58 protein-coding genes and 1 pseudogene (1 of these 59 only partly in view) are annotated in these 55,661 nt (G+C 70.2%); 38 read left to right on the forward strand and 21 right to left on the reverse strand.

Annotation, left to right across the window (positions count from 1 at the left end; genetic code table 11):
* Genes ACFO0B_RS05640 through ACFO0B_RS05650 form a run of 3 tightly spaced genes read right to left on the reverse strand, consistent with a single transcriptional unit; the run spans position 1 to position 3,192 of the window.
* A complete protein-coding gene (locus ACFO0B_RS05640) occupies positions 1-1,794 on the reverse strand; it encodes an AMP-dependent synthetase/ligase (RefSeq protein ID WP_378611377.1) in 1,794 nt (597 codons plus the stop codon).
* An 11-nt stretch (positions 1,795-1,805) separates the two neighbouring features.
* Entirely contained in the window at positions 1,806-2,591 is a 786-nt protein-coding gene (locus ACFO0B_RS05645; RefSeq protein ID WP_378611223.1) for an acyl-[acyl-carrier-protein] thioesterase, read from the reverse strand.
* Positions 2,566-3,192 carry a PadR family transcriptional regulator gene (locus ACFO0B_RS05650; RefSeq protein WP_378611224.1) on the reverse strand — a complete coding sequence of 209 codons (627 nt, stop codon included), beginning with the start codon at positions 3,190-3,192 and terminating at the stop codon, positions 2,566-2,568. The genes ACFO0B_RS05645 and ACFO0B_RS05650 overlap by 26 nt, the downstream gene beginning before the upstream one ends.
* 197 nt (positions 3,193-3,389) lie before the next feature.
* Here ACFO0B_RS05650 and ACFO0B_RS05655 point away from each other — a divergent pair, with 197 nt between their 5' ends.
* The 6 genes from ACFO0B_RS05655 to ACFO0B_RS05680 are packed head-to-tail and all read left to right on the forward strand — an operon-like array spanning position 3,390 to position 10,814.
* Complete coding sequence (locus ACFO0B_RS05655) at positions 3,390-4,427, forward strand: beta-ketoacyl-ACP synthase III (protein WP_378611225.1); 1,038 nt, start codon at positions 3,390-3,392, stop codon at positions 4,425-4,427.
* 3 nt (positions 4,428-4,430) lie between these two features.
* Entirely contained in the window at positions 4,431-5,903 is a 1,473-nt protein-coding gene (locus ACFO0B_RS05660) for an MFS transporter (RefSeq protein WP_378611226.1), read from the forward strand.
* 10 nt (positions 5,904-5,913) lie between these two features.
* Positions 5,914-6,771: an SDR family oxidoreductase gene (locus tag ACFO0B_RS05665; protein ID WP_378611227.1), complete on the forward strand. Its 858-nt coding sequence runs from the start codon at positions 5,914-5,916 to the stop codon at positions 6,769-6,771.
* A 37-nt stretch (positions 6,772-6,808) separates the two neighbouring features.
* Positions 6,809-8,353: a succinic semialdehyde dehydrogenase gene (locus ACFO0B_RS05670; protein ID WP_378611228.1), complete on the forward strand. Its 1,545-nt coding sequence runs from the start codon at positions 6,809-6,811 to the stop codon at positions 8,351-8,353.
* A 25-nt stretch (positions 8,354-8,378) separates the two neighbouring features.
* On the forward strand, positions 8,379-9,200 hold the full coding sequence (locus tag ACFO0B_RS05675) for an acyl-CoA thioesterase (RefSeq protein WP_378611229.1): 822 nt from the start codon (positions 8,379-8,381) through the stop codon (positions 9,198-9,200).
* 30 nt (positions 9,201-9,230) lie between these two features.
* The gene (locus ACFO0B_RS05680; protein WP_378611230.1) at positions 9,231-10,814 is read left to right on the forward strand and encodes a flavin-containing monooxygenase; all 1,584 of its coding nucleotides are present in this window, start codon (positions 9,231-9,233) and stop codon (positions 10,812-10,814) included.
* Here the strand turns inward: ACFO0B_RS05680 and ACFO0B_RS05685 are convergent.
* Positions 10,761-11,354 (reverse strand): TetR/AcrR family transcriptional regulator, encoded by a 594-nt coding sequence (locus tag ACFO0B_RS05685; protein WP_378611231.1) that lies wholly within the window; start codon positions 11,352-11,354, stop codon positions 10,761-10,763. The genes ACFO0B_RS05680 and ACFO0B_RS05685 overlap by 54 nt on opposite strands.
* A gap of 68 nt (positions 11,355-11,422) precedes the next feature.
* On the opposite strand from ACFO0B_RS05685, the gene ACFO0B_RS05690 reads away from it, so the two are divergent.
* Positions 11,423-12,310, forward strand: a complete 888-nt coding sequence (locus tag ACFO0B_RS05690) for an oxidoreductase (protein WP_378611378.1) — start codon at positions 11,423-11,425, stop codon at positions 12,308-12,310.
* Between the two features lie 45 nt (positions 12,311-12,355).
* On the forward strand, positions 12,356-12,814 hold the full coding sequence (locus ACFO0B_RS05695) for a hypothetical protein (RefSeq protein ID WP_378611232.1): 459 nt from the start codon (positions 12,356-12,358) through the stop codon (positions 12,812-12,814).
* 22 nt (positions 12,815-12,836) lie between these two features.
* Here the strand turns inward: ACFO0B_RS05695 and ACFO0B_RS05700 are convergent, their stop codons facing one another.
* Both ACFO0B_RS05700 and ACFO0B_RS05705 read right to left on the reverse strand, forming a co-directional pair.
* The gene (locus tag ACFO0B_RS05700; protein WP_378611233.1) at positions 12,837-13,607 is read right to left on the reverse strand and encodes an AfsR/SARP family transcriptional regulator; all 771 of its coding nucleotides are present in this window, start codon (positions 13,605-13,607) and stop codon (positions 12,837-12,839) included.
* A 92-nt stretch (positions 13,608-13,699) separates the two neighbouring features.
* A complete protein-coding gene (locus tag ACFO0B_RS05705) occupies positions 13,700-15,313 on the reverse strand; it encodes a long-chain-fatty-acid--CoA ligase (RefSeq protein ID WP_378611234.1) in 1,614 nt (537 codons plus the stop codon).
* Positions 15,314-15,412: 99 nt separating this feature from the next.
* Here ACFO0B_RS05705 and ACFO0B_RS05710 point away from each other — a divergent pair, with 99 nt between their 5' ends.
* Positions 15,413-15,574 (forward strand): hypothetical protein, encoded by a 162-nt coding sequence (locus tag ACFO0B_RS05710; protein WP_378611235.1) that lies wholly within the window; start codon positions 15,413-15,415, stop codon positions 15,572-15,574.
* Positions 15,575-15,604: 30 nt separating this feature from the next.
* Here the strand turns inward: ACFO0B_RS05710 and ACFO0B_RS05715 are convergent, their stop codons facing one another.
* The 3 genes from ACFO0B_RS05715 to ACFO0B_RS05725 form a co-directional block, all read right to left on the reverse strand.
* A complete protein-coding gene (locus ACFO0B_RS05715; protein ID WP_378611236.1) occupies positions 15,605-15,811 on the reverse strand; it encodes a hypothetical protein in 207 nt (68 codons plus the stop codon).
* Between the two features lie 26 nt (positions 15,812-15,837).
* Entirely contained in the window at positions 15,838-16,716 is an 879-nt protein-coding gene (locus tag ACFO0B_RS05720) for a phytanoyl-CoA dioxygenase family protein (RefSeq protein ID WP_378611237.1), read from the reverse strand.
* 69 nt (positions 16,717-16,785) lie between these two features.
* Complete coding sequence (locus ACFO0B_RS05725) at positions 16,786-17,814, reverse strand: zinc-dependent alcohol dehydrogenase (RefSeq protein WP_378611238.1); 1,029 nt, start codon at positions 17,812-17,814, stop codon at positions 16,786-16,788.
* A gap of 74 nt (positions 17,815-17,888) precedes the next feature.
* Between ACFO0B_RS05725 and ACFO0B_RS05730 the strand changes: the two genes are divergently transcribed.
* Positions 17,889-18,542: a TetR/AcrR family transcriptional regulator gene (locus ACFO0B_RS05730; RefSeq protein ID WP_378611239.1), complete on the forward strand. Its 654-nt coding sequence runs from the start codon at positions 17,889-17,891 to the stop codon at positions 18,540-18,542.
* On the opposite strand, the gene ACFO0B_RS05735 is transcribed toward ACFO0B_RS05730, so the two are convergent.
* On the reverse strand, positions 18,516-19,130 hold the full coding sequence (locus ACFO0B_RS05735) for a TetR/AcrR family transcriptional regulator (RefSeq protein WP_378611240.1): 615 nt from the start codon (positions 19,128-19,130) through the stop codon (positions 18,516-18,518). The two genes, ACFO0B_RS05730 and ACFO0B_RS05735, sit on opposite strands and share 27 nt — an antisense overlap.
* A 103-nt stretch (positions 19,131-19,233) precedes the next feature.
* On the opposite strand from ACFO0B_RS05735, the gene ACFO0B_RS05740 reads away from it, so the two are divergent.
* From ACFO0B_RS05740 to ACFO0B_RS05755, 4 genes are all read left to right on the forward strand, one after another.
* A complete protein-coding gene (locus ACFO0B_RS05740; RefSeq protein WP_378611241.1) occupies positions 19,234-20,841 on the forward strand; it encodes an AMP-binding protein in 1,608 nt (535 codons plus the stop codon).
* Positions 20,838-21,635, forward strand: coding sequence for an enoyl-CoA hydratase/isomerase family protein (locus ACFO0B_RS05745; protein WP_378611242.1), 798 nt, complete (start codon positions 20,838-20,840; stop codon positions 21,633-21,635). Before ACFO0B_RS05740 ends, ACFO0B_RS05745 begins: the two co-directional genes overlap by 4 nt.
* On the forward strand, positions 21,632-22,390 hold the full coding sequence (locus ACFO0B_RS05750) for an SDR family NAD(P)-dependent oxidoreductase (RefSeq protein ID WP_378611243.1): 759 nt from the start codon (positions 21,632-21,634) through the stop codon (positions 22,388-22,390). The genes ACFO0B_RS05745 and ACFO0B_RS05750 overlap by 4 nt, the downstream gene beginning before the upstream one ends.
* A gap of 74 nt (positions 22,391-22,464) precedes the next feature.
* Entirely contained in the window at positions 22,465-24,126 is a 1,662-nt protein-coding gene (locus ACFO0B_RS05755) for a CocE/NonD family hydrolase (protein WP_378611244.1), read from the forward strand.
* Here the strand turns inward: ACFO0B_RS05755 and ACFO0B_RS05760 are convergent.
* Positions 24,095-24,715 carry a LysR substrate-binding domain-containing protein gene (locus ACFO0B_RS05760; protein WP_378611379.1) on the reverse strand — a complete coding sequence of 207 codons (621 nt, stop codon included), beginning with the start codon at positions 24,713-24,715 and terminating at the stop codon, positions 24,095-24,097. The two genes, ACFO0B_RS05755 and ACFO0B_RS05760, sit on opposite strands and share 32 nt — an antisense overlap.
* On the opposite strand from ACFO0B_RS05760, the gene ACFO0B_RS05765 reads away from it, so the two are divergent.
* A complete protein-coding gene (locus ACFO0B_RS05765; RefSeq protein WP_378611245.1) occupies positions 24,637-25,071 on the forward strand; it encodes a hypothetical protein in 435 nt (144 codons plus the stop codon). The two genes, ACFO0B_RS05760 and ACFO0B_RS05765, sit on opposite strands and share 79 nt — an antisense overlap.
* Before the next feature lie 75 nt (positions 25,072-25,146).
* Here the strand turns inward: ACFO0B_RS05765 and ACFO0B_RS31520 are convergent, their stop codons facing one another.
* The 4 genes and pseudogenes from ACFO0B_RS31520 to ACFO0B_RS05785 all read right to left on the reverse strand — a co-directional run bounded on the left by ACFO0B_RS31520 (position 25,147) and on the right by ACFO0B_RS05785 (position 27,893).
* Positions 25,147-25,413 (reverse strand): cytochrome P450, encoded by a 267-nt coding sequence (locus ACFO0B_RS31520; RefSeq protein WP_449289785.1) that lies wholly within the window; start codon positions 25,411-25,413, stop codon positions 25,147-25,149.
* Between the two features lie 369 nt (positions 25,414-25,782).
* Positions 25,783-26,004: a 2Fe-2S iron-sulfur cluster-binding protein gene (locus tag ACFO0B_RS05775; RefSeq protein WP_378611246.1), complete on the reverse strand. Its 222-nt coding sequence runs from the start codon at positions 26,002-26,004 to the stop codon at positions 25,783-25,785.
* 454 nt (positions 26,005-26,458) lie between these two features.
* Positions 26,459-27,094: pseudogene (locus ACFO0B_RS05780) on the reverse strand (IclR family transcriptional regulator); the annotation flags it as partial.
* Between the two features lie 40 nt (positions 27,095-27,134).
* A complete protein-coding gene (locus ACFO0B_RS05785; RefSeq protein WP_378611247.1) occupies positions 27,135-27,893 on the reverse strand; it encodes an IclR family transcriptional regulator in 759 nt (252 codons plus the stop codon).
* A 73-nt stretch (positions 27,894-27,966) separates the two neighbouring features.
* On the opposite strand from ACFO0B_RS05785, the gene pcaH reads away from it, so the two are divergent.
* Genes pcaH through ACFO0B_RS05810 form a run of 5 tightly spaced genes read left to right on the forward strand, consistent with a single transcriptional unit; the run spans position 27,967 to position 32,074 of the window.
* On the forward strand, positions 27,967-28,734 hold the full coding sequence (gene pcaH, locus ACFO0B_RS05790; protein ID WP_378611248.1) for a protocatechuate 3,4-dioxygenase subunit beta: 768 nt from the start codon (positions 27,967-27,969) through the stop codon (positions 28,732-28,734).
* A complete protein-coding gene (gene pcaG, locus ACFO0B_RS05795) occupies positions 28,727-29,296 on the forward strand; it encodes a protocatechuate 3,4-dioxygenase subunit alpha (protein WP_378611249.1) in 570 nt (189 codons plus the stop codon). Before pcaH ends, pcaG begins: the two co-directional genes overlap by 8 nt.
* Entirely contained in the window at positions 29,293-30,495 is a 1,203-nt protein-coding gene (locus tag ACFO0B_RS05800; RefSeq protein WP_378611250.1) for a lyase family protein, read from the forward strand. Before pcaG ends, ACFO0B_RS05800 begins: the two co-directional genes overlap by 4 nt.
* Positions 30,492-30,881 (forward strand): 4-carboxymuconolactone decarboxylase, encoded by a 390-nt coding sequence (gene pcaC / locus ACFO0B_RS05805; protein WP_378611251.1) that lies wholly within the window; start codon positions 30,492-30,494, stop codon positions 30,879-30,881. Before ACFO0B_RS05800 ends, pcaC begins: the two co-directional genes overlap by 4 nt.
* Positions 30,881-32,074, forward strand: coding sequence for a 4-hydroxybenzoate 3-monooxygenase (locus ACFO0B_RS05810; RefSeq protein WP_378611380.1), 1,194 nt, complete (start codon positions 30,881-30,883; stop codon positions 32,072-32,074). Before pcaC ends, ACFO0B_RS05810 begins: the two co-directional genes overlap by 1 nt.
* 10 nt (positions 32,075-32,084) lie before the next feature.
* On the opposite strand, the gene ACFO0B_RS05815 is transcribed toward ACFO0B_RS05810, so the two are convergent.
* The 3 genes from ACFO0B_RS05815 to pcaD are packed head-to-tail and all read right to left on the reverse strand — an operon-like array spanning position 32,085 to position 34,862.
* On the reverse strand, positions 32,085-33,293 hold the full coding sequence (locus tag ACFO0B_RS05815) for an acetyl-CoA C-acetyltransferase (protein ID WP_378611252.1): 1,209 nt from the start codon (positions 33,291-33,293) through the stop codon (positions 32,085-32,087).
* On the reverse strand, positions 33,286-34,083 hold the full coding sequence (locus ACFO0B_RS05820) for an IclR family transcriptional regulator domain-containing protein (RefSeq protein WP_378611253.1): 798 nt from the start codon (positions 34,081-34,083) through the stop codon (positions 33,286-33,288). The genes ACFO0B_RS05815 and ACFO0B_RS05820 overlap by 8 nt, the downstream gene beginning before the upstream one ends.
* The gene (gene pcaD / locus ACFO0B_RS05825) at positions 34,080-34,862 is read right to left on the reverse strand and encodes a 3-oxoadipate enol-lactonase (RefSeq protein WP_378611254.1); all 783 of its coding nucleotides are present in this window, start codon (positions 34,860-34,862) and stop codon (positions 34,080-34,082) included. The genes ACFO0B_RS05820 and pcaD overlap by 4 nt, the downstream gene beginning before the upstream one ends.
* 69 nt (positions 34,863-34,931) lie before the next feature.
* Between pcaD and ACFO0B_RS05830 the strand changes: the two genes are divergently transcribed.
* The 15 genes from ACFO0B_RS05830 (at position 34,932) to ACFO0B_RS05900 (ending at position 50,446) form a co-directional block, all read left to right on the forward strand.
* Positions 34,932-35,678, forward strand: a complete 747-nt coding sequence (locus tag ACFO0B_RS05830; RefSeq protein WP_378611381.1) for a CoA transferase subunit A — start codon at positions 34,932-34,934, stop codon at positions 35,676-35,678.
* A complete protein-coding gene (locus ACFO0B_RS05835; protein ID WP_378611256.1) occupies positions 35,675-36,322 on the forward strand; it encodes a CoA transferase subunit B in 648 nt (215 codons plus the stop codon). Before ACFO0B_RS05830 ends, ACFO0B_RS05835 begins: the two co-directional genes overlap by 4 nt.
* 342 nt (positions 36,323-36,664) lie before the next feature.
* The gene (locus tag ACFO0B_RS05840) at positions 36,665-38,791 is read left to right on the forward strand and encodes a hydantoinase/oxoprolinase family protein (protein ID WP_378611257.1); all 2,127 of its coding nucleotides are present in this window, start codon (positions 36,665-36,667) and stop codon (positions 38,789-38,791) included.
* Positions 38,791-40,995: a hydantoinase B/oxoprolinase family protein gene (locus ACFO0B_RS05845; protein ID WP_378611258.1), complete on the forward strand. Its 2,205-nt coding sequence runs from the start codon at positions 38,791-38,793 to the stop codon at positions 40,993-40,995. Before ACFO0B_RS05840 ends, ACFO0B_RS05845 begins: the two co-directional genes overlap by 1 nt.
* Positions 40,995-41,810, forward strand: a complete 816-nt coding sequence (locus ACFO0B_RS05850) for a DODA-type extradiol aromatic ring-opening family dioxygenase (RefSeq protein ID WP_378611259.1) — start codon at positions 40,995-40,997, stop codon at positions 41,808-41,810. The genes ACFO0B_RS05845 and ACFO0B_RS05850 overlap by 1 nt, the downstream gene beginning before the upstream one ends.
* Entirely contained in the window at positions 41,807-42,082 is a 276-nt protein-coding gene (locus ACFO0B_RS05855; protein WP_378611260.1) for a hypothetical protein, read from the forward strand. Before ACFO0B_RS05850 ends, ACFO0B_RS05855 begins: the two co-directional genes overlap by 4 nt.
* A gap of 28 nt (positions 42,083-42,110) precedes the next feature.
* Positions 42,111-43,634, forward strand: coding sequence for a sugar ABC transporter ATP-binding protein (locus ACFO0B_RS05860; protein ID WP_378611261.1), 1,524 nt, complete (start codon positions 42,111-42,113; stop codon positions 43,632-43,634).
* Entirely contained in the window at positions 43,631-44,605 is a 975-nt protein-coding gene (locus ACFO0B_RS05865) for an ABC transporter permease (protein ID WP_378611262.1), read from the forward strand. The genes ACFO0B_RS05860 and ACFO0B_RS05865 overlap by 4 nt, the downstream gene beginning before the upstream one ends.
* Positions 44,606-44,636: 31 nt before the next feature.
* Positions 44,637-45,584, forward strand: coding sequence for a sugar ABC transporter substrate-binding protein (locus ACFO0B_RS05870; RefSeq protein WP_378611263.1), 948 nt, complete (start codon positions 44,637-44,639; stop codon positions 45,582-45,584).
* A 9-nt stretch (positions 45,585-45,593) separates the two neighbouring features.
* On the forward strand, positions 45,594-46,400 hold the full coding sequence (locus ACFO0B_RS05875) for an IclR family transcriptional regulator (RefSeq protein WP_378611264.1): 807 nt from the start codon (positions 45,594-45,596) through the stop codon (positions 46,398-46,400).
* Entirely contained in the window at positions 46,397-47,167 is a 771-nt protein-coding gene (locus tag ACFO0B_RS05880; RefSeq protein ID WP_378611265.1) for a dienelactone hydrolase family protein, read from the forward strand. The genes ACFO0B_RS05875 and ACFO0B_RS05880 overlap by 4 nt, the downstream gene beginning before the upstream one ends.
* Positions 47,164-48,012, forward strand: coding sequence for an alpha/beta fold hydrolase (locus tag ACFO0B_RS05885; RefSeq protein WP_378611266.1), 849 nt, complete (start codon positions 47,164-47,166; stop codon positions 48,010-48,012). Before ACFO0B_RS05880 ends, ACFO0B_RS05885 begins: the two co-directional genes overlap by 4 nt.
* Positions 48,013-48,018: 6 nt before the next feature.
* Positions 48,019-48,897 carry an alpha/beta fold hydrolase gene (locus tag ACFO0B_RS05890; protein ID WP_378611267.1) on the forward strand — a complete coding sequence of 293 codons (879 nt, stop codon included), beginning with the start codon at positions 48,019-48,021 and terminating at the stop codon, positions 48,895-48,897.
* A complete protein-coding gene (locus ACFO0B_RS05895; protein WP_378611268.1) occupies positions 48,890-49,615 on the forward strand; it encodes a class II aldolase/adducin family protein in 726 nt (241 codons plus the stop codon). The genes ACFO0B_RS05890 and ACFO0B_RS05895 overlap by 8 nt, the downstream gene beginning before the upstream one ends.
* A gap of 129 nt (positions 49,616-49,744) precedes the next feature.
* Positions 49,745-50,446 (forward strand): hypothetical protein, encoded by a 702-nt coding sequence (locus ACFO0B_RS05900; RefSeq protein WP_378611269.1) that lies wholly within the window; start codon positions 49,745-49,747, stop codon positions 50,444-50,446.
* A 154-nt stretch (positions 50,447-50,600) separates the two neighbouring features.
* On the opposite strand, the gene ACFO0B_RS05905 is transcribed toward ACFO0B_RS05900, so the two are convergent.
* The 3 genes from ACFO0B_RS05905 to ACFO0B_RS05915 all read right to left on the reverse strand — a co-directional run bounded on the left by ACFO0B_RS05905 (position 50,601) and on the right by ACFO0B_RS05915 (position 53,412).
* Positions 50,601-51,632 carry a hypothetical protein gene (locus tag ACFO0B_RS05905; RefSeq protein WP_378611270.1) on the reverse strand — a complete coding sequence of 344 codons (1,032 nt, stop codon included), beginning with the start codon at positions 51,630-51,632 and terminating at the stop codon, positions 50,601-50,603.
* Positions 51,633-51,795: 163 nt separating this feature from the next.
* Positions 51,796-52,209, reverse strand: coding sequence for a GlcG/HbpS family heme-binding protein (locus ACFO0B_RS05910; protein ID WP_378611271.1), 414 nt, complete (start codon positions 52,207-52,209; stop codon positions 51,796-51,798).
* Positions 52,210-52,272: 63 nt separating this feature from the next.
* On the reverse strand, positions 52,273-53,412 hold the full coding sequence (locus tag ACFO0B_RS05915; RefSeq protein WP_378611272.1) for a glutathione-independent formaldehyde dehydrogenase: 1,140 nt from the start codon (positions 53,410-53,412) through the stop codon (positions 52,273-52,275).
* 352 nt (positions 53,413-53,764) lie between these two features.
* On the opposite strand from ACFO0B_RS05915, the gene ACFO0B_RS05920 reads away from it, so the two are divergent.
* The 3 genes from ACFO0B_RS05920 to dnaK form a co-directional block, all read left to right on the forward strand.
* Complete coding sequence (locus tag ACFO0B_RS05920; protein WP_378611273.1) at positions 53,765-54,061, forward strand: putative quinol monooxygenase; 297 nt, start codon at positions 53,765-53,767, stop codon at positions 54,059-54,061.
* Positions 54,062-54,157: 96 nt separating this feature from the next.
* A complete protein-coding gene (locus tag ACFO0B_RS05925; RefSeq protein ID WP_378611274.1) occupies positions 54,158-55,243 on the forward strand; it encodes a hypothetical protein in 1,086 nt (361 codons plus the stop codon).
* Between the two features lie 245 nt (positions 55,244-55,488).
* Positions 55,489-55,661, forward strand: partial view of a molecular chaperone DnaK gene (gene dnaK, locus ACFO0B_RS05930; protein ID WP_378611275.1) — the start only. Its footprint extends 1,771 nt past the window's final position; 173 of the gene's 1,944 nt are visible here — the first part of the coding sequence; its start codon is at positions 55,489-55,491; its stop codon lies beyond the right edge, outside the window.

Genomic DNA, 55,661 nt, shown 5'->3' on the forward strand with positions numbered 1-55,661 from the left:
TCAGTCCGCGCTGTAGATCGCGTCGACGTCGGCGGCGTACTTCTTCCGCACGATGTCGCGCTTGATCGACATCTTGGGGGTCAGCTCACCGCCCTCGACGGACCAGGTCGCCGCCAGCACCCGAATCTTCCTGATGCCTTCGGCTTTCGAGAACCGGCCGTTGGTCTCCGCCACGGCCGCCTCGAGTTCGGCCAGCAGCACCGGATGCCCGATCAGCTGCTCGACAGTGCTGTCGCGGGGTACCGCGCTGCGCTCGATCCAGCCGGGCAGCGCCTCCGGGTCGAGGGTGATCAGGGCCCCGATGAAGGGCATACCGTCGCCGACCACCATGCACCGGTCGACCAGCGGATGGGCGCAGAGCGAGTCCTCCAGCAGCGCGGGTGAGACGTTCTTCCCGCCTGCGGTGACGATGATCTCCTTCTTGCGGCCGGTGATCCGGACGTAGCCGTCCGCGTCGATGGCGCCGAGATCGCCGGTGGCGAACCACCCGTCGATCAGCGCGGCGTCGGTGGCGGCGGGGTTGTTCCAGTAGCCGTCGAAGACGACCGGCCCGCGCAGGAACAACTCGCCGTCGGCGGCCACCCGCACCGCATGGCCGGGCAGCGGGCGGCCCACCGAACCGATGCGCTGGTGACGCGGCGTGTTCATGACGATCCCGGCGGTGGTCTCGGTCAGGCCGTACGCCTCGTAGATCGGCACCCCGATCCCGCGGAAGAAGTGTCCCAGCCGCGGGCTCAGCGGTGCGCCCGCGGAGAGCGCGCTGGTGCACTCGCCGCCGAGGGCACCCCGGAGCTTGCCGTAGACCAGACGGTCGAACACCGCGTGCCGCAGCCGCAGCCCCGGACCGGGGCCCTTGTTCTCCAGCGCCTCGCTGTAGGCGACGGCTGTCGCGACGGCGGAATCGAAGATCCTGCCCCTGCCCTTGTCCCTGGCCTTCAGCCGGGCGCCGTGGTAGATCTTCTCGAACACCCGGGGGACGGCGAAGACGACCGTCGGCTTGAACGCGGCGAACTCCGCACCCAGCGCCGACCAGTCGGCGGTGAGTCGCACGACGACCTTCGAATCGAAGGCGCCGAGCATGACGACCTGCGCGAAGATATGGGCCAGCGGCAGAAACAGCAGGGTCCGTCCGTTCTCGACGTAGATCTCGGCCATCGCCGCCCTGGCGCCCGCCGACTCCGCGTACAGATTCCCGTGCGACAGACAGACCCCCTTGGGTCGCCCGGTGGTGCCGGAGGTGTAGATCAGCGTCGCCGGGCTCGGCGCGCCGAGCCCAGCCCGCCGCAGGTGCACCACCTCGTCGCCCAATCCCGCTCCGCGCCTGCGGAGTTCGCCGATGCCGTCGGCGTCGAGCTCGAGGATCTCGGACGGCTGGGGCAGCGTCGCCGCGACCTCGCCGACGATCGCCCGATGTTTCGCGGTCTCGACCACCAGCAGCGTGGTTCCGGAGTCCGCCAGAATCCACCCGGCCTGATCGGCCGATGACGTCTCGTAGATCGCGACCACGCAGCCGCCCGCGGCCCACACCGCGAAGTTCAGCAGCACCCATTCGTAGCGGGTTCCGGACAGGATCGCCACCCGGTCGCCCGCGCCGACTCCGGAGGCGATCAGCCCCTTCGCGACCGCGAGGACGCTCTCGGCGAACTCGGCGGCCGTCACGTCGTGCCACGAGGTGCCGATCGGACGCTGGAACACGACCTGTCCGGGAGTGCGCGCGGCATGGTCGAACACCACGCTCGTGACCTCGGCGCCGGGTGGGATCTGGAAGGACGGGGGAGCGGAGAACTCCTGCAACACAGCCATGGTCAGCCTCGAACCGCTCGTCCGCCGGTCACCCGGTGCACGCTGGCGAGGGTCTTGGCCGCGCCGTCCACTTCGAGTTGCAGGAACAGGCCGGTGTCCGTGCTCTCCCGGCGCATCGTCACGGAATCACCCGCCAGAATCGGGCCGACGTGTTCGACGATCGCCCGGTAGGGCTGGTCGTGTATCTCCGGCCGCTGCGCCAGCGCCTCCTCCACGGCCTGCCAGTGGATGGCGTAGTTGACATGCCGATTGAGATCGAGGTCGGCGAACCGCAGCGGGAACGGCGTGGCCGGGCTGTCGAGAGCCGCGCGCTCCCGAAGCGCGGGCCGCCAGCGCAGGCGGTGTTCGGTGGTCATCGAGAGCATCGGAGCCAGGAACCGATCCGTCATCCGGGTGGGGCGCCCGTCCGCCGGATCGACATTGATCACGAAGGTGTCGGTGCTGATCGATCCGCCGCTCTCGCTGTCGATCTCGACACGCATGCTGCACCACCGGTTCGACGTGGCCGATGGCCAGCGCCGCAGCCGGATCCGCTCACCGAACCGGATGGGGCGGAGCATATCGATCACGGTGCGCTTGACGATCCACGCCCGGTGCAGATGCCCGTCCTCCACCGTCTCGAGATGTTCGTAGGCCAGTTCCATCAGATACCGCGCGACCGCGTCCAGACGCAGTCGGCCGTGGTCGTCGGTGTCCCCCAGCCATACCGACCGGGTTGCCCGGAAGACCCCGGCGTCGTCGGGGCATGGTGCGAGAGCTACATCAAGCTCGCTGACTTCGGTCGTCATCTCGCTGCACGCTTTCTCTGTGGCCGTGTTCATGTCGCTCGGCCTCACCCGCGATCCTGCGTTTCAGAATGTCGACGACCCGGTCGCACCATTCGAGGGTGCTCTGCTCGAATGTCTTGCCGCGCAACCCGACCAGATAGTCACCGACCCTGGGTGAGGTGGCCAGGAACGTCTCCTCGTCGAGATCCCCTCTGGCTCGTTTGTGTCGTTTGTCGTACTGCGCGACCCGGGCGCGCGCCTCGGCCGCTCGATCCTCGAGTTGTTCGATGAGCTGGGTGAGGTCGCCCAGCTCGGCGGCTTGCATCTTGACCAGGAGATCGTCGCGGACGAAGGGCGGCTTGCTCGGTCCGCCGATGAACTCGGCCATCGCCTTTCTGCCCGCATCGGTCAGGCTGTAGACGCGCTTGTTCGGGCGATCCACTTGAATCACCTGGCGTCCGGCTACCACGCCCTCGGTCTCGAGCCTGGCCAGCTCGGTGTAGAGCTGCTGCGGAAGCGCGTGCCAGTAATTCGAGATATTGACGTCGAAGAGTTTCGCCAGTTGGTATCCGGACAGTTCGCCGTCCAGCAGCGCCGCCAGGACTGCGTGTCGTAACGCCACGGTGCATCTCCCGCCCTCGCAAGTGGAGCCGGTGGACCACCGGCTCCCGGATACCCGACTGTAGCGGGGCATCTTCGCGGTCCGGTCGCCACCGAGGCCAGTCTATACCCTATTATTGACATAGGTCAATCGTTGACTATGATGAGGGTGGTTCATCGGGTAGGTCTCTTCGCCACCGAGCTCCCTCAGGGGGAAAAATGTCAGTAGAAATCGCTGTCCAAGCTCCGCCCGCGGTGCCGCATTCCGCCATTCTCGGGCTCGGCGTCTATCGGCCGAGCCGCGTGGTGACCAATGACGAACTCGCCGAATCCCTCGATTCCAGTGACGAATGGATTCGGACCCGGTCGGGAATTCGCAGCAGGCGTTTGTGCACCGAGAGCGAGACTCTGGTCGAGATGAGCCTGGGTTCGGCACGGCAGGCCATCGAATCCTCGGGCATCGACCCGCAGCAGATCGATTGCGTCCTGCTGGCGACCATGAGCAGCCCGCTGGTCACCCCCGCCACGGCGCCGCTGCTGGCGACCGAATTGGGGCTGCCGGGCGTGGCCGCGCTCGACGTGGTCAATGCCTGCGCCGGATTCTGCTCGACGGTCGGCATGGCCTCGGACATGATCCGGGCCGGTACCGCCGAGTACGTGCTGGTCATCGGCGCCGAGCGATTGAGCGACATGGTCGACTGGACCGATCGCACGAACGCCTTCCTGTTCGGTGACGGCGCAGGCGCCGCGGTGATCGGCCCCTCGGAGACCGTGGGGATCGGTCCGGTGGTGTGGGGTTCGGATGGCAGCCACTGGGACATGCTCGGGCAGAACAAGAGCATGGGCGCCTTCATGGACGAGGTGAAAGAGCTCGGATCGGCGGCGCAGCGGCCGATCTTCAAGATGGACGGACCCGCGCTGTTCCGCTGGACCCTCGGCGCGCTGGAACAGGTGTGTCAGGAGGCGCTGAAGCGGGCCGGAGTCACGGTCGACGATCTCGACGCGTTCATCCCGCACCAGGCGAACGGGCGGATCACCGAAATGCTGGCCCGGCAGCTGAAGCTGCCGGCCGGCTGCACGGTCGCCTACGACATCGTGGAACAGGGCAATACCTCGGCGGCCTCCGTACCGCTGGCGATGGAGGGGCTGCTCCGTACCGGTGCCGCCAAGCCCGGTGACATCGCCTTGCTGATCGGATTCGGGGCCGGGCTGGTCTACGCCGCGCAAGTGGTCCGACTACCCGGCGTCCCCCGTTGAGAAGTGCCTGCCCACTCCGCAATTCGGCGCTCTGGAGGACTGGTAACGATGTCGAACAACGCTGCGCTCCCCACCGTCAAACCCGCCGCCGTCGCCGCCGTCACGGCGATGGCGGGTTTCATCGCCTTTCTCGACGCGACGATCGTGAACATCGCGATCCCGAGCATCCACGCCGATTTCTCGTCGTTCTCGCTCGAGTCGCTCTCGTGGGTGATCAACATCTACAACATCGTGTTCGCGGCCTTCCTGCTGCCCGCGGGCCGGTATGCGGACCGGTTCGGCCGGAAATTGGTGTTCATGCTCGGCTTGGCGCTGTTCGTGGCCATGTCCCTGCTGTGTGCCGTGGCGACCGGTCTCTGGTTCCTGGTCGCCGCCCGCGCGTTCCAGGCGCTGGGCGCGGCGCTGATCGTGCCGACGTCGCTGGCCCTGCTGTTGCCCGCGTTCCCCGCGGAGCGGCGCGGGGTCGCCGTGTCGATCTTCGCGGCGACCGCGGCGCTGGCCTCCGGCATCGGTCCCGCACTCGGCGGGCTGCTGATCGAGATCGCCGACTGGCGCATGGTGTTCGCGGTGAACATCCCGATCGGACTGCTGACATTGCTGGCGACGTGGCGCTGGGTGCCGGAAGCCAAGGAGGGTAGGGCGGCCGGGAATCCGGATCGCCTCGCGATCGTCGCCGTCGCCGTCGGATCCGGTGCGATCGCCCTGATGATCGTCAAGGGCAACGATTGGGGCTGGACGGACCTCAGAACCCTGGTGTGCCTGGCCATCGGCCTCGCGCTCATCGCCATCGTGGCCCGCCGGTGCGCCACGCACGCGACACCGTTGATCGACGGCCGGATCTTCCGGGACCGGGCGGTGGCGGTTTCCAGCATCGGCACCTTCGTCCTCGCGGTGCCGTTCTACGCGTTCCTGCTGGCGAACGTCCTGTTCCTCACCTCGGTGTGGAACTACTCCACGCTGCTGGCCGGGCTGGCGATGACCCCGCCGCCACTCGCGGCGGTCGTGGTCGCGCGACCGGCCGGCCGGCTGTACGACCGGTACGGCGCGCGCTACCCCACCCTGGCCGGGGGAGTGCTGGTCGGCCTCGGGCTGCTGTGCTACGCGGTATCCGCCGGGCCCGAGCCCGACTTCCTCGCCGACTGGCTGCCCGGCGCGGTCATCAGCGGTATCGGCGTGGGATTGATCTGGCCGAGCCTGGCCAGCGCGTCGGTGCAGAACGTCGACCACGAGCGATTCGGCACGGCGACGGCGTTCAACAGCGCACTGCGCCAACTCGGCGGGGTGATCGGGGTGGCGGCATGCGTGTCGTACCTGTCGAGTCAGGGCCAGCAGAATCCGCTCGACGCGTTCCATCACGTGTGGCTGGCGGCTGCGGCGGTCGCCGTCCTCGCCGGGGTGATCGGTCTGGGGCTCGTCCGCGATCGTGTACCCGACGAGCCGGTCGGCGGGCTGCGGCCGGATGCCGTCGGTGCCTGAGGTGGACCCCGTGAAGGGCCACCGCGCGAAGGTGGTGGCGCTGCTGTTCGGGCCGACACCCAATATTCTGCGCGGCACCGGTTCGTCGTCGCGGCGCCGGGCGGTTCCGATCGCGGGCAGGACGATCCTGATCACCGGTGCTTCCTCCGGAATCGGCCGCGTGGCGAGCCGGAAGCTGGCGGCCGAGGGCGCGCGGGTGATCCTGGTGGCCCGCCGCGAATCGGAGCTCGAACTGGTGCGCGACGAGATCGTCGAGGCGGGCGGACAGGCCGACTACCGCAGGTGCGACCTCACCGACGGCGACCAGGTCGACGCGCTGGTGCACTGGGTGCACGAGCAGTACGGCGGCATCGACGTCCTGATCAACAATGCGGGCCGGTCCATCCGGCGGAACCTGGTGGATTCCTTCGATCGTCTCCACGACTTCGAGAGAACCATGGCGTCGAACTATTTCGGGCCGTTGCGGCTCACCCTCGGGCTGCTGCCGCGCATGGTCGCGCGCGGATCCGGCCACGTCATCAACGTCGGTACCTGGACGGTCGCGGTCGAGACCGCGCCCAAATTCGCCGCCTATCACGCCTCCAAAGCCGCGCTGGCCGCGTTCGGCCGCTGTCTGGAAGCCGAATTGGCTCCGGCCGGCGTCACCGTGACCGCGGTCCATTTCCCCCTGGTCCGGACCCCGATGATGGCGCCGACCGCCGACTTCGCCGATCAGCCGTGCCTGACCCAGGAACAGGCGGCGCAGTGGCTGGTCCGCGCGGTCCGCACCAGACCCGTCCGCCTGGTCCCGCGTTATGCCGATGTCCTGCGCGTCGTCGGCAACTTCTCCCCGCGTTCGGTCGATCGGTTCCTGCGGTCGCGGACCTGAGGGCCTACCGCGCAATCCCCAGAGAAGGGTGGAAGCAATGCCAGTGCCATCATCGGATGTTCTCCGACGATTGAGCCACCTCGCCGCGGTCGCCGACCCCGGAGCGAGCACTGCCATCTCCGAGGTGTTCACCGGGCGCGTACTCGGCACGGTTCCGGTCGGCGACGCCGCCGACGTCGCGGCGGCCTTCGGGAAAGCCCGTGCCGCGCAGCCGGAGTGGGCCCAGCGCCCGATCCGGGAGCGCACCGCGATCTTCGAGCGGGCCAGGAGCCTGCTGCTGGCGGAGTGGGAACAACTGCTCGACATCATCCAGGCCGAGACCGGCAAGGCGCGCTGGGCGGCCTACGAAGAGGCGATGGCACTGCTGTTGGTGTTGCAGTACTACACCGACAAGTCGCCCGCGCTGCTGGCTCCCCAGCGGGTGCCCGGCGTGCTGCCGATGATCATGAGGGCCGGCGTGCACCGCAAGCCGAAGGGCGTCGTCGGGGTGATCGCGCCGTGGAACTACCCGATCGCGCTGTCGATCGGTGACGGCATCCCGGCGCTGATCGCAGGCAATGCGGTCGTCGTCAAGCCGGACAGCCTCACGCCGTACTCGCCGCTGTTCGTCACCGAACTGCTCTACCGCGCGGGCCTGCCCCGGGATCTGCTGGCCGTCGTCCCCGGCGCCGGGCGGGTCGTGGGCCGGGCCATCCTCGACCACTGCGACTTCCTGATGTTCACCGGATCCTCGGCCACCGGGCGGACCCTCGCCGAGGAGTGCGGACGGCGGCTGGTCGGGCTCTCCGCCGAACTGGGCGGCAAGAACGCCATGATCGTCGCGAAGTCGGCGAACATCGACCGCGCGGCGACATCCGCTGTGCGGGCGTGCTTCTCGAACTCGGGCCAGCTCTGCGTCGCGATCGAACGCATCTACGTCGAAGAGCCGGTCGCCGCGGAGTTCTCCGCGAAGTTCGTCGCCGCGACCGCGGCGATGACGCTGCGTGCGGGGTACGACTTCGACATCGACATGGGCAGCCTGATCTCCAGCGGGCAGGTGGAGACCATGCTGAAACACGTCACCGACGCGACCTCCAAGGGGGCGACGGTGCTCACCGGGGGCGCCGCGCGTCCGGACCTCGGTCCGCTGTTCTTCGAGCCCACCGTCCTGACCGATGTCACCGACGAGATGGACTGCCATCGCGCCGAGACCTTCGGCCCGCTGGTGTCGATCTATCCGGTCGCGGACGTGGACGCGGCGGTGCGCGAGGCCAACGACACCGAGTACGGCCTCAATGCCAGCGTGTGGGCAGGCAGTCGCGCCGAGGGCGAGAAGATCGCGATCCGGCTGCGCACCGGCTCGGTGAACGTGAACGAAGGCTACGCACCCGCGTTCGCGACCACGGCGGCCCCGATGGGCGGGGTGGGCACATCCGGGATCGGCCGCAGGCACGGCCCGGACGGCCTGCTGAAGTACACCGACGCGCAGACGGTGGCGAGCGCGGGACTCAGCATGGATCCGCCGCCCTTCCTCACCAACGAGAAGTGGCAGAACATGCTTCGCTCCATGGTGCGGGCGGTGCGGCACCTGCCAGGTCGTTGAAACATTCCGCCGAAGAGGAGTTGGTATGACCACTGTTGTCGCTCGACCGCATCCCTTCGATGTCGCCACCACCCTGACGCGGAGCAGTTCGGGCTCGCTGTTCGGGAACACCACCGCGGACTACGCCAATATGGTGGGGCCGTTCGGCGGGATCACCGCCGCGACGTTGCTGCGCGCCGCCCTGCGGCATCCCGATCGCATCGGCGACCCGGTCTCGTTGACGGTGAATTTCGCGGGCACCGTCGCCGACGGCCCCTTCGAGGTGATCGCCGACCCGGTGCGCACCAACCGCAACACCCAGCACTGGGTGCTGACCTCGCTGCAGAACGGCGTCGTCACCACAACGGCGACCGCCGTCTTCGGTACGCGGCGGTCGAGCTGGGCCGATACCGAGCTGGTCGCGCCCCGGGTGGACGATCCGGATTCCATCGCGCCGCAGCAGTTTCCGCGCGGACTCGCCTGGGTGCACAACTACGAGATGCGGTTCGTCGACGGCGGCATCGACGGTCTGGCCACGGGCGAGCCCGCGGGCTCGGCGACCACCGTCTGGTTGCGCGACGTGCCCCCGCGGCCGGTCGACTTCGCGGCGCTCACCGCGCTCGCCGACACCTTCTTCCCGCGCGTACTGCTGCGCCTCGGGCGGATCGTGCCGGTGGGCACGGTCTCGATGACCGTGTACTTCCATGCCGACGCCGACACCCTGGCCGGGCACGGCGACCAACCGGTCCTCGGCACCGCCCGTGCCAAACGCTTCGCCCATGGATTCTTCGATCAATCCGCCGAACTGTGGACCCCCGCGGGGGCGCTGCTCGCGACGAGTCACCAGATGGTCTATTTCAAAGCTTGATCGTGCACTGGAGAAAGTGGTGGCCACACCATGGCACAGACACCCGAGTACGAGATCCTCGTCATCGGCGCGGGGCCGGCCGGCATCGGAACAGCAGCGATGCTCATCCGGGCCGGTCTGACCGATTTCGGCATCGTCGAGCGAACAGGCGACCTCGGCGGAAGCTGGCGCGACAACACCTACCCCGGAGTCGGGGTCGATATTCCCTCGGTCGCCTACCAGTACTCGTTCGCGCGGAAGGCCGACTGGACCCATCTGTTCGCCCGCGGCGCCGAGGTCAAGGCCTATCACGACGACGTTGCCGCGCGCTACAACCTGCGCGAGCGCATCCTGTTCCACACCGACATCGTGCGTGAGGTCTGGAACGACGAGGGCCATCACTGGGAGCTGTACGCCGCCGACGGCCGGGTTCTGACCGCCCGCTTCGTACTGAGCGCGGTCGGCGCGTTCCTGCGTCCCAAGATCGGTGCCGACCTCGAAGGCGTCGACGATTTCGCGGGGAAGATCCAGATACCGGCGAGCTGGGATCACGGCTACGAACTGGCAGGCAAGCGGGTCGCCGTCATCGGCACCGGGGCCAGTTCGGTGCAGATCGTGCCCGCTGTCGCCCCGGAGGTGGCCCAGCTGGACGTGTACCAGCGCACTCCCGCCTGGTGCCTGCCCAAGGCCGATCATGAGCTCCCGCCGTGGTTCCGGACCGCGCTGCGGGTTCCCGGAGTCTCGGCCGCCCTGCACGGAGCCGGGTTGGCGGCGATCGACCTGCTGATGGCGTTCCTGACCACGACCTCGACCGGGAGGGCGAAGTCGGTGCTCGCGCGCGCGGACGCCGATGCCATCGCGCGCTACCGGCGATATGTGCATCGCGTCGTGGACGATCCGCGGATCGCCGAGCAGCTGATCCCCGCCTACGGCCCGATCGGAAAGCGCCCGACGGCATCGAACACGTTTCTCCAGGCCTTCAATCGGCGCAATGTCGCGCTGCACACCGACCGGATCGACCGGGTGACCGCGACAGGTATTCGTACCGCCGCCGGCGCGGAGCGCGACTACGACATGATCGTGCTCGCCACCGGATACGAAATGTTCTCCGACCCGGAGAGCTATCACGACGGCGCCGTCGTCGGACGGGACGGCTTCGACCTGGCGCGGTTTTTCGGGAAAGAGGGACTACAGGCGTACGAGAGCGTGGCCATCCCGCGGCTGCCGAATCGATGGCTCATCGCGGGGCCCTACTCGTGGACCGGTTCCGGTTGGCACACGCTGGTCGAGGTGAGTGCCACCCACGCGATCCGAGCCATCTCCGCGGGGCGCGAGCGCGGCGCCACCGTCGTCGAAGTGCGTAAGTCGGCGCACGACGCGTACCACGAGCAGGTGCGCAGGCGCGGCACACTGATCAATCACTACTTCACCGTCCAGAACAGAGGATTGCGTACGTATTATGTGAATTCCCAGGGGGATATGGCCTATCTGCGGCCGTCGACGCTGGTCGAAGCGCGGTGGCGGAGCCGGCATTTCCCGATCGACCACTACCGGTTCGAGACCGCGTCCGGATCCGGGCCGTCAGGACTGAAGCCGAAATCCGAGTATGAAGTTGGTGATGGTCTCCCGCAGTAACTCCTCGGCCACATCCTCGGTGAGGAATCCCGAGACGACGAAGTCGGCCAGACCGTGGACGGCGGCCGCGAGCAACATGCTGAGCCGCACCGGATCACCGGGAACCACCTCGCCACTGCTCTGCCCCTCGGCCATCAGCGTGATGGCCGAGGCGAACGTCTGCTGCATCGCCGCGGCCAGCTCGGTGCCGACGTCGGCACTGTTCTTGCGGCTGAACATCAGGGTGAGCAGCGCCGGGTTGTCGACAGCGAACCGGAAATGAATGCGCGCGGTCGCGAACACGCGTTCGGGGAACGTCCCGTCGATGGCCGCATCCGCGTACAGCGCGGCCAGCCGTTCGAAACCGACCAGCGCCAGGGCGTCGAGCAGCGCCTGCTTGTCCCGGAAATGCCGATTCGGGGCCGCATGGCTGACGCCTGTCTCCCTGGCGAGCTGTCGCAAGGTGAGACTGTCCACCCCGCTCGTGCGCAGCGTCGCCTCGGCCCGCTCGAGCAGCTCGGCACGCAGGTCGCCGTGGTGATAGGCCCGTGGACGGTTCATTCCCAAAGCCTAACTCGACCGCCGAAGTAGCCATTGACTACTTTGCTGTCACTGTCTACATTGGGGACATGACGACCAGCGGATGGACGCAGGCAGATCTTCCGGGATTCGAGGGGCGAACGGTGGTGATCACCGGCGCCAACAGTGGACTCGGCCAGGTGACCGCCCGCGAACTGGCTCGGGTCGGCGCCCGCGTGGTGCTCGCGGTGCGGGACGTCACGCGCGGCCGGAAAGTGGCAGATCGCATAGCGGGCGAGACCGAGGTCCGGCCACTCGACCTCGCCGACCTCGCGTCGATCCGGCAGTTCGCCGAGGACTGGACCGGGCCCATCGATGTCCTCGTGAACAACGCGGGAATCATGATGGTGCCGCAGGGCCGCACCAGGGACGGCTTCGAACTACAGTTCGGCACGAACCATCTCGGACATTTCGCGCTGACGAATCTGCTGCTTCCGCACATCACCGATCGGGTGGTCACCGTGGCATCGCAGGCGCATCGCCGCGGGACGATCGCTCTCGACGACCTCAATTGGAACACCCGCAAGTACAGTCCGTCCGGGGCGTACGCGCAGTCCAAACTCGCCAATCTGCTGTTCACGCTGGAACTGCAACGCAGGCTCACCGAAACCGGGTCGCGGCGGGCGGTCAGCGCGCATCCCGGCTGGGCGGCGACCAACCTGCAGAGTCACTCCGGCAATCCGGTCGCGCACCTCGTGATGCAGATCGGGAACCGGATCATCGCCCAGGACGCGAACACCGGGGCACTGCCGACGCTGTTCGCGGCCAGCCAGGATATTCCGCCCGCCGGCTATGTCGGGCCGGGTGGTTACAAGGAATACCGCGGTCACCCCATTCTGGTGGGGCGCTCCGACGAGGCGAACGACGCCGAACTCGCCGCCGAGCTCTGGGACATCTCGGAGCAGTTGACCAAGGTCGAGTTCCGCGCCTCCGCATGACCCGTACTTTCGCCGGCGAATAGTCTCACGAGGGGCAGAAGAACCATGTCGAATCAGAACAGTCTGCTCCACGCTCGACATCAGGACAGTCCGCTCCCCGCTCGACAGCGAAGCGAGGCAGGGCCGAGCGCACTGCGGCTGCTGTTCGGCGTCGACGGCGTCGTCCGAATCCTCGGTGCCGTTCTGGTTTCGGGGATTGCCATCACGTCGGAGAGCGCCCCATTCAGCGACTTCTCGGTCGTCGTACTCGTGGCAGCCGGCGTGGTGCTGGTCATCAGCGGGTTGATCGCGGCAGGGCTGGCGGTGGGAGTGCTTCGGATCGACAGGGGGCTGGTGTCGCTCATCGGTGCCGATGTCGCAGTGGCGCTGGCCGGTATCGCTGTTCTCATCGCCGGTTTCTGCGGTCTTCCCGTGGCGGGGATCCTCGCGGTGACCGGGCTCATCGCCTTCACCGTGGTGATGGCGATGAGCCAGTCGATCCTCGCCGCGCGGCCCACCGAGTGAGCCCGGTCGAATCCCCGGAGTGTCAGGCCGGGGTGCGTCGGGTCAGCGAGGAATCCTGAGTGAGGATCAGATGGTGCAGCCGCTGCAGGTCGTGGCCGGGTTCCACGCCGAGATCCGCGACCAGCGCGGCGCGTGAGGACTGGTAGAAGTTCAGCGCCTCGGCCTGCCTGCCGGACCGGTAGAGGGCGAGCATGTATTGGCGACAGAAGCTTTCGCGCTGCGGTGCGGTGGTCGTCAACAGCTCGAGTTCGGGGGTGAGCTCACGATGAAGTCCACAGCTGAGCTCGGCGTCGAAGCAGTCCTCGTAGGCGCCGAGGCGCTCGTCCTCGATGGCCGACAATTCGTTCCAACCGAGCCCCGCTTCCAGCAGGTCGGCCATCGCGGACCCGGACCACATCCCCAGCGCCTGGCGTAGGTAGGCGCGAGCCAGCGCCGGATGGCCGTCCTCGAGTTCACGCCGGCCCAACCGCACGAGCTTGCGGAATCGGTACAGATCCACCGCCTCCGGATCGATCCGCAACACATAGCCGGGCGTCTGCGTCAGCAGCTCCACGCGGTCGAATTCATGCTCGAGGAAAGTCTTTCGCAACGTCGATATCGAATTCTGCACGATCTTCCTGGCAGTCGACGGTGGGTCTCCGGCCCACAGCGCCTGGCGCAGGCGGTTCGCGGAGACGACCTGATTGTGGTGCAGGAGAAGGTAACCCAGTACAGCCCGACGCGTCACTCCACCGAGGTCGATCCGCCTGCCGTTCGCATGGACCTCCAATACGCCGAGAACCCGAAAATCCACCGTCGTCTCCCTTCGATCGCACTGACGTCAGGTCTATCAATGCGATCGGCCCGCCAGTACCCCTATGCGGCGCAACCCTTATCGGGACGCGTTCAGTTCACCGCGCGCTCGCGTCCCTCCCAGAACGCTCGGCGCAGCTCACGACGCAGAATCTTGCCGCTGGCATTGCGGGGCAGGCTGGGGACGACGTCGAAGCGCTGCGGCCGCTTGAACGAGGCGACCTTGTCGCGCAGGTACAGCGACAGTTCGCGCCCGGTCACCGTCCGGTCGGGCGCCAGCACGATGAACGCGTGCACAGCCTCGCCCCATCGCTCGTCCGGAATGCCGACCACGGCCGCTTCCCGTACGGCGGGATGGCTGGTGATGGTGTTCTCCACCTCGGCCGGGTAGACGTTCTCCCCGCCCACGATGATCATGTCGTTGATCCGGTCGCTGACGAACAGATAGCCCTGCTCGTCGAGCCAGCCGGCGTCTCCGGTGTGGACGCGGCCGTTGACCAGCGTCGCGGCGGTGGCCTCCGGCCGATTCCAGTAGCCGAGCATCGGCGCGGGCGGGCGGACCAGGATCTCGCCCACCTGCCGCGGCGGCAATCGGTTGCCGCTGTCGTCGACCACCACGATCTCGCAGCCGGGATAGGGACGTCCGGCCGAGCGCAGCCTGCTGCCGCCGGGGATGTGCTCCGACGGTGGCATGAATGCCACGGGCGTCACGGTCTCGGTCATACCGTAGAACTGGATGAATTCGCACCGGAATTTCTCCATGCAATCCATGAGCATGCTCTCCGGAATCGGTGAGCCCCCGTAGGAGATCTGGCGGAGCCGGTCGAAATCCTCCGCCACCACGCCGGGTTCGGTGAGAATGAGGGCCAGCATCACCGGGACAGCGGTCATCGTCGTGATCCGATGATTCCGGATGGTGGCCAGCGCCGCGCCCGGGGTGAATTCCGGGATGATCGCGATGGTGAGGCCCGCGATCAAGCCCTGCATCACCCAGGCGTGGCCCGCGATGTGGAATCCCGGAATCGCGACGAAGGCGCGGTCGTCCGTCCGCGGCACCAGCCAGTCCCACCCGGACGAATACGTGATCTCCCATACCGCGAACAGACTCTCCTGCGCGATCATCACACCCTTCGACGCGCCGGTGGTGCCACTGGTGTACATCTGCAGGACAGCGTCACCGCGGGCGGCCCGCACCGGGGGCGTCGTATACGGATGCTCCGCGAGCCAATCGGCGAAATTCCCGCCCGCGTCCGCGGTGGCGTCCAGCCGGACGACGGCGACCTGCGGGATGTCGGTGACGGCGTCGTGCATCCGCGCCGCCCGGGCCAGCGCCGCGGCGCTGATCTCCTCCGCGGCCGAATCGACGAACAGCATCGTGCAATTCGAGTCGGTGAGAATGTGCGCTATCTCGGCGGCGGTGAGCCGCCAGTTGACGGGGACCACGATGGCGCCCACGATGGATGAGCCGATCACCAGCTCGTACAACTGCTCGCCGTCGCGCCCCAGGTAGGCGATATGGTCGCCGTGTCCCACCCCGGCCGCCGTCAGGGCGTGCGCGACGCGATTGACGGCCCGATGCAGCGTTCGGTAATCGATTTCCCGATTCCCGCTGATCAATGCGACAGCCTCCGGCCGCTCGGCCGCGTGCGCACCGATTACAGACGAAAGCGTCTCGGACTCGGCGGGATACTTCAGCTCCGTCTGCACAGCCATGGGCCCAACGGTATCCACCGACGGTAATTGCCCAGTAATTGTTGCGTCCAGCCGAACAAGGGGTCGCCTTCGATCAGATACGGAGCCGTAGCCGTGACCGAGCCCCTGATCGAAGCAGTATCCGATACCGCGCGATGGATCGCGGCGGTCCGGGCCGGCGAAACCAAGCGATCGGATGCACTCTTCACCGATCCGCCGGCCGAGGAGCTGGCCGGCCGACGAGGAGCGTTGCGGTCTGTTCATCGTCCGCGGTAGCGCGAAGCCAGGGCTTCAGTTCGATGGTGATCAGACCTGAGGGAAGTCGTACCGATCGCGGGCGCCGAAGCGTTGCACCTTCTCGATCACCCCGTGCTCGACCACCTTGCCCAGCCGGGCGACGAGAACGTTCCCGGCGATCCCCGAGCTTCTGCGCCAACTCCGCGAACCGACGGGGACGCCGCCTCGACTCCGCGCGATCGAGCAATTCCGACCGGCGAAATCGCTGTTGAGCACAGGCCAGAGCACAACAGCTGGCGGCCCTATTCGGGGATGTCGAGGACCCGCTTCGGGTGCATGCCGTCGACCATGCCGAGGAAGGGCGGGTGGATGCTGTAGCCGATCATGCGTCGGATGTTCTCCGACACCGTTCGCGCCGTGGCCGGGGGTGTCGAGAGGGTGAACGCCTCCTGGGGCCGCAGCCAGGGTTGGCAGTATTGGGCGGTGACGGCGAGGCGTCTCCGGTCGGCGGTGTGGTTGGCGCCGCCGCCGTGCCACAGGGTGCCGAGGAAGAAGACGACCGAACCGGCGGGCATCGCGATACTGACGTGCTCGTCGCTGTCGGCGGGCATGCGGGCGTCGTCCCAGCGGTGGCTGCCTGGGATGACCACGGTGGCGCCGTTGTCCGCGGTGAAGTCGGTGATCGCCCAGATGGTCGCGGCGCTCAGCGCGGCCCTCGGGCGGGGGACCGGGTACATGCCGTCGTCGAAATGCAGGAGTTGCCGGGGCGCACCGGGGCCAATCCGAATGGCCTGCAGCTGGGAGAGCAGATAGTTGGGCATCAGCAGGCGATCGAGCAGCGCGAGCACGCGGGGGTGCTCCACGAGGTGATCGCAGACCCGGGTCTTGGCGAGCAGACTGTAGGCGCGCTGCGTGTGCCTGCCCTCGAAATCGTTTCGGCCGACCGGACCGAGCAGGGCGGGCAGCGCGGCGGCGATGTCGGCACAACGCCGGGGCGGCAGGAGCCGCTCGACGACGAGGTAGCCGTCGCGCTCGAGTGCGGCCGAATCGGAGTCGACCAGCGTCGATGGAACGACATCGGTGGCGGCCGCTGTCGAGCGGTATCGGCCGGCGAGGTCGCCGAAGAGATCCTCGGCCTTCTCGACGCGGCCCGTCGAATGGGCCGAGTTGTCGTGGGACATGCGTTTCCCTCACTGGCGGCGTCGGCCGTCCGGGACTCGGTCGGAATCGGACGATCACCGGACTCTCGTTCAGAGCCGGGTGAACACGGTCTTTCCCGTCATCGCCGCCCACTCCCGGGGCGCGTCGTCCCAGGCCACTACTCGATCGGTCACCACCGCGGGATCGACGCCGCCGGCGAGCAGGTCCAGGATTTCGGGGATGACCGCGCGGGCGTTCACCCGCCCGGTGACGAAGCGGACGCCCCGGGTGTACATCGGCAACAGTGGCATCTCGATCGAGCCCTGGAAGTAGATGCCGGTGTCGGTGCACACTCCGTCGGGCCAGGTGGCCCGCAGGGTATCGGACAGCAGCTTCGGGCTCATCGAGGTGTTCACGGTGACCGGGTACGGCGACCAGGCGCGGTCGGGCCCGGTGCGGTCGTGCACGGTGGCACCGAGCCGCTCGGCGATGGCCAGCCTGCCCGGGTCGGTGTCCACGTAGTCGACGTGTGCACCGAGAGCCGTGGCCAGCGCGCTGCTGTAGAGCCCGATCGAGAGCCCGCCCACGACCAGCACGCGGCGGTCGACCGCATCGAGGGCGGCCAGTTCGCTCCGGTAGGGCCCGACCCCGCGCCAACCGTCGGGGATGTTGTCCGACAGCGACGCCACCGCCACCGGATCCACGGACTCCGGCAGCGAGACCAACATGGCGTCGGCGAACGGGACGAGCACCAGATCGGCGAGGAAGCCGCCGCCGTCCATGCCCGAGACCGGCGCCATCCCGTAGGTCGCCATCAACGGCAGTGCGGCGCACGAGCCGGTGACCCCGCGACGGCACGGTGCGCACTCCCCGCAGTTGATCTGGAACGGCACCACCACCCGGTCCCCGACCCGCACAGCGGTGACCCGATCGCCGACGGCGACCACCTCGGCCACGCCCTCGTGGCCGACGGCGTGGCCGGGCGGGACCGGCAGCACGCCCTGGACCACCCCCACGTCCAGGTCGCAGCAGGCCACCACCAGCGGCCGCACCAGGGCCTGGCGCGGGTCGCTGATGACGGGGTCGGCGGTGTGCTGCCAGCGGTACCGGCCGACGTCTTCGAAAACCAAGTGCTGCACGGGTGAGCCTTTCTTGAGTGGTCGTTCAAGTATTGTTGAACGATCTTTCCACTATTGCAAGTAGAATCTGAGCCGTGCCCCGACCCGACCGCAGCCGCGCCGCCCTGCTCGAGGTCGCGGCACAGCTGTTTCGCAGGCAGGGGTATGCGGCCACCGGTGTGAACCAGATCCTGGAGGTCGCGGGAGTCCGGGCCGGCTCGCTGTATCACCACTTCCCCGACGGGAAGGCCGAATTGGCGGCGGCCGTCGTGGACACGGCCGGTGCGGGGATCGGCGCACTGCTGCGCAAGCTGCTGGCCGGCGCCGCCCCGGCCGCCGACATCATGGACCGCTGGGTGGACCTGATGGCCGCCGGTCTCGCCGCCGACGAGCGGGACGGGTGCCCGATCGAACCGATCGCCACCGAATCGGTGACCGCGAGCCCCGTCGTACGGGCAGCGTCGGCACGGGCCTTCGCTGACTGGATCGGTGCGCTCGCCGACCGGTTGCGCGCCGACGGCTGGCCCGACGAGCAAGCCGAACAGGTTGCCGGCGCGGTTGTCTCGTTGATCGAGGGGGCCCTGCTGTTGTCCCGGGTCGCCGGAGAACCCGGCGCGCTGCACAGCGCCAAAGCCGCGGCCCGCGCACTCCTGGACCGTGGCCGGGATCAGGGAGGCGGGAGAGCGATGCCCTGTCCACGCTGCGGTGAATTCGTCGAGGCCCTACCGGCTGAGCCCGTGCAGCAGTAGGTCGCCGAGCTCGGTGAACGCGTCCCCGGCCGACAGTCCGGTGGCGTCGAGCAGGGCTCCGGACTGGAGGGCATCGATGGTGACCGCGACGACGTGGGCGGCGAAGGTCCCGTTGAGGTCGCGGAAGGCTTTCGCGCGGACCCCTTCGTCGATGAGTTCCCCGACGCGGCGGGCGGCGGCGTCGGAGTTGCGGCGGTAGAGCCGGGCGGTCGGGGGGTAGGCGACCATGTCGTCGTAGAAGGCGGGGGAGTGGCGGCGCATGGCGGTGCCGACCCCGGAGAGGTAGGTGCGGATCCGCTGGCGCGGATCGGTCTCGGTGGCGACCTCGGCTTCGATCTGCGCGGCCGCTTCGCTGAAGAATTGTCGCGTAATGGCCTGGACCAGTTGTTCTTTGGACCCGGCGACGCTGTAGAGGGTGGCCTTCGAGCAGCCGAGGCGCTGTGCGAGCTCGTCCATGGTCACCGAGGTGAACCCTTCGGACAGCACGATGTCGCCGGCCTGGCGCAGCAGCTCGGCGACCCGATCGTCGGCGACAGATCGCTTGCGTGGACTGCGCCGTGGCGCGCGCGCTGCGGGGATGGCCGACATGCCTTCCAGTTTTGCATGCCGGGAATCCCTTGCCGTCGAGGTACCACTGAGGGTACTTTCATGTCCAACAAAGTACCCATTCAAGTACCCAACGGAGGGTTCGATGGCTCGGGATCCGAATGTGCCGACGGCGGAGGTCCAGGAGGTCGTGGCGGTCTTCGCCGCGGCGGATGCCGATCCCGCGTGGTTGTTGTGCGACCGGCATCCGGCGGACACGGTGGCCTGCACGGTCGTCGAGCCGGACGGCTCCACGGTCGATCTCACCTTCGGTGAGCTGCGCGAGCGCTCGGAGCAGGTCGCCGGGCTGCTCACCGAACTCGGCGTCGGTCGCGGTGACCGGGTGGCGACGATGATGGGCAAGAGCGCCGACCTGGTGGCGGTGCTGCTCGGGATCTGGCGGCTGGGCGCGGTCTACCTGCCGCTGTTCACCGCGTTCGCCGCGGACGCGGTCGCCTCCCGGCTGTCCGCGGCCGCGGCCGCGGTCGTGGTGGCCGATCGGGATCAGGCCGCGAAGGTGCCCGACGGCACGTGGACCCTGCTGGTGGCAGGCGCCGATGGGCCGCGAGGGCTGGCCGGTCGGCTCGAGGCGGCGAAGCCGTTCGGGGGAAGCACCGTTGTCGGTGGTGACGGCCCGTTCGTGCACATGTTCACCTCGGGTACCACCGGCGCGCCGAAGGGGGTCGTGCACCCGTTGCGGTACGTCGCCGGCTGGCAGCTGTACCTGCGGTTCGGCCTCGGCGTGCGGGATGACTCGGTGTACTGGTGCGGCGCGGACCCGGGCTGGGCCTATGGGCTGTACTCCGCCATCGTCGCGCCGATGGTGCTCGGGCTGCGCTCGATCCTGCAGCGCGGCGGGTTCGACGCGGCGGCGACCTGGCGCACCTTCGCGGAGCTGGGGGTCACCGACTACACCGCGGCCCCTACGGTCTACCGATCGCTGCGCACGAGCGAGGCTCCGGTGCCCGCGGAGCTGCGCCTGCGACGGCTCTCCAGCGCGGGCGAACCGCTGACCGCCGAGGTCAACGAGTGGGCGGAACCGGCGCTGGGGCTGACAGTGCACGACCACTACGGACAGACCGAGCTCGGCATGCCGATCGGGTTCCCGCACCATCGCGATCTGGCGATTCCGGTGGTCCCGCACACGATGGGGGTGGCGCTGCCCGGCTGGTCGGCCACGGTGCTGCGGGAGGGGACGAGCGAGCGCGCCGAGGCAGGCGAGCCCGGGCTGCTGGCCATCGACATCGCCGCCAGTCCGCTGATGACCTTCACCGGGTACACGGGGCGCGGGGCAGCGGACCGGTTCACCGCCGACGGCCGCTTCTACCTCACCGGCGACCTGGCCATCCGGGCGGCAGACGGCACGCTGCGGTTCTCCGCCCGCGACGACGACGTGATCATCATGGCCGGCTACCGGATCGGCCCGTTCGACGTCGAGTCCGTGCTCGTCCGGCATCCCGCGGTCGCCGAGTGCGCGGTCGTGGCCGCGCCCGACCCGGTCCGCGGTGAGGTGATCGAGGCCTTCGTGGTGCTGCGCCCCGGCATCGAGCCGTCCGACGAATTGGTGCGGGAGCTGCAGGATCACGTCCGGCAGAAGTACGCGGCGCACGCCTATCCGCGCCGGGTGCACCTGGTGGCGGAGCTGCCCAAGACCTCCAGCGGCAAGATCCAGCGCGCCGAGTTGCGCCGCTCCCTGCGCACGGCGGCCCGATGAGCGTCGTCGCCGACACCGCGGTACTCGTCGAGCAGCGCGGGGCGGTGCGCGCGCTCGTGCTCAACCGGCCGCGGCAGCGCAATGCCCTGAGCCCCGCACTCGTCAACGCCCTGACGGACGCACTCGCCGCCGCCGAACACGACCCGGCCACCGGGGCGGTGCTGATCACCGGAGCGGGGCCGAGCTTCTGCGCGGGCGCGGATCTGCGGCATCTGCTCGCGCTCGCCGAGGCGGGGGAGTCGCCGGTGCCCTTCCTGCGCACGGTCTCCGATCTCACCCGCCGGATCGAGCTCAGCCCGTTGCCGGTGGTGGCCGTGCTGCACGGCCACGCCGTCGCCGGTGGCCTGGAAATCGCGCTGGCCTGCGATGCCGTCCTCGCGGAGTCCGGCACGCTGATCGGGGACGGGCACATCCGCAACCACCTCGTCCCCGGCGCCGGCTCGGCCGTGCGCATTCGCCGCAAGCTCGGCGAATCCCTCGGCCGCTGGCTCGGCCTCTCCGGCGAGTTCCTGCCCGCCGAACGCCTCGTGCCCACCGGGTGGCTGCACGCGGTCGTCGAACCGGGCCGCGGTGCCGCCGAAGGGCTGCGGGCCGCGAATGTCCTTGCCGAGGCGGCCAATCCGGCCCAGGCGGCGCTGAAGCGGTTGTTCGCCGAGCTGGACGAGCACGCCCCGGTCGAGGAGGGGCTTGCCCGCGAGCTGGCGGCTTTCGACCGGCACTGGTCCAGCCACGACGTCCCGCGCGAACTGCGCCGGTTCCTCACCCGCCGCTCCACCCCGGGAGGAAATCCATGAACCGCTACGCCGGACAGACCGTGCTCGTCACCGGGGCCGGCCAGGGGCTCGGGCGTGCGATGGCCCACCGATTCGCCGCCGAGGGCGCCGTGGTCATGATCGGGGAGGTCAACGCGGCCACGGGAGCCGAGCTCGCCGCCGAACTCTCCGAGACGTACGGGGTCACCGCCGTCTCCCACGTCCTGGACGTCACCCGCTCCGCCGAGGTCAACGCCTGGATCGAGCAGGTGCGCACCGACCACCACCGGATCGACGTCCTGGTCAACAACGCCGGAATCATCCGCGACAACCTCGCCACCGATATCGACGACACCGACTGGCACGCCGTGCTCGACACCAGCCTCTCGGCCGCCTTCTACTGCATCCGGGCGGTGCTGCCGGCCATGCACGAGCGCGGTTACGGCCGCATCCTGTCCTTCTCCTCGATGAGCTGGCGCGGCAACTACGGGCAGGCCAACTACGTCGCGGCCAAAGCCGGCGTCGTCGGGCTCACCCGCACCATCGCGCTCGAGGGCGCCCGCCACGGCATCACCGCCAACGCCATCGCCCCCGGCCTGATCGAGACCCCCATGCTCGCCTCGATGAACGGCCCGGCGCGCGACAGGCTCGTGGCCAAGGTGCCGCTGCGCCGCACCGGCGACCCGGCCGATATCGCCGAGGCCGCCGCCTACCTCTGCTCGCCCGCGGCCGGCTACGTCACCGGCGTCGTCCTCGACGTCGACGGCGGCCTCGGCATCGGGTCCTCCATTCGCTGAGAACCGCAGTCTCCGAGCCTGTCCCGAGTTCGGGCGGTTCGTGTCAGAAAGAGAGCACACCTGTCATGTCCGGTATGGAAATCGAGTTCGATGTCGAGGCCACGATGCGCGACGGCACCATCCTGCGCGCGGATGTCTACCGCCCGACCGGAGACGGTCCCTGGCCCGTTCTCATCCAGCGCACGCCCTACGACCGCCGCGCCCTGCTGCAGATGTTCCTCGACCCGTTCGAGGCGATCTCGCGTGGCTACATCCTGATCCACCAGGACACCCGCGGCCGATTCCGCTCCGACGGTCACTGGTTGCCGTTCACCTACGAGGTCGAAGACGGCTACGACACCGTGCGCTGGGCAGCGAGCCTGCCCCGCAGCAGCGGCGCCGTCGGCATGCTCGGCGGCAGTTACACCGGCAACACCCAGTGGGCGGCGGCGGTGGCGAAGCCCCCGGGGCTGCGGGCGATCAGCCCGATGATCACCTGGTGCGATCCGGGCGACGGGCTGCTCTTCCGCGGCGGCGCGATCGAACTGGGGCTCTACGGGTTCTGGACGCTGATGACCGGCTCCGGGGCGATCGCGGCCCGAGCACAGGACGCCGCCACCACCGTCGCCACGCTCGGCGCGCTCATCGCCGACTTCGACGGGCTGGCTCCCCGCGGCTACTGGGAGCTGCCCGCCGGCGAGCTGCCCGCCCTCGCCCGCCACGGTGTGCCGGATATCGGGGTGCAGCGCGCGCTCGCCGACCCCGCCCATGCCGATGGGGCGACGATCGCAGGCAAACACAGCGTCGTGGAGGCGGCCGCGCTCAACACCGGGGGCTGGTTCGACATCTTCCTGCAGGGCACCCTCGACAACCACACCGCCATGGCCGCGCTGGGCAAACCCACCCGGTTGATCGTCGGCCCGTGGACCCACATGAGCCGAGCCGGGGTATCGGGCAGCGTCGCCGGTGAGGTGAACTTCGGTCTGGCCTCGACCCACCAGGGCATCGCCTTCGACCGGCTGCAACTGGACTTCTACGACCACTGGCTCAAGGGCATCGACAACGGCGCCGACGCCGGCCCGCCGGTGAAGATCTTCGTCATGGGCATCGACCAGTGGCGGGACGAGGCCGAGTGGCCGCCCGCCCGCGCGGTCGACACCCCCTGGTACCTCGGCGCCGACGCCACCCTCACCCCGACCCCACCCACCGCCGAACAGGCCCCGGACCACTACACCTACGACCCCGCCGACCCGGTCCGCACCCGCGGCGGCCACCTCGTCATGGCCAACGAGTACCCGGCCGGGCAGTTCGACCAGGCTGCCGTGGAGCAACGACCCGACGTACTGCTCTACACCAGCGAACCGCTCACCGAGGACCTCGAGGTGACCGGCCGGGTCCGGGTGCGGCTGCACGCCGCCACCGACGCACCCTCCACCGACTGGGTCGTGCGGCTCTGCGACGTCGACCCCGACGACGTCTCCCGCAACCTCTGCGACGGCATCCAGCGCATCCGGGCGGTTCCGGGCGAACCCGGCGAGTACGAGATCGACCTCTGGTCGACCAGCAACGTCTTCCTCGCCGGGCACCGCATCCGGGTCCAGGTCACCTCCAGCAACTTCCCCCGCTGGGACCGCAACCTCAACACCGGCGAACCCGCCCGGACCGCCGTCACCATGCGCACCGCCCAGCAGACCATCTTCCACGACCGGGCACGACCGTCGCACATCATCCTGCCGGTCGTCGCGCCCACGTCCTGACTCCGACGCCGCCCGCCCGACCGGCCGCCGACGGGTGCCCCTGTTCCCGCGTGCGGGCGGGCGGGGGACCGCTGCCGTCGAGTTCGCGCGCGGCGTGGGCGATCAGAGTGCGCAGGAAGCGGTGTTCGGGTTCATCGGTGAGCATGGGATGCCACCACATCGCCCGCGTCAGTTGTCCGAGTTCGACGGGGCAGGGGTGGGCGTGGAGTCCTTCGCGCATACCGGGCAGGGCGAGCAGGCGCCGGGGAAGCAGGGCGATCCGGGCGCTCCCGGTCACCAGTCCGGGCACGGTCAGGAAGCTCTCGGTGACGACCTGGACGCGGGGTTCTATTCCGAGCATCCGTAGCCGCCGCGCCGCGGGAGTCGAGGCGGTCTGGCTGTTGTAGACCAGCACCCAGGGCAGGCGGCGCAGGTCGTCGGCGGTGGGGGGATCCGGGGTGCGGTCGGGGTCGCAGACCGCCACCCAGTCGTCGTGGAAGACGGTTCGTTGGGCAGGTCGGTGATGAAGCCGTGCGGTACGAGCATGACGTCGTGCGCGGCGAGGGTGTGCTCGGCACGCGCGACCAGATCCGGCACCGACGGCAGCCAGCGCACCCGGGCGTGCGGGGCGCGTTCGTCGAGCAGGGGTGGGGCGACTACGCCGGTGGCGCCGCGCCCGGTCTGTCCTTCACGATCGCGGACTGGCTGCACCGCACCGAGATCGCGGCCATCGCCACCGCCACCTGGGGAGTCGAGTTCCGCCCCAACGAGTTCGACGTCGCCTTCCAGCCGCTGCACCAGGTCGCCATCCCCAACATCGGCCTGTTTCTCGGCGAGATGTGGGACCCCGACCTCCTCGCCGCCGACTGCGCCGAGGACGGCATCTACGAGTTCTTCCTCACCGCCGCACCCATACCGGTGACCGGAGCGGTCGGCGCGCCGGTCAATCCGATCGCCGTCAAGTAATCGCCACGCGCGCTGCTTTCGAGAGCGGACATCCGCGCCGCCGAATCGGTCTCCGCGGGGTGCCCGAGCGCCGCATCAGGCGCGCCGGATCCGCACGGGCAGCGACTGCCACGAGCGCAGCGTGTTGTCGAGGTGCCGGTGCGGCATGCCGTCGAGCTCGATCGCTGCGACCCGGGCGAGCAGGGCGGTGAGCAGCGCTTCGGCCTCGAGCCGGGCGATGTGCTGCCCGACGCACTGGTGGATCCCGGCGCCGAACCCGACGTGCCCGGAGGGGTCGCGGCGCAGCTCGAAGGCATCGGGTTCGGTCCAGCGGCGCGGGTCCCGGTTGGGTCGCGCATCCATGCGGCGCGCAGCCGGTGCAGGGTGCGGGGGCCGAGCACCCGGGTGAGCACGGCGCGCGGCGCGTCGTGCCGGGGCGGATCGGCCTCCAGCAGCAGGCTCGGCGGGCGCCAGGGCTTCTCGTGGCGGAAGTTGCTCAGCCCGACCCTGGCCGCGGAGCCGAAGCGCTGCCAGTCGGTGAGCGCGGCGTGCACGTGCTCGTAGCGGCCGAAGGCGTAGACGTCGTAGCGCGACAGGTACACCACCGGCCCGCTCTCGCGCAGCAGCTCCTGGAAGGGAAGGGGATCGCGCAGGATCGCGGGGCCGAACGGGTCGGCGTCGAGCACGGGCAGATCGAGGGTGGCGGGCTGGACGGACATGGTGATCCTTCGGTCAGAGGTCGAGGACGAGCCGGTCGGCAGCGGCGCGCGAGACGCACGGGAACATGCACCGGTTCTCGCTGCGCTCCAGGTCGTCGAGGATGGCGTCGCGGTGCTCGGGAATGCCGTCGAGCACCGCGGTCTCACAGGTGCCGCAGGTGCCGGTGCGGCAGGAGGAGAGCACCGGCACACCGGTGGCCGCCACGGCGTCGAGCACGCTGACGCCGGGCCGCACCCGCAGCCGGGTGCCGGAGCGGGCGAGTTCGACCTCGAAGGGCGACTGCCGGGCCGGGTCGTCCTGGACGCGTGCGACGAATCGCTCCAGGCGCGGCCGGCCGGCCGGTGCCGGCAGCGCTGCTCGACCGCCTCGAGTAGCCCGGCGGGCCCGCAGGCGTAGACGGTGGCCTCGGTGGCCTCGGTGGCCTCGGCGGCGGCGAGCGCGGCATCGAGATCGGGACGCCCGGTGTGGTCGGACGGGGCGAGGACGACGCGCTCGCCGAAACCGGCCAGCTCGTCACGAAAAGCCATGGTGCGCAACGAACGTCCGCCGTAGAGCAGCGACCAGCCGGCGCCGAGCAGGTCCGCCTGGGCGAGCGCTCGGCCGGTGCCAGCGCGAAATGGTTGCGCGGGCCGCCGATCTCGACCAGTGCACCCGCGGCCAGGTGGTCGTGAACGAACGCCGAGCCGCCGCGCCCGGCGCCGTCCCGGACCGGCACCGCGATGCCGGTGGCGCCCGGGTACAGGTGCCCGGCGCAGAACGCGTAGCCGCGGCCGCGGGTTTCGGCGAGCGCCACCCGGAGTGCCCGTGCGCTGCCGATGGTGGCCTCGGTGAAGGTCGGCAGCGGCCCGGCGGTGACCTGTTCGCGCAACGCGCTGTCGGCGTGGGCGAGCAGCACCAGCCCCGACGACGATGCGTGCAGCGGCAGCCGCCCGGCGACCCGGCTGTAGTTGAGCACCGCCTCCGGGGCCGACAGGCGTTCGACGAACAACACGTCCTGGCCCTCGAGCACCGCCAGCTGGGTGTGGTGCCCGACCACCGCGTGCAGGTCCGCCATGAACGGCAGCGCCGCCTCGCGCAGCCCGACCGTCGGCGAGGCGCGCGAAGCCACCTCCCACAACCGAAATCCGATTCGCACTCGGCGCTCCCGGCGTTCCAGCCAGCCGGCCCGCACCAGCTCCTCGACCAGTCGCGACGTCGTCGGCAGCGGCAGCGCCGCGCGGCGGGCGAGCTCACCGATCGGCAACGCCTCCTCGCCGGGGCCGAACGCCTCGATCAGCCGCACGACCCTGGCCGGCACCGACTCCCCGGTCCTCACCCGTGGCACGGCGCACCTCCGAGCTGGGTGCCTGCCGGTGCGAATCCGGTCATCGCCCGCTCCCGTCCAGGGTGCGCGAGATCCCCTGTGCGGCGACCAGCAGCGCGGTGGCCAGCCTGCGCCGATCGCGGGCCAGACTGGGCACCACGATGCCCAGTGCCGCCACCACGTCGGGTCCCCGGCGGATCGGCACCGCGACCGAGCACGCGCCCAGTGTCATCTCCTCGACGGTGGTGGCGTAGCCGTCGCGGCGGACCCGCGCGAGCTGTTCGAGCAGCATCGCCGGCCGGGTGATGGTGAACGGGGTGATCCGCGGTAGCGAGGCCAGCACGCGGGAGCGCACCTCGTCGGGGGCGTGGGCGAGCAGGACCTTGCCGACACCGGTGCAGTGCAGCGGCAGGGTGCTGCCGACCCGGCTGACGACCGGGACCGAGGCGTGTCCGGCGAGGCGGTCCAGGTACAGCACCTGATCCCCGTCGCGGACGGCGAGGTGCACCGTGGCCAGCGTCGCACCGTAGATGTCGTGCAGGAACGGCTCCGCGGCCTGGCGCAGCCCGGTCTGGGCGGGGGCGAGCAACCCGAGTTCCCAGATCAGCCGGCCGACGGCGTAGCGGCCGTCGGCGCGGCGCGCGAGGGCGCCGCCGCGGACCAGCGCTGCCGCGAGCCGGTGCGCGGTCGAGAGCGGCAGCTCGGCGCGGGATGCCAGTTCGGCCAGGGGGAGCGCTCGGTGCCGGTCGTCGAAGGCGCTCAGGATCGCCAGCACGCGGCCGGTCGCGGATTCGCCGGGGCGGGAGATGTTGCCTGGCACGATGACCTCCGCGTTCTCACTCAGTGGAAGTAGAGCGTAGACGTGATCGGGGCCACTTCTTAGCGTCGGGGTCATGAATGCAGCATCGCCTCGGGGCGCGGCGGCTCTGTCGTCGCAGGCCGAGATCACCGCCGCGATCTCCCGCGCGCACACCGAGGGCGCCGGGTCCGGTCCCCGGTTGAACTTTCCGCCGTATCGCAGCTCGCTGCTGCGCCATCCCACCGAGGATCCGTATCGCCTCGATCCGGAGGGGGCCGAGCTGGTGGCGCCGGTGTTCGGGCACGCGGATGTGGATCCGCTCGAATCCGACCTGACGATCCAAGCCGGGGGAGAGCCGATCGGGGAGCGGATCCGGGTCACCGGCCGGGTGCTGGACGGGGACGGGCAGCCGGTGCGTCACCAGCTGGTCGAGGTCTGGCAGGCCAATGCCGCCGGACGGTACGCGCACCTGCGCGATCAACATCCGGCGCCGTTGGATCCGCACTTCACCGGGGTCGGGCGCTGCCTGACCGACGCGCACGGCCGGTACTCGTTCACCACGATCAAGCCCGGCGCGTACCCGTGGCGCAACCACCACAATGCCTGGCGGCCCGCCCACATCCACTTCTCTTTGTTCGGCACCGAATTCACCCAGCGGCTGATCACCCAGATGTACTTCCCGCACGATCCGCTGTTCGAACTCGACCCGATCCTGCAGTCGATCACCGACCCGGCCGCGCGGCGGCTGCTGGTCGCCGGTTACGACCACGACCTGTCCGAGCACGAACGGCTGCTCGGCTACCGCTGGGACATCGTGCTCACCGGCACCCACGCCACCCCGATGGAGACCACCCATGGCTGAATCGCACCCCACCCCCGGCCAGACCATCGGCCCGTTCTACGGCTACGCCCTGCCCTACGCCCGCGGCCACGAACTGGTCCCGCCGGCCTATCCGGGCGCCATCCGGTTGTCGGGCAGCGTCTTCGACGGCGCCGGGGTGCCGGTGCCCGACGCGCTGCTGGAGATCCGTCAGCCCGGCGGTGACGGCACGGTCGCGGCGGTGCCCGGGTCGTTGCGCCGCGACGGCCGCTTCACCGGCTGGGGCCGCGCCGCCACCGACGCCGCCGGGCAGTACGCCTTCACGACGGTCGAACCCGGCCCGGTCGCCGCGGGCGCGGCCCCGTTCTTCTCGGTCGTCGTCTTCGCCCGCGGCCTGCTCGACCGCCTCTTCACCCGCGTCTACCTGCCCGAGCATCGCGAATCGGTGCGCGCCGACAGGCTTTTCGCCGATCTGGAGCCCGAGCGGCTCGCGACGCTGTTCGCGGAACGAACCGGCCCCGCCGAGCTGCGGTTCGACATCCGGTTGCAGGGGGAGCGGGAGACGGTGTTCCTGCGTTTCCCGGCACACGGGGTGACGGGATGAGCCTGCTCTCCCCAGGCAGCCACCGGGTCGCGGCCCTGTTCTCCGACGAGGCGCTGGTCGCGGCGATGCTCCGGGTGGAGGTGGCCTGGTCGGCGGCGCTGGCCGACACCGGGATCGCGAGCACCGCTCAGGCCGCGGCCGTCGCGCGCGCCGCGGCGACCGGCGCCATCACCCCGGACAGCCTGGCCGCCGCGACGGAATCGGCCGGGAACCCGGTCACCCCACTGGTCTCCGCGCTGCGCGCCGCGGTCGGCGACAGCGCGGCCGCCGCCCTGGTGCATCGCGGCCTGACCAGTCAGGACGTCCTCGACACCGCCCTGATCCTGCTGGCCCGAACCGCGCTGGACCGGCTCTCGGCCGAGCTGCGGTCGAGTGGGCGGGCCCTCGCCCGGCTCGCCCGCGCGCACCGCGACACCGTCATGGCCGGGCGCACCCTCGGCCGCTACGCGGTTCCGATCACGGCCGGGCTCAAGGCCGCGCAGTGGCTGGCCGGTATCCGGGACGCGCTCGGGCCGATCGAGGCGGCCCGCGCCGGGCTACCGGTGCAGTGCGGCGGCGCCGCGGGCACGCTGGCCCTGCTCGGCGAGCTCACCCCCGACCCGCCCGCCACCGTCGCCGCCTTCGCCCGCCGCCTCGATCTCGCCGACCCCGGCCTGCCCTGGCACACCAGGCGCACCCCGATCACCACGATCGGCCACACCGTCGTCACCGCCTGCGACGCGCTCGGCGTGCTCGCCGCCGACGTGCTCGCGCTGTCGCGGCCGGAGGTGAACGAGATCCGGGAGGGGAGCGCCCCGGGCCGTGGCGGCTCCTCGACCATGCCGCACAAGCGCAACCCGGTGCTGTCGGTGCTGGTGCGCAGCGCCGCGCTGCGCGCTCCGCAGCTGGGCGCCCAGCTGCACCTGGCCGCCGCGGAGGCGGTGGACGAGCGCCCCGACGGTGCCTGGCACGCCGAATGGGAGGCCCTGCGCGGGCTGCTCGCCCTGGCCACCACGGCCGCCGCGCAGGCCGCCGAGCTCACCGCCGGGCTCGAGGTCGACACCGAGTCCATCGCCAGCCACGTCGCCGACGCCGCCCCCGATCTGCTGGCCGAGCGAGGCGCCCCCGGCGACCCCGCCACCTACACCGGATCGGCGGGCGCCTTCGTCGATCACGTGCTGACCCGCTGGGCCGCAACCGAATCGGAGGAGACCCCATGACCGACGACACCCACGACCGCGGTATGCGGGTGCGCCGCGAGGTGCTCGGTGCCGCGCACGTCGATCGCGCGGAAGCGGCGAAGACCCCCTTCACCGCCGACTTCCAATCCCTGATCACCCGCTACGCCTGGGGCGAGATCTGGACCCGGCCCGGCCTGGACCGGCGCGCCCGCAGCATCGTCACCCTGACCGCGCTGCTGGCGAACCGGCACTGGAACGAATTCGAGATGCACGTGCGCGCCGCCGTGCGCAACGGACTGACCGACGACGAGATCGCCGAGGTGATCCTGCAGAGCGCGATCTACTGCGGCGTCCCGGTCGCCAATCACGCATTCGCCCTGGCCGCCCGCGTGCTGGCCGATATCGAGCCGAGGGACCACCCGTGATCCGGATCGAGCACACCACCGTCGGCATCGTCGGCGCGGGCCCCGCCGGGCTCATGCTCTCGCACCTGCTCGCCCTGGCCGGTATCGCCTCGGTCGCCGTCGACGCCCGCACCCGCTCCGAAATCGAGAACACCCACCGCGCGGGCATTCTGGAGCACGACAGCGTGCGCCTGCTCGTGGACTCCGGGGTCTCGGACCGGGTGCTGCGCGAGGGCCACGAGCACCGCGGCATCCGGCTGCGCTTCGACGGCGCCGATCACCGCATCGACTTCCAGCGGCTGGCCGGGGCCTCGACCTGGCTCTACCCGCAGACCGCCGTCTTCGCCGACCTCGCCGATGCCCGCGCCCGCGACGGCGGCGATGTCCGGTTCGATGGCCGCGACACCGCCGTCGATCGGCTCACCGGCGACGAACCGGTGCTGCGGTTCACCGATGCCGACGGTATCGAGGCCGAGCTGCGCTGTGACTACCTCGTCGGCGCCGACGGCTCCCGCGGCCTGTGCCGGGCGCAGGTTCCGGCCGAGCACCGAACCCAGTACTTCCGCGAGTACCCCTTCGCCTGGTTCGGGTTCCTCGCCGCGGCGCCGGTCAGTGCCCCGGAGCTGATCTATGCCCGCTCCGAGCACGGATTCGCCCTGGTCAGCCAGCGCACCGAGACGGTCCAGCGCATGTACTTCCAGTGCGATCCCGGCGCGCGCGTCGAGGACTGGTCCGACGAGCGCATCTGGGAGGAGATGCGGCGCCGCCTCGCGGGCGGCGACGGATTCGAGCTCCGCGCGGGCCCGATCCTGGAGAAGACGGTGCTGCCGTTCCGCAGCTTCGTCCAGGAACCCCTGCGCTACGGCCGGATGCTGCTGGCAGGCGATGCCGCCCACACCGTGCCACCCACCGGCGCCAAGGGGCTCAACCTCGCGCTCGCCGACGTGCGGGTACTCGCCGAAATCCTCGAACGCGCTGTCCGGCAGCGTGATCCGGGCCCGCTCGACGACTACACTCCGCGTGCGCTCGCCCGGGTGTGGAAGGCCCAGCACTTCTCCTATTGGATGACCACGATGCTGCACCGCGACGAGCGGGGCGACGGGTTCGACGAGCGCCGCCGTCTCGGCGAGCTGGCGGGCATCGTCGCCTCCGAGGCCGGGGCCCGCTACCTGGCCGAGGGCTACACCGGCTGGCCGGCGGCCGTGCCGGTGTGAGGGCGGCGGCTCAGACCCGCTCGAAGAGCGCCGCGAGCCCCTGGCCGCCGCCGACGCACATGGTCTCCAGCCCGTAGCGGGCCTCGCGGCGGACCATCTCGCGGGCGAGGGTGGTGAGGATGCGGGCGCCGGTGGCGCCGACCGGGTGGCCGAGCGAGATCCCGGAGCCGTGCGGGTTCAGCCGCGGATCGGCCGGGTCGAGCTTCCACTCGGCCAGCACGGCGAGCACCTGGGCGGCGAAGGCTTCGTTGAGTTCGATGAGGTCCAGCTCGTCCAGGGTGAGCCCGGCGCGGGCCAGGACCGCGGCGGTGGCGGGCACCGGGCCGATGCCCATGGTTGCGGGCGCGACGCCGGCGACGTTCCAGCCGGCCAGCCGGACCAGCGGGCGCAGCCCGAGCGCGGCCGCCTTCTGCGGGGTGGTGACCACACAGACCGCGGCGCCGTCGTTCTGGCCGCTGGCATTGCCCGCGGTGACGGTGGCGTCGGCGTCCACTCGGCTCCGGATCGGCCGTAGCCGGGCCAGAGAGTCGACGCTGGTGTCGGCGCGGGGGTGCTCGTCGGTGTGGACGGCGATCGGGTCACCCTGACGCTGGGGGACCGGCACCGGCACGATCTCCTCGCCGAATACTCCGCTGTGCTGGGCGGCGACCGCGCGCCGGTGCGACTGCGCGGCGAACGCGTCCTGGTCGGCGCGGCTGATGCGGTATTGGGCGCGCAGGTTCTCCGCGGTCTCGATCATCCCGCCCGGGACGGGGAATCTCCTGCCACCCGCGGTGATCCGGGCGCGGGCCAGCCGGTCGTTCAGCCCCACCGATTCGGCGGTGACGCCCCAGCGCATGCCGGTGGCGTAGAACTCGGTACCGCTCATGGACTCCGCGCCGCCGGCCAGCACGAGCTCGCTCGCGCCGGTGGCGACCTGCATGCAGGCGTTGATGATCGCCTGCAACCCGGAGCCGCAGCGGCGGTCGACCTGGTGGCCGGGGACCTCGATCCCGAGCCCGGCATCCAGGGCGGCGACTCGGCCGAGTGCGGGGGCATCGCCGTTGGGGGAGCCCTGGCCCAGGATCACGTCGTCGATGTCGGCGCTGGAAATCCCGGTGCGGGCGACGATCTCGGTGATGACGGTGGCGGCGAGGGTCTGCACCGGAATGTCGCGCAGGGCGCCGCCGAAGCGGCCGACGGGGGTGCGCAGGGGTTCGCAGATGACGGCGTCAGGCAAGTGCTTGTCCTCGGGTGGTGCCGACCCGGGCGAGATCGGCGTCGATGGCGGCCGCTGCCCGGAGCAGCGGGGGGATGAGGTGCTCGGTCAGGTCGTCGAGGGAGTAGCGGGCGGCCGGGGTGGAGATGTTGAGCGCCGCGACGACCTGTCCCTCCGGGTTCCGGATCGGGGCGGCGAGCGAGCGCAGCCCGACCTCGAGTTCCTGGTCGACGATGCAGTAGCCCGTGGCCCGGGTGGCGCTCAGCTGGTCGCGGAGGTCACCGGCGGTGACGACGGTGCGGCCGGTGAGATCGGTGAAGGAGGCGCGGGCGAGGTAGGCGTCGAGGTCGGCGGCGGGCAGCCCGGCCAGCAGCACCCGGCCCATGGAGGTGGCGTAGGCGGGGAAGCGGGTGCCGATGCTGATCGAGACCGTCATGATCCGCGAGACCGCGACGCGCGCGACGTAGACGACGTCGTCGCCGTCCAGGATCGACACCGACGACGATTCCCGCACCGCGGCGCTCAGCGCCTCCAGGTGCGGCCCGGCGAGTTCGGGCAGCGTCAGGCTGGACAGGTAGGCGTAGCCGAGCTCGAGCACCCGCGGGGTGAGCGCGAAGGCGGATCCGTCGGCCCGCACGTAGCCGAGTTCGGCCAGGGTGAGCAGGAACCGGCGCGCGGTGGCGCGGGTCAGCCCGGTCACCCGGGCGACATCGGAGAGCGTCTGCCGCGGATGTTCGGCGTCGAAGGCGCGGATGACGGCGAGGCCGCGGCCGAGCGACTGGACGAAGTCGGGGTTGGGGTCGGTGCTCACGAGGGGGTCCCGTCGATCGGCGCGGTCAGGTGGTCGCGGATCAGCGCGGTCACCTGCCCGGCCTGCTCGAGGCTGGCCACGTGGGCGGCCGGCGTCACCACGTGCAGCCTCGCACGGGCCACCCCGTCGGCGATCACCCGCAGGTCGTCCGGGGTCGTCGCCGGATCCTGCGCACCCGCGATCACCAGCGTCGGCGCGGTGATCCGGGACAGCGCGGCACGGGAGTCCCACTGCGCCAACGCCTCACAGCAGGCGGCGTATCCCTCGTCGTCGGTGTTCGCGATCATCCGCAGACAGTCCGCGACTACTCGCGGGTTGGCGGCGGCGTACTCGGGGGTGAACCAGCGCCCGGCGATCGCGCCGGCGATCGCGGCCACGCCGTCGCGTCGCACCGCCTCCGCCCTGGCCGTCCAGGCCGCGGGCTGCCCGAACCTGGCCGCGGTGCACAGCAGCGAGAGCGTGCGCACGCGCCCCGGGTGCTCGATCGCGATCCGCTGGGCGATCGCCCCGCCCAGCGACAGCCCGACGAGATGCACCCGGTCGATGCCGCGCGAATTCAGCAGCACCAGAACGTCGTTCGCGAGTTCGGCGACCCGGTAGGGCCCGGCGGGCGCCGGCGAACCGCCGTGCCCGCGGACATCCACCGTCAGCACGCTCGCCATCCTCGCGAGCGCCGGGACCTGCGGATCCCACATCCGCCGGTCGGAACCGAGGGAACCGAGCAGGACGACCGGCTCGGCGCCGGACGGGCCGGGGTGAACGGTGTGCGCGAGCTGCACGACGCCTCCTGTTCGCTATACGAATAGATGTTCACTTTACGCACACAGCACGTTAGGGTCGACAGCATGATGAACAAAGTCGTGGCCTCGGCTGCCGACGCCGTGGCCGACATTCCCGATGGGGCCTCGCTCGCGATCGGCGGATTCGGCCTGGTGGGAATCCCGGAGCTGCTGATCAACGCCCTGCTCGAGCAGGGCGCCACCGATCTGGAGACGATCAGCAACAACTGCGGAACCGACGGTTTCGGGCTCGGCTTGCTGCTCGAGCGCCATCGCATCCGGCGCACCATCAGCTCCTACGTCGGCGCGAACAAGGAGTTCGCCCGCCAGTACCTGGCCGGTGAGCTGGAGGTGGAGCTGACCCCGCAGGGCACGCTCGCCGAACGGTTGCGCGCCGGTGGTGCCGGAATTCCCGCGTTCTTCACCCCCGCCGGGGTCGGCACCCAGGTCGCCGAGGGCGGGTTGCCGCTGCGCTACGACGGAGCCGGTGGCGTCGCGGTGGCGAGCCCGCCCAAGGAGCAGCGCGAGTTCGACGGCGTCCGCTACGTCATGGAGCGCGGCATCGTCGCCGATTACGCGCTGGTCCACGCCTGGAAGGGCGACCGGCACGGCAACCTCGTCTACCGGGCCGCCGCCCGCAATTTCAACCCGCCCGCCGCGGCGTCCGGCCGGATCACCATCGCCCAGGTCGAGCACCTGGTCGAACCGGGCGAGCTGTCGCCCGACGAGATCCACACCCCCGGCATCCATGTCCAGCGGGTCGTGCACGTCGGCCCGGTCACGGTCGGCATCGAGCAGCGGACGGTCCGGGGATGAGCGCGCCGGCGGCAGCGAAGCTGACCCGCGGGCAGATGGCCGCACGGGTGGCCCGCGAACTCGAAGACGGCCAGTACGTCAACCTCGGCATCGGCATGCCCACCCTGGTCCCGAACCATCTGCCCGGCGACATCACCGTCGTCCTGCACTCGGAGAACGGAGTGCTCGGGGTCGGGCCTTACCCGACCGAGGACGAACTCGACCCCGAGCTGATCAACGCGGGGAAGGAGACGATCACCTTGCTGCCCGGTGCGTCGTTCTTCGATTCCGCGCAGTCGTTCGGCATGATCCGCGGCGGCGGGGTCGACGTCGCGGTGCTGGGCGCCATGCAGGTCAGCGCTGCGGGCGACCTGGCGAACTGGATGATCCCCGGCGCGATGGTCAAGGGCATGGGCGGGGCCATGGATCTGGTGCACGGCGCCGGACGTGTCATCGTCATGATGGAGCACGTCTCCCGCGGCGGTGCGCCCAAGATCGTCGAGCGGTGCACGCTTCCGCTCACCGGTCGCCGGTGCGTGCACCGCATCATCACCGACATGGCCGTCATCGACGTCACCGAGACCGGACTGGCGCTGATCGAGACCGCGCCCGGAGTGTCGAGTGCCGAGGTGATCGCCGCGACGGGCGCGCCCCTGGCGGTGTAGCGCGGGGCGAGTAGGTGCAAGCGCGGCGACCCCTGGAGTCTGCTGTGCGGCGGTGCTGGTCGCTCCCGCCATTCATGCTCGGACGCTCTCGCCGCCACGCCCTTCCAGCGGCAGCGCGCTTCGCGACTGGCGAAGGGACCGATAGGTATGGTTTTCCCGATGGAAGCTCAGCGGACCTCATGCCGAGCTTTCAGCAGCTCAGAGCCGCTATCCGCGCCTGCTGACGCGTACCGGTGAATGGAAATTTTGCGGGGAACTTTCCGTATCATGGAATGTGACTTGAGTCTCTCTGCTCGTGACTTGAAAACTGGGTCACAGTCCACCGCGAAGAGAGACGAATCCTTGACTACATCCACGACCACGCCGGGCGGGTACCTGATCGGTACCGATATCGGCGGTACGTTCACCGATCTCGTGCTGCTCGAAGAGGGGCAGCGGCCGCGGCTGTTCAAGTCGCCGACCACCCCGCATGATCGTTCGCAGGGAATCATCAACGCGCTCGAGCTCGCCGCCGAGGCGATCGGCAAGCCGCTGGCACAGTTCGCCACCGAGATCCGCTACTTCGCGCACGGCACCACCGCGGCCACCAATGCGCTGATCGAGCGCAAGGGCGCGCGCACCGGGCTGCTCACCACCGCCGGTTTCGCCGACACGATGCTGATTCAGCGCAGCATGACCTCCTGGGTCGGGATGGGCTCGGCGACCGGACACTACAGCCGCCGCCGCAACCCCGAGCCGCTGGTCGCCCGCGCGGATATCGCGGAGATCCCCGAGCGTGTCGATGCCGCGGGACGGATTCTGCTGCCGCTCGACGAGAACGAGGTGCGCTCGGCACTGCGCCGGCTGCGGGACAGCGGGGTGACCGCGCTCTCGGTGTCGTTCCTGTGGTCGTTCCTCGACCCGGCCCACGAACTCCGGGTGCTCGAGCTCGTCGAGCAGGAGTGGCCGGAGGTCTACCTCACGCTCTCCCACGAGGTGGCGCCGGTGATCGGCGAGTACGAGCGCACCGCGACCACCGCCGTCAACTCCTACCTCGGCCCGGTCATCCGGGACTACATGGAGAACCTCGAGGGGCGGCTGCAACGCACCGGATTCCAGGGCGAACTGTCGGTGATGGATTCCGGTGGTGGGGTGATGCGCGCCGCGGACGCCGCGCGCCGGTCCGCATCGCTGCTGACCTCCGGCCCGGCCGGCGGCGTGCTGGCCACCGCCAAGCTGGCCGGGGCCATGGGCTTCGGCAACGTCATCACCAGCGACATGGGCGGCACCAGCTTCGACGTCGGGCTGGTTCTGGACGGCGAACCGCTGGTCGAGCGGCAGAGCGAGGTCGGCAACTACCACCTGTCGATTCCGCGGATCAAGGTCACCGCGATCGGCGCGGGCGGCGGGTCGATCGCCTGGGTCGACGAGGTCGGCGCGCTGGTCGTCGGCCCCGAAAGCGCCGGCTCGGTGCCCGGACCGGCCTGCTACGGCCGCGGCGGCGAACGCCCGACCGTGACCGACGCCGACGTCGTCCTCGGCATCATCGACCCCGGTTACTTCCTCGGCGGCCGGATGACGCTCGACCGCGCCGGCGCCGAGGAGGCCATCCGCACGCACGTCGCCGAGCCGCTCGGCATGACCGTCGAGGAGGCCGCGCTCGGCATCCGCACCGTCGCCGACAACCAGATGGCCGACCTGCTGCGCAAGGTCACCGTCGAGCAGGGCCGCGACCCCCGCGACTTCGCCGTGTTCGCCTACGGCGGCGCCGGCCCGACCCACGCCTGCTCCTACACCCAGGCCGCTGGCATCAACACCCTGGTGGTGCCGCCGACCTCCACCGTGCACTCGGCCTACGGCACCGTCACCGCGGACCGGTTCCGCGCCCTGCAGGCCACCGATCTGCAGCGCACCGCCCCCGGCGCCGCCGACGCGGCGGCGGAGTTCGACCTCGGCCGGCTCAACGCCGGCTTGAACGACCTCACCACCCGGGTGCACACCGACCTCGACGCCGACCCCGCTGCCCGGTTCGTGCGCTCGGTGCACCTGAAGTTCCGCCGCCAGACCCACGAACTGCCGGTCGTGCTGCCCGAGGGCGAGGTCACCGTCGAGGTCATGCGCGCCGTGGTCGAGGAGTTCTTCGGCACCTACGAACGCATCTACGGCACCGGCACCGCGCTGCGGAGCGCCGGGCTGGAACTGAACACCCTTCGCGTCGAGGGCCGGGTGGCCGTCGACGCGCTCGCACCCGCCGCGCCGCCGACCGCCGGTGACCTCGCCGTCGCCAGGATCGGTGCGCGCGAAGTGGTCTTCGCCGAGGTCGGACGGGTCGAGGTTCCGGTGTTCCGGGGCGAGCTCGTCGGCCCCGGCGCCGAGCTGATCGGCCCCGCGGTCCTGGAGTTCGAGGGCACGACCATCGTGGTCGGCCCCGGGCAGGAGCTGGCCGTCGACAGCGACGTCAACATCATCATCAACTGCAAGGGAAACTGATGACCACCGTCTCCGATCCGGACACCACCCTGCCGTCCGCGCCCGACGTCGATCCGGTCACCTTCGAGGTGATCAGGCATCGGCTGCTCGCCATCACCGACGAGCAGGGCGCGACCCTGGCCGCGATCTCCGGTTCCCCGCACGTGGTCAACGCCAACGACTTCAACGTCGGGCTCTACCTGCCCGACGGGTCGGTCGCCGCCATGGGGCGCACCATCCTGCTGCACTCGGCCTCGATGGCACTGATCACCCGGCACGTGATCGAGGACTGCGGCGAGGACCCCGGCATCCACCCCGGCGACATGTTCGTGGTCAACAACCCGTGGAAGGGCGCCATCCACGCCCAGGACATGGGCGTGGTCGCCCCGATCTTCTTCGAGGGCGAGCTGCTGGCCTGGGCCGGCGCGATGTGCCACATGCCCGACGTCGGCGGTTCCCGCCCCGGCAGCTTCTGCAACGACGCGACGGAGTGCTACCAGGAGGGGCTGCAGCTCACTCCGACCAAGCTCGTCGAGGACGGCCGCATCCGCTCCGACGTGTGGAACCTGATCATGGCCCACACCCGCGCCGCCCCCGCGGTCAACCTCGACCTGCGCGGGCTCATCGGCGCCAACAACACCGCCGTGCGCGCCATGACCCAGCTCGCCGAGCGGTACGGCGTCGACACCGTCAAGGCCGTGATGGCCGGGCTGATCGACCTGTCGGATCGCCGCCTCCGCAACCGGCTGCGCGAACTGCCCGACGCCACCGTGCGCAGCACCGCCTACCTCGACAACGACGGCGGGCTGAACGAGGTCTACCAGGTCGACCTGGTGCTCACCAAGACCGGCGATCGGCTGCACTTCGACTACTCGGGTTCGTCACCGCAGGTCGAGGGGTACATCAACTGCACCTCGTCGGGGCTGATGGCGGGCATCAACGCCGCGTTGCTGCCCACCCTGGCCTACGACGCCCCGTGGAACGAAGGGCTGTTCCGCCCGCTCACCGTGCACGCCCCCGAAGGGCTGATCTGCAACGCCGTGCGCCCGGCCGCGGTCTCCGGCGGCGCGCTCGAGGCCGGCTGGCTGGTGGAGATGACCGCGGTGGAGGCGCTGTCCAAGCTCGTCGCCTGCTCCGACGAGCTGATCGGCGAGGCCCAGGCCGCCCCCGCGGGTGGCCCCGACCAGTTCGTGCTCAGCGGCCACAATGCCCACGGCGACCCGTTCACCCACGTGATCCTGGACTGCCTGGCCACCGGCGGCGGCGCCTACGGCCACCGCGACGGCGTCTGGACCCAGGGCCAGCACAACATCGAGCGCCAGCGCATCTCCAACGCCGAGGACATGGAGCTCGAGACCCCGCTGCTGTACCTGCGGCGCGGGCTGGTCACCGACAGCGGCGGGGCCGGGGAGTTCCGCGGCGGCCAGAGCATGGGCTCGACCTTCCTGGTGCACCGCGGCAGCGGACTCAAGGCGATGTGCAACGGCCACGGCTGGGAGGCGCCGAACTCGACCGGCATCTTCGGCGGCTACCCCGGCACCCAGAACATCAGGGATCTGGTCGTCGGCACCGACGTGCTCGAGCAGTTCGCCCGCGGCGTGCACGTCTCCGACCCCGACCTGATCGCCGGCGAACGGCCGCGGATGCACGGCCGCCAGGGGGCCTTCCCGGTCTCCTCCGGCGACGTTCTGGCCACCGTGCACCAGTCCGGCGGCGGCTGGGGTGACCCGCTGGCGCGCTCGCTGGAGGCACTGGCCGAGGATCTGCGCTACGGAGCGGTCTCCGCCGACGCCGCGCGGCGGCTCTACGGGCTGGTGCTCACCGCCGACGGGGCGATCGACAGCGACGCCTCGCGCAACCGGCGCGACGAGCTCAAGCGAGAGCGGCGTGCCTGGCCCCGCGCCGAATCGGACATCGCCCGGCCCGACGGCGAGCTGACCCGGGTCGGCCCGCTCGGCTCGGCACTGGAGCTCGTGCGCGCCGCCGACGGCACCGGTTACACCGCCTGCCGCTGCGGGCACGTACTCGCGGAATCGACGCGGCCCTGGCGCGCGAACGCCGGCGAGCAGATCGAGCACGACGTGCACCGCGTCAGCCTCGCCACCCGCCTCTCCGACGTGCTCGAGATCCGGCGCTACGCCTGTCCGGCCTGCGGTGCGCTGCTCTCGGCCGATGTCGCGCGCCGCGGCGCGGACCGCCCGCACGACCTCGAGGTGGCGCTCTGATGGGCCACCTGGTCTGTGCCGGCGCCACCTCGCACGTGGGCGCGATCATCAAGAACCCGGGCGCGCACCCGGACCGCAACACCGTCCTGAACACCGCATGGGAACAGCTGACCGCCGATCTCGCCGCGGCCGACCCCGACGTCGTGATCGTGGTGGCCACCGACCACTACGAGACCTTCGGACTCGAGCACTACCCGATCTTCTGCCTCGGCTCGGCTCCGCGCTTCCCGGCATGGGGCGAGTTCGGCAACCCCGGCGGCGAGGTGGCCGGCGCGCCGGAGAGCGCCGACGCGCTGCACGCGGAGCTGGTGGCGGCCGGATTCGACGTCGCGAAGGCGATGGAGATGAAGCTCGACCACTCGTTCATGGTCCCGATCCTGCGATTGGGGTTGCACCGGCGCGCGGTGGTGCCGTTCTTCGTCAACTGCAACACTCCGCCGCTGCCGTCGCTCGCGCGCTGCCGTGACCTCGGTCGCGCGCTGCGCGCAGCGATCACCGCGCTGCCCGCCGAGACCTCGGTGGCCCTGATCGCCACCGGCGGCGTCTCGCACTGGGTGGGGCTGCCGGAGTTCGGGCAGATCAACGAGGCGTGGGACCACGAGTTCCTCGGCCGCCTCGAACGCGGCGAGATCGACGAGGTACTCGCACTCACCGACGCCGAGATCCTCGAGCACGCGGGCAACGGCGCGCTCGAGATCCGCACCTGGCTGCTGGCCCAGGCCTGCGCGGGCGGAACGGCGACGGTGCTCGGGTACGCGCCGATGCCGGACTGGGCCATCGGCATCGGCGTGGTCTCCCTGGCGGTGACGGCATGAGCGTGCTCGGCCTGACCAAGCTGGCGTGGGACCTCGAACACGTCGACGGATTGCTCGACTCCTATCGCGCGAACCCGGACACGGTGCTGGCGGGCTACGACATCGACGCCGGCGAAGCCGTCGCGGTGGCCGAACTCGATGCGCACTTCCTGCGCGCCGACGGCATGAACCCGGTGGCGCTGCGAAACCTGCTCGTGCTGCTCGGCATTCCGCACGGGCGGTTGTACACCCACGCGCAGCCGGAATCCCCGGCGCGCCACGCCGGAGGCTGACATGGGCGGGCCAGTGAAACAGCGAACCGTGACCGCGGACCGACCGGCCGTCCCGGACGTCGGCGCCGCCGCGCCGCTCGCGCTCGAGATGACCGGGATCGTGAAGTCCTTCGGCGGCGCCCGCGCGCTCGACGGCGTGGACTTCCGGGTCGGCGACCGTGTCGTGCATGCCCTGCTCGGGATGAACGGCGCCGGGAAGTCGACGTTGATCCAGGTGCTCAGCGGCGCGATCGCGCCCGACGCGGGCACCATCCGGATCGGCGGGCAGCCGGTGGCGCACGGCGGGCCGCGCGCGGCCAGGGCCGCGGGGATCGCCACGGTGTACCAGAAGCGCACCCTGGTGCCCGCGCTCACGGTGGCGGAGAACCTGCTGCTCGGTCGGTTGCCGCGGCTCCGCGGCGCGGTGTCCTGGCGCGAGGCCGGCACGATCGCGCGGCGCATGCTCGACGATCTCGAACTCGACATCGACCCGCAGGTCACTGTCGACACACTGGGTCCCGGTCAGCAAACCCTCGTCGAAATCGCGCGCGAAACCCACCGGGGCGGGCGGCTCCTCGTGCTGGACGAGCCCACCGCCACCCTCGGCGGGCACGACGCGGCCCTGATCCACCGGCTGGTGCGCTCGCTGACCGAGCGCATGAGCATCGTCTACATCTCCCACCACCTCGACGAGGTGATGCGGATCAGCGACGCGGTCACCGTGCTGCGCGACGGACGAACCGTGCTCGACGCCGCGACCGCGGAGCTGACCAGCCACGAGATCGTGCACGCCATGGTCGGCTCGGCGGTGGTGAACGAACGGCCCGCCCGCGCGCCGCGCGGTCACGACCCGGTGCTGCGGATCCGCGGGCTGGCCCGCCCCGGACGGCTGCGGCCACTCGATCTCACCGTCGACGCCGGTGAGATCGTGGCGGTGCTCGGCCCGGCCGGGGACGGCCAGCAGGAGCTGTTCCCGTTCCTGAGCGGGCTGCGCCGGGGGTACGAGGGTTCGGTCACGGTGCGCGACAACCCGATCCGGCCCGATCGGGTCGCGGAGACCCTGCGCAGCGGGTTGCGCTGCGTCACCGGGGACCGGCTCGGGCAGGGGCTGGTGCCGGAGCTGAGCGTGAGCGAGAACATCACCGCGCTCGACCCGGCCGCCCGCGGCCCGATCGTGAACTGGAAACGGCTGCGGGAGCGGGCAGGCGCCGCGCGCGAGCGCTTCGGCGTCGTCACCCTGCAGTCCGATCCGCCGGTGGTCTCGCTCTCCGGCGGCAACCAGCAGAAGGTGCTGCTCGGCAAATGGCTCTCCGGCACCGATCTGTCGGCATGCCTGCTCGAGGAGCCGACGGCCGGGGTCGATGTCAGCGCGAAGTCCGACATCCACGCGCTGATCGACGAACTGGCAGGTGCCGGCGTCGCGATCCTGATCGCGAGCTGCGACATCGACGAGGTGCTGCGGCTGGCCGATCGCATCGTCGTCGTACGCGACGGGGGAGTCGTCGCCGAGGTCTCCGCCGACGACCTCACCCACCCCGAGCTCACCCATCTTCTCCTGGGAGGTACCTCATGACCGCCGCGACCTATGTTCCGGCCCTGTCCACCGAGCGACTACCCGCCGCGGTGTCCAAACACCTCGGCCTCGTCGCGGTCCTCCTCGTGACCTGCAGCTTCCTCGCCGTGCAGTCCGAGGTCTTCGCCACCGGCCCCAACCTGGTCAACGTGCTGCGCCAGGTCGCGGTGATCGCGGTGCTGGCCGCCGGGCTGACCGTGCTGATGGCCTCGGGCGGACTGGACTTCTCCCTCGGCAGCCAGGTCGCGGTGGTGGTCGCGGTGGTCGCCGAGCTCGTCGACTCCGGATCATCGGTTGCGCTCGCCGCGGGCTGCGGCGTGGTGCTCGGCGCACTCTTCGGACTGATCAACGGCTTGGTGATCACCTACTTCAAGGTGGCACCCTTCGTGACGACGCTCGCGACCGCGACCATCCTCGACGGCGTCGCGCTGATCACCATGCACGGCCAGAGCATCTCGGTCGGCCGCAGCCTGACCTGGCTCGGCACCGGCGAGCTCGCAGGCATCCCGTACCTGCTGATCATCGCCGCGCTGATCTGCCTGGGCGCCGGGCTGCTGCTGCGCTGGACGCGCTTCGGCCGGGACGCGCTCGCCATCGGCGGCAACCCGACCGCCGCCCGGCTCGCCGGTATCCCGGTGGTCCGCCACACCGTCACGCTCTACGTCCTGAACGGCGTGCTCGCCGGCGTCGCCGGGATCATGCTGCTCTCCCGGCTCGGCGCCGCCAGCCCCGGCACCGCCGGGCTCTACCTCGAGCTCACCGTCGTCGCCGCGGTCGTCATCGGCGGCACCGCCCTGCACGGCGGCAGCGCCACGGTCGTGGGAACCGTCCTGGGCGTGCTGCTGCTCGGCGTGGTCGCCAACGGCATCAACCTGCTGCAGATCGACTCCTTCTACCACCCCGTCTCCGTCGGCGCCGTCCTGCTCGTCGCCGCCATCGCGAACCGGTTCCGGCACCGCGAAACCCACTGACCCCGCCACCTCTTCCGAAAGCGCCTTCGCCATGCACCCCTTCCGTACCACCGCTCGCACCGTCACCGCCGCCTGCCTGGCCGCGGCGCTCGCGGGCACCGTCGCCGCCTGCGGCGGATCCGCGGGCAACGGCGCCCGCACCATCGGCTTCGTCAACGCCGACAACCTCGAGTTCCACCGCTGCCTGGAGGCAGGCGTCCGCGACCAGGCCACCGCGTCCTCGCTCGACCTGGTGACCAGCAACTCCGGGCACGACCCGGCCAAGGAACAATCCGGTGTCGAGGACATGATCGTGCGCCGGGTCGATGCCATCGTCCTGCAGACGGTCAACGTCGATTCCCTCGAGGGCGCCGTGGCCAAGGCCAACGCCGCCGGCATCCCGATCTTCCTGACCTCGGTGGGCGGGCCGAACATGGACCAGGTCGCCGGAGCCGAGCTCTCCGACGTCCTCACCACCGGCAAGAAGGCCGCCACCTGGATCAACGAGGACTCGGCCGGCCAGCGCGCCGATGTCGCCATCGTGGCAGGCACCCCCGGCGCCGCCTCGGACCTGTTCATCAAGGGCTTCAAATCCCAGCTCGCCGGCTCGGCGACGGTGGTCTTCGAACAGCCGGGCAACTTCCAGCGCGCGAAGGCCCAGGAAGTGGCCGAGAACCTGCTGCAGTCCCAGCCCGGGGTGCGGTACGTGTTCGTCCCCAACGAGGAGATGGCCTTCGGCGTGCTCACCGCTTTCGAGAACGCGGGCCGCTCCGACATCAAGATCGTCACCAACGGCGGGACCGAGCAGGGGCTGAAAGCTACCGAGCAGGGCAAGTTCGCGATGCTGGTGGCCAGCTCCCCCTACGCCCTCGGCGTGAAAGCCGTCCGCACCATGGGCGAGCTGCTGGCCACCCCGCAGGACGGGCCGGTGATCGACCAGATCCCGACCACCGTCGTCACCAGGAACAATATCGCCGACGCTCCCTCCTACTGCGGCTGAGCGGCGACCATGCCCGAGACCAGCGGAACATCCTCCCAGCCGGTGCAGTCGGTCAACCGCGCCGTCGACATCCTGCTCGCCTTCAACGCCGCCCACCCGGAGCTGACGCTGCGCGAACTGGCCGAGACCGTCGGGCTTCCCCTCTCCAGCACCCACCGCCTGGCCCGCACCCTGGTCGAGCGGGGATTCCTGCGCCAGGACGACTGGGGCACCTACGCGCTCGGCACCCGGCTGCTGGAACTGGGCGGGCTGGTCTCCAACTCGAGCCCGCTGATCAGCGTCACCGCCGACATGGTCCGGGAGATCGCCGGGCACACCGGGGAGACGATCCTGATCGCCGGGGTGAACTGGATCGACAACTCCGTGGTGATCATGAGCCGGGTCGACTCGGTCCACCCGCTCAGCGTCGCCTCCCCGGTCGGCAAACGGTCGGCACTGGCCAGCGGATGTATCGGCAAGGCCGTGCTGTCCGGGCTCGACGTGGAGGAGTCCGATGCGCTGATCCCGCGGATCCACCTCGTACGCCGGACCCCGGAGACCGTCATCGACCCCGACACCCTCATCCGCGAAGTCGCCCTCGCACGCCGGCGCGGCTACGCCACCGACAGCAACGAGTACATCCCGGGGGTCTCCGGGGTCGCGGTGCCGGTCGCCGTCGGCGGCCGCCCGCTCGGCGCGGTCGCGGTGATCGTGCCCGCTACGCGCGGCTCGAAAGCCCGGCTCGCCGAGATCGGCGCCGGCCTGGCCGATCTGGCGGCCACCACCATCGAACCCCTGGGCGGCCGCCCGCCCGGACGAACGAGGAAATCGCTGTGAAAACCAATCTCATCACCGGTGCGGACGGCACCCGGTCAGGCTGGGTGCACTTCGACTCCGGCCCGGACCTGGTGCGGGGATACCTCGCGGTCCCCGCCGCCGAAGGCCGCTACCCCGTGGTCGTCACCGCGCACGAGAACCTCGGCGTGACCGAGCATCGCCGCGAGGTCACCCGCCGGATCGCCGCCGCCGGCTACGTGAGCCTGACCGTCGACCTGTTCAGCCGGGTCGGGGGCATGCCACCGCAGAACTTCGATACCCCCGAAGAGCGTCGTTCGCTGGCCTTCCGCGCCGCCGCCGACGAGCGGGCCGTTCCTGACCTGCAGGCCGGGCTCGATTTCGCGCGCGAACTCCCGGCCGCAGATCCGGCCGCCGCCGCGGCGATCGGGTTCTGCCTCGGCGGCGGCACCGTGCTCGCCTGGGGCGCGCAGACTCGCGACCTGAGCGCCATCGTCTCGCTGTACGGCATCCCGGTCCTGCCCGCCGAATACACCACCGGCGGGCAACCGCGATCCCGGCTGCCACTGCTGCCGCAGCTGAACGCACCGGTGCAGTTCCACTTCGGCGGCGACGACGCGGCCATCCCGGCCGACCAGATCGACGCCGTCGAAGCCGCGGCCCCCACCGCCGCCCGCGGGGCGGAGTTCCACCGCTACCCGGGCGCCGGGCACGCCTACCACGACGACACCCACCCCAACCACGACGCCGCCGCGGCAGAGCTGACCTGGAAACGAACCCTGGCCTTCCTCGACGAGCACCTGCGATGACGCTCTGGTCCACCTACCTCGGGTCACAGCTCCACTACCTGCACGCAGCCGGGACCCGCACCCGGATCGTGCGCACCCCGGGCCCGTCCGGGCCCCGCCCGATCGTGCTGCTGCACGGCCGCGGCGGCCACCTGGAGAGCTTCGCCCGCAACGTCACCGCGCTGTCGGCACACGCGGAGGTCATCAGCCTGGACCTGCTCGGCCACGGGCTCACCGCGCAGACCGGCTCCAGCTACGACATCGGCGAGATCGCCCGGCACGTGGACGCCGTCCTCGACCTGCTCGACGACGGGCGCGGCTTCGACGTCGTGGCCCAATCCCTCGGCGCGTGGGCCGCGCTGCTGCTGGCCGGGCAACATCCGGGCCGATTCGCCCGCCTGGTGCTGATCGAGCCCGCCGGGCTGCAGCGCCAGGCCGAACGGCTCGGCGATCCGCGGGTGGCCCGCGCCGCCGAGGCAGGCGGCCAGGTCTTCGACCACCCGTCCGAGCAGAACGTGCGGCTCCGCTTCGCCCAGCTGCTGCACGACCCGGCGAGCTGCGACGACGAAATGGTCGAGCTGCGCCGCCGGCTGTACGGGCTGCCCGGCGCCACCGCCGTGCACAAAGCGGTGCGCACCGCCGACAACGACCGCTTCGTGCTCGACGACGGCCGGCTCCGGTCCATCACGAGCCCGGTGCTGTTCGTGCGCGGTGAACACGGCCACCTGCCCGCGGCGCTGCTGAGCGCGGCCGCCTCGGGGATCGACGGCTCCGCGCTGCTCACCGTCGCCGCCGCCAAGCAGTGGCCGCACTACGAGCGGCCCGACATCGTCAACCCCCGGATCCTCCACCATCTCGGAAGGTAGTTCCCCATGTCTTTCTGGACCTCGACCCTCGGCGCCGAAGTGCGCTACCACCAGGCCGGCCCCTGGCGCACCCGCGCGCTGGAAGCCGGCGAGGCAGGCGAGCACGTCATCATGGTCGGCGGGCTGACCGGCCATGTCGAAGGGTTCGTGCACAACGTCGTCCCGCTGGCCGAGCGCGGACTGCGCGTGCACGCCATCGACGCTCTCGGCCACGGCTTCACCGACAAGCCGCTGGATGTCACCTACCACGCTCCGGTCTTCACCGAGCACCTGCTGCGCTTCCTCGACGCCCTCGAGATCGAGCGGGCCCACGTGGTCGGGCAGAGCCTGGGCGGCTGGATCGCCCTGCACACCGCCAAGACCCATCCGGACCGTATCGGCAAGATCGTCTTCGCCACCGGCGCCGGGATCCTGCTCGACGACGAAGCCGCCCGGCGGGAGAGCGCCGAGGTGCACTCCCGGGTGCAGAACGTCACCAGGAAGGCCGTCGACGCACCCACCCGGGAGAGCGTGCGGGCCCGGTTGGAGTGGCTGATGGCCGACCCGGCCACGGTGACCGAAGAGCTCGTCGACGCCCGCTACCGGATCTACACCCTGCCCGACAGCCGCGCAGCCATGCCCAAGCTCGTCGCCGAACAACCGAGCGAGGAGAACCGCGCCTACCTGCTGAACCAGGCCGATCTGGCCGCCATCGAACACGAGGTGCTCGTCGTCTGGACCGACAAGAACCCCACCACCAGGGCCGCCGTCGGACAGCGCGCCAGCGAGATCCTGCCGAACGGCAGCTTCGCCACGATCAGCGACGCCGGGCACTGGCCGATGTTCGAACAACCCGAGCAATTCAACAAGATCGCCGGTGATTTCCTCGCCGGTCCCCGTGGCTGACCAGGGCGACCGCGACCAGCGCGCCGCCGTCGTCGAAGCCGGGAAAGTACTGGCCGCCAACGGCCACTCCGATCTGGTGTGGGGACACCTGTCGCTGCGCGACGCCGACGGCCGCGGCTTCTGGCTCAAAAGGCCCGGCCTCGGCTTCGAGGAACTCCGCACCTCCGACATCCAGCTCCTCGGCTTCGACGGCGAGGTCGTCCTCGGCGAGGGCGCACCCCACCTCGAGCGGTTCATCCACAGCGAGGTGCTGCGCGCGCGCCCGGACGTGCAGTGCGTGATCCATACCCACCCGGAGGCGGCCACAGCCTTCGCCGCCACCGGGCTCCCGTTGCTGCCGGTGGGACACGAGGCCACGATGTTCGTTCCACCCGACATCGCACGGTTCACCGAGACCGGCGACCTGATCCGCACCCCCGGCCTGGGCCGAAGCGTGGCCGCGGCACTGGGGGAGCGCAATGCGCTGCTGCTGGTCAACCACGGCGTGGTCGTGGCGGGGCCGTCGATCGGTGACGCCGTCTTCGCGGCCGTCCTGCTCGAGAAGGCCTGCCGGATGCAGCTGACCGCCGCGGCCGCGGCGGGCGCCGAGCCGCTGCGGGTCTCCGGCGAGGCCGAGGCCCGCACCAAACGAGCCCGGGTCTACGCCCCCGGGCAGGTGCGGGCCGGCTGGAACTTCCTGCAACGGGAACAACGCGGCCCCTTCCCGAACATCGGCTAGCACAACCGAATCGAAGAATCACGACGGCGCTCGGCCACGAGCGCCGGCGCGGGCCCGCTGCGGCCCGCACCCCCCGACGTGCCCGGATCTCGGGCACCGCTCCACCCTCCGGAAGATGAGGAAATCTCCATGAAGAACTGTCGCAAGTCCGCCGCCGCGCTCGCCCTGGCACTGTCGGCGACGATGGTCGGCGCCGGAGCCGCGCAGGCCGCCCCCGACCTCTCCGTCGATGTCGCCCCCGGCGTGAACTACCGCGCCTACCACGACGGCACCGCCGCGGTGATCAGTATCGAGTCCGGGTCGCTGATCGTCGAGGACGGCAGATTCCAGATCCGCGCCGCCACCGGCGAGGTGCTGGCCGGGGTCCCGCTGGAATTCAACTACGACGACATCGCCTTCCCGATCGAAGCGCGGGTCGAGGGCAATACCGCCCGGCTGACCCCGGTGCTGTCGATGGACCGTGCCCGCTACAACCCGGTCGCGCTGCCCTTCGAGGACAGCGCTCCGTGGAAGACCCCGTACGACCGCGAGGTCGCGGCCTGGACCCGGATGACCACCACGATCTCCATGGCCTCCACCGTCAGCGCGGTGATCGGGGCGGTCGGCACCGGGACCATCGGTTGCCTGCTCGGCGGCATCGCGGGCACCGCGCTCACCGGCCCGCTGGCCACCCTGTTCGGCGCGGGCCCGATCGCGGGCTGCCTGATCGGCGCCGGTGCGCTCGCCCCGATCGGCGCGATCATCGGCGCCTTCCTGATCGGGGCGCCGGTGGCGATCGCGGCGTTCATCCAGTACCAGAGCACCATCAACGCGCCGTTCCCGGCGAAGTGAACGAGCCGCACTGCCTCCGCGGTGTTCGCGGAGGCAGTGCGGCTGCACCTCGCAGGCGAGAATGCCTGCGCCGAACCGACATCGCGGTTCGCACCGGCCACCCTGTCTCCGTCCGGGGTTCGCCCCAGGAAACGGAGCCGAATACCGGGGTGCGTCAGTCCGTGCGATCGAATCGCTGGCGTTGCCGGGCACCGTAGGTCGCCGCCTTGACGGCCTCGTCGTCTTCCATGCCCGATCCCAGCGCACCGCCGAGGGTGGCGACGGCGGCGACCAGCCAGGCCATCAGGAGCAGCGTCACCAGGCCCATGGGCCGTCCGGTGTTCTCGGTGACCATCTGCGGCGGGATCGTCCACCATGCGGTCAGCAGCAGCAGGACGAACAGCGCGGCGTGGAAGACGACGACGCCGATGGTCAGGGTGATGACCGTCGAGGCGTTGTACAGCACCGCGCGTTCCCGCTCGCCGCCCGGCCGCGGGCGTTCCCAGAGGCGGTGTTCGACGATGAGCCAGGCGATCATCGCCACGGTGGCCAGGACGGTGACCGCGCTCAGTCGCCACGGCCCCATCGTGGCGGAGAGTTGCCACATCGTCGGATAGGCCAGGCTCACGGCTCCGGTGGCGAAGGCCGCCATCATCACCTTCGACATGCCGGTCACCAATCGCCACGGCCGGTTGGCGTAGACCATGCCGGCGAGCAGCCGCAGCCGGGACAGCGCCGACGGTGCCAGGTAGTGAACGCCGTCGTCGTCCTGGACGCGCTGCAGCCGCTTCGCCGGGGCATCCGGTTTCCCGGGCCGGCTCGCCACCTCGGCCAGGACGGTGCGCGCCACGTCCCGCACCCGGCGCTGGATGAACGCACCGCCCATCCCGGGGGTGGAGATCACCGCGAAGCGGTCCGGCACGCTGACGTCGGCCAGCACCGGTGTCGTTCCCTGGCGCCGGGGCAGATCGGTGAGGTAGATGACGACGTCCTCGCTCTCGCCACCCGGGTCGATGGTGTCGACGACCTCGGAGAACTCGGTGCGCTCGTCGATCGGGTACGCCTGGCACCGCACCGATACGTCCCAGTTGTCGGAGGCGGGCCCGTCGGTAGCGGTGTCCGAGAGCGAATCGGACAGATGTCCGGCGATCACCTCCGGAGCACCGGGATCGGCGATCAGCAGAATTGTGGACTTTTCACCAATCATTGTGGCCGCCTACCCTGGCCCCGAGCGGCCAAACGGCCTCCGGTTCACGCCGACACCGTGGCTCGGCCCGGCGGCAGCGATCGAACCGGGCGCGGTCGAAGCCCGGTGCGAGGTCGGCGGCGGCGCCGGTTCGCGACCTCGCTGTGCCGCCGCAGTCCAGTGCTCACATCGCCGCCACGGCCGCCTCGGCGACGGTCTTGTCCTGCTCTCCGGTGCCACCACTGACCCCGACCGCGCCGACGACCCGGCCGTCGCGCCGCAGCGGCACGCCGCCTGCGAAGATCATGATGCGCCCCCCGTTGGAGGCGTGTATCCCGTAGAACTGCCCGCCCGGACCCGCGTCGGCCGCGAGGTCCTCGGTCGAGATGTCCAGCGCCCGCGCGGTGAACGCCTTGTTGATCGAGATGTCGATGCTGGCGATCCAGGCACCGTCCATCCGCACGTGGGCCACCAGGTTGCCGCCGGCATCGACCACCGCGATGTTCGACGGCGACTCGATCTCGTCGGCTCTCGCCTGTCCGGCGGCGATCACCCGCTGCGCGTCATCGAGCGATATCGAGCTCTGGTTCACCGTCATGACCTGCTCCTTCGGGACGTGGGTGTCGTCACCATGGTCGTTCTCCTCTCGGTCCGGGACGCCTCACGGATGCATGACGACCTTGGTCCATCCGTCGTCCCTGGCGTCGAAATGCTGATAGCCGGACTCGGCCTCGGCCAGCGGGAGCTCGTGCGAGACGATCCAGGACGGTGTGGCCCGGCCTTCGTGGATGAGGTCGCGCAGCTGTCGGTTGTAGTGCTTGACGTTGGCCTGCCCGGTCCCCATCTTCTGCCCCTTGAACCAGAATTTGCCCATGTCGAAGGCGATCTTGCCGTGGCGTTCGAGTTCGTCGGGGCCGTTTCGGTCCCGGGGCAGGAAGAGGCCGACCACGCCGATGTGGCCGGTGAAGCGCACCGAGTCGACGAGCCGGTTCATCGTCATCGCGGCGTCTTCATGACCCTGCGGGTCGTGCGCCTGGTACCCGACGCACTCACAACCCTTGTCGGCGCCGCGCCCGCCGGTCTGATCGAGGACCTGCTCCACCGGGTCGCCTTCCGAATCGTCGATCGGAACGACCCCGATCTCCTCGGCGAGCCGGAGCCGGTCGGGGTGCCGGTCGACGATCATCACCTTGCTCGCGCCCTGGATCATCGCCGAGTACGCCGCCATCAACCCGACCGGCCCGGCCCCGTAGATCACCATCGAATCGCCGGGCTGCATGTCGGCCAGGCGGGTGCAATGCCATCCGGTGGGGAAGATGTCGGAGAGCATCACGTAGTCGGTCTCCTTGTCCTCGGCGTCCTCGGGCAGCCGCAGACAGTTGAAGTCACCGAAGGGCACCCGCAGATACTCCGCCTGTCCACCCCGGAACGGTCCCATTCCGGCGAAACCGAATGCGGCGCCGGCCATCTCCGGATCCGGGTGGGCCGTCAGGCAGAACGCGGTAAGACCTCCCTCGCAGTTTCGGCAGAAACCGCAGCCGATGTTGAACGGCAGGCACACCCGATCCCCGGCCGACACCTTGACCACCGCATTGCCCACCTCTGCGACGATCCCCAGATTCTCGTGACCGAGGACCATCCCGGGCTCCAGATCGGTACGGCCCTCGTACATATGGAGATCCGATCCGCAAATATTGGTGCTGGTGATCTTCACCAGCACATCGGTCGGCTGCTCGATTCTCGCATCGGGCACATCCTTCACATGCACGGCACGTGGCCCGTCGTACACAAGCGCTTTCATTTCGACACTCCCTCAGCTGCGGCATTTCTGGTTGCTGCCCGCGCGGCGGCCACAAGCTGTATACGACCGGCCGAATTGATCGTGTTCCTGAAGGCGAACGACGCAACAGCGCACGGAACGAATATTTACACCAAAAGTTCGGCCTACCAGCACAGTTAAGTCGTAGCCGACGAGCAGTGGGTGCATTCCTTCCGGCGTCGCGTTCCCTTCCATCAGGAAGTCTCCTCTTGTAGCTCCACGATCGCTAGGGGGTGAGATCGATTTGTTTGTTCGGGTTCGCGCGGCTCCTTCCCATCGCCGGTCGATGGTGTGATGCTGGACCGTGTCCACCACCTCGAACAGGAGATCCGATATGGCCACCAAAGCGCTGCTGGTCCGGCTCGAAGCCAAGCCCGGCAAGGAGAACGCAGTCGAGGAATTCCTCCGGTCGGCGTTGCCGCTCGTCGAGCAGGAGCCCGGCACGAAGCCCTGGTTCGCGGTACGGTTCGGCCCCTCGACGTTCGGCATCATCGACGCATTCCCGGATGAGGCCGCGCGGGACGCACATCTCGATGGGCCGGTCGGCAAGGCCCTCGGCGAACGCGCTGACGAGCTCTTCGCCACCCCGCCCGAGATCAGCCGGCTCGACGTGCTCGCCAACAAGCTCTGAACCACCGACTCGAAGCCGCCGCTCGGCGGTGGCCGGCATCGCCCGAGTCGGCGGCGCCCGGAGTTTGTGCCCGGTTCGAGCGGGTACGTGGAGGCGATGGACGCGAACGGGAGCTGGAGAGCCGATGGGGACGGCGAGCGGGTCTCGGTGTTGCTGATCGCGGATCCGGGAAAGCCCGCTGCCATCGCGGAACGCCTGGCGGAGTGGATGCCGGGACGTCTGCGAGCCCGTGGCGGGATCGAGCGGCGGTGGTCGGCGCACGTGCGCCGCGATTCCTATCTGCTGGCCGAGGGAACGGATTTCGCCGAGGTGATCGACCTGGTCGATCCGTCCGCCGAAGCCGTGGATCTCGTGGTGTACCTCACCGATCTGCCACGCCGTGAGGGCACGCTGCCGGTAGTGGCCGATGTCAGTGTGGACCACCGATTCGCGCTCCTCTCCGTGCCCGGGGTGGGCGGCATCCAGGTCGAGCGCCGTATCCGCACCGTCACCGAACTCGTGATCAGCTCTCTGCTCGGTGACCTGGAATTCACGTCTTCCCGGGCGGCACGACGGTTCCCGTCTGTGCAGTCGACCAGCGGTATCCGGTACTTCGCACCCCCGGGGCTGCGGCGATTGCGGCTGCTGTCGGGGATGGTGCGAGCCAACCGGCCGTGGCGACTGGTAACCGGTCTCTCGAAGGTGCTGGTCGGCGCCTTCGCCACCGGAGCGATCGCACTCTCCACCGACACGATCTGGATGTTCGCCGACACGATGAGCCCCTGGCGGATGAGCGCCGCGACGGTCCTGTCGGTCGCGGCGATGATTCTGTGGCTGATTCTCGACCACGAGCTCTGGGAGCGACCACGGTCGCGAGCGGAACGCGATCGATCGGTGCTGTACAACATGTCGACCGTGATCACCCTGGTCGTCGGTGTCGGCGTCCTGTATGTTGCCCTGTTCTGCCTGCTGTTGTTCACGGCGTGGCTGACCGTCTCCCCTGAACTCCTGTCCCCCGTTCTGGGGCACGGGGTGACTTCTTCCGATTACCTCACCCTCGCGTGGCTGCTGGCGTCCATCGCGACCATCGGCGGGGCCCTCGGGTCCGGTCTCGAGGACGATACCGCGGTCAAGGAGGCGGCGTACGGGGTCAGGCAGCGCCAGCGAATCGACCGGCACCGGAGCGGGTCGAACGAGGCGTGACGATCGTGGTGCGTACAGTTCGAGCGCCCATTCGAGCGTAGATCATCCCGTTGAGCCATCCGGCGAGCTCGGAGATCCCGGTGGCGAGGATCGGGGCCGGTGGTGGTCGCCCCTGTTCCGGCAGGACCAATCGGTGCGTGTCTTTTCGCCTTGCCGGGCCGTGTTGTGGCTTCGAGACGGTCGGCAGGATCGGCGGTATCGAGTATCCGGCGGCCGGTCGGCCGCGCTGATCCGAAGGAATTGATATGGCCACTGCTGTAGGGATCGATCTGGGAACGACGAACTCCGTCATCGCGAGCTGGCAGGGCGGGGAGCCGGTGGTGATCGCCAATGCCGAGGGCGCGCGCACCACGCCGTCGGTGGTCGCCTTCACCGAGAGCGGTGAGCGACTCGTCGGTCAGCTCGCGCGCAGGCAGGC

Origin of the sequence: Nocardia jiangsuensis (assembly GCF_042650385.1) — a bacterium.
In the GTDB taxonomy this organism is placed as follows: domain Bacteria; phylum Actinomycetota; class Actinomycetes; order Mycobacteriales; family Mycobacteriaceae; genus Nocardia; species Nocardia jiangsuensis.

Excerpts from the sequence above, each read along its gene's own strand:
- ACFO0B_RS05695 (WP_378611232.1), top strand. The coding sequence starts at position 12,356 with ATGTCGAATCAGAACAGTCTGCTCCACGCTCGACATCAGGACAGTCCG.
- ACFO0B_RS05915 (WP_378611272.1), bottom strand. The coding sequence starts at position 53,412 with ATGAAAGCGCTTGTGTACGACGGGCCACGTGCCGTGCATGTGAAGGAT.
- ACFO0B_RS05645 (WP_378611223.1), bottom strand. The coding sequence starts at position 2,591 with ATGACGACCGAAGTCAGCGAGCTTGATGTAGCTCTCGCACCATGCCCC.
- ACFO0B_RS05670 (WP_378611228.1), top strand. The coding sequence starts at position 6,809 with ATGCCAGTGCCATCATCGGATGTTCTCCGACGATTGAGCCACCTCGCC.
- ACFO0B_RS05845 (WP_378611258.1), top strand. The coding sequence starts at position 38,791 with ATGACCACCGTCTCCGATCCGGACACCACCCTGCCGTCCGCGCCCGAC.
- ACFO0B_RS05745 (WP_378611242.1), top strand. The coding sequence starts at position 20,838 with ATGAGCGTCGTCGCCGACACCGCGGTACTCGTCGAGCAGCGCGGGGCG.
- ACFO0B_RS05755 (WP_378611244.1), top strand. The coding sequence starts at position 22,465 with ATGGAAATCGAGTTCGATGTCGAGGCCACGATGCGCGACGGCACCATC.
- ACFO0B_RS05835 (WP_378611256.1), top strand. The coding sequence starts at position 35,675 with ATGAGCGCGCCGGCGGCAGCGAAGCTGACCCGCGGGCAGATGGCCGCA.
- ACFO0B_RS05690 (WP_378611378.1), top strand. The coding sequence starts at position 11,423 with ATGACGACCAGCGGATGGACGCAGGCAGATCTTCCGGGATTCGAGGGG.
- ACFO0B_RS05740 (WP_378611241.1), top strand. The coding sequence starts at position 19,234 with ATGGCTCGGGATCCGAATGTGCCGACGGCGGAGGTCCAGGAGGTCGTG.
- ACFO0B_RS31520 (WP_449289785.1), bottom strand. The coding sequence starts at position 25,413 with ATGGATGCGCGACCCAACCGGGACCCGCGCCGCTGGACCGAACCCGAT.
- ACFO0B_RS05830 (WP_378611381.1), top strand. The coding sequence starts at position 34,932 with ATGAACAAAGTCGTGGCCTCGGCTGCCGACGCCGTGGCCGACATTCCC.
- ACFO0B_RS05905 (WP_378611270.1), bottom strand. The coding sequence starts at position 51,632 with ATGATTGGTGAAAAGTCCACAATTCTGCTGATCGCCGATCCCGGTGCT.
- ACFO0B_RS05655 (WP_378611225.1), top strand. The coding sequence starts at position 3,390 with ATGTCAGTAGAAATCGCTGTCCAAGCTCCGCCCGCGGTGCCGCATTCC.
- ACFO0B_RS05680 (WP_378611230.1), top strand. The coding sequence starts at position 9,231 with ATGGCACAGACACCCGAGTACGAGATCCTCGTCATCGGCGCGGGGCCG.
- ACFO0B_RS05720 (WP_378611237.1), bottom strand. The coding sequence starts at position 16,716 with ATGTCCCACGACAACTCGGCCCATTCGACGGGCCGCGTCGAGAAGGCC.
- ACFO0B_RS05870 (WP_378611263.1), top strand. The coding sequence starts at position 44,637 with ATGCACCCCTTCCGTACCACCGCTCGCACCGTCACCGCCGCCTGCCTG.
- ACFO0B_RS05685 (WP_378611231.1), bottom strand. The coding sequence starts at position 11,354 with ATGAACCGTCCACGGGCCTATCACCACGGCGACCTGCGTGCCGAGCTG.
- ACFO0B_RS05850 (WP_378611259.1), top strand. The coding sequence starts at position 40,995 with ATGGGCCACCTGGTCTGTGCCGGCGCCACCTCGCACGTGGGCGCGATC.
- ACFO0B_RS05750 (WP_378611243.1), top strand. The coding sequence starts at position 21,632 with ATGAACCGCTACGCCGGACAGACCGTGCTCGTCACCGGGGCCGGCCAG.
- ACFO0B_RS05865 (WP_378611262.1), top strand. The coding sequence starts at position 43,631 with ATGACCGCCGCGACCTATGTTCCGGCCCTGTCCACCGAGCGACTACCC.
- ACFO0B_RS05925 (WP_378611274.1), top strand. The coding sequence starts at position 54,158 with ATGGACGCGAACGGGAGCTGGAGAGCCGATGGGGACGGCGAGCGGGTC.
- ACFO0B_RS05885 (WP_378611266.1), top strand. The coding sequence starts at position 47,164 with ATGACGCTCTGGTCCACCTACCTCGGGTCACAGCTCCACTACCTGCAC.
- ACFO0B_RS05675 (WP_378611229.1), top strand. The coding sequence starts at position 8,379 with ATGACCACTGTTGTCGCTCGACCGCATCCCTTCGATGTCGCCACCACC.
- ACFO0B_RS05875 (WP_378611264.1), top strand. The coding sequence starts at position 45,594 with ATGCCCGAGACCAGCGGAACATCCTCCCAGCCGGTGCAGTCGGTCAAC.
- ACFO0B_RS05900 (WP_378611269.1), top strand. The coding sequence starts at position 49,745 with ATGAAGAACTGTCGCAAGTCCGCCGCCGCGCTCGCCCTGGCACTGTCG.
- ACFO0B_RS05920 (WP_378611273.1), top strand. The coding sequence starts at position 53,765 with ATGGCCACCAAAGCGCTGCTGGTCCGGCTCGAAGCCAAGCCCGGCAAG.
- pcaG (WP_378611249.1), top strand. The coding sequence starts at position 28,727 with ATGGCTGAATCGCACCCCACCCCCGGCCAGACCATCGGCCCGTTCTAC.
- pcaH (WP_378611248.1), top strand. The coding sequence starts at position 27,967 with ATGAATGCAGCATCGCCTCGGGGCGCGGCGGCTCTGTCGTCGCAGGCC.
- pcaC (WP_378611251.1), top strand. The coding sequence starts at position 30,492 with ATGACCGACGACACCCACGACCGCGGTATGCGGGTGCGCCGCGAGGTG.
- ACFO0B_RS05735 (WP_378611240.1), bottom strand. The coding sequence starts at position 19,130 with ATGTCGGCCATCCCCGCAGCGCGCGCGCCACGGCGCAGTCCACGCAAG.
- ACFO0B_RS05855 (WP_378611260.1), top strand. The coding sequence starts at position 41,807 with ATGAGCGTGCTCGGCCTGACCAAGCTGGCGTGGGACCTCGAACACGTC.
- ACFO0B_RS05910 (WP_378611271.1), bottom strand. The coding sequence starts at position 52,209 with ATGACGGTGAACCAGAGCTCGATATCGCTCGATGACGCGCAGCGGGTG.
- ACFO0B_RS05800 (WP_378611250.1), top strand. The coding sequence starts at position 29,293 with ATGAGCCTGCTCTCCCCAGGCAGCCACCGGGTCGCGGCCCTGTTCTCC.
- ACFO0B_RS05890 (WP_378611267.1), top strand. The coding sequence starts at position 48,019 with ATGTCTTTCTGGACCTCGACCCTCGGCGCCGAAGTGCGCTACCACCAG.